The organism is Deltaproteobacteria bacterium, from assembly GCA_026129095.1.
Lineage (GTDB): Bacteria > JAGRBM01 > JAGRBM01 > JAGRBM01 > JAHCIT01 > JAHCIT01.
On sequence record JAHCIT010000002.1, the window covers coordinates 458,102 to 515,772 of the forward strand.

Genomic DNA, 57,671 nt, shown 5'->3' on the forward strand with positions numbered 1-57,671 from the left:
TCCCTTTCCACGTACCCCATGACCTGAAGCGCCTCAATCTGGATTTCGCCCAGAAGCTGCAGCCGGTCCGCTTCCCATTTCGGCCAGCGACGCGGGTGCCAGTCCAGAAACTGCTCTGCAAGCGGGGCCGTCTCGGGAACAATGGCGTATTTCTTCAGTGTACGGATTCGCTCCTCTTCCTGTGCAAGCTTTGGAAGAAGCTGCTCGTACATGGCATGGGCTTCACGCCATTTTTCCTGGCGGGTCAGAATCCGGGCTTTGGCGATATCAGGGTCGATAAATGGTGACCATCCCTGGGATTCATTGGCCTGAGCCTTGCGGATGGATACATCAAGCTGCTGATTCGCCTGAGCATACTGGCGAAGTCCGGCCCACGCACGCCCCCACCAGTAGGCAATGATCGGATTCTCCCGGGCATAGTAGTCGGCCTTCGAAAACTCGCCGTTTGCCGCCTGGAACAGGGCATCGGCTTCCGGAACCGGGATGGCCTTGGCCTGTGCCACCAGCGTTTCCGCCTGAGCCAGCCGGGAACGGGCAATCCAGAAATAAACCTGGGGTTCCGATTTGCGGATGGCCAGTGCCTGATTCAGGTCAGCTACCGCCTCTTCGTAACGGCCGAGATAGAACTTCACGATCGCCCGCTCCACATAGAGCTGGGAATTCTGGTCGTCGGCCTTGAGCAGCTGGACCGCCTGATCGTATGCTGAAAGCGCGGCGGCGTAGTCGCCTATTTCCCACAGGAACTTGGCAAGCTGCTGATGGGTAGCAATGCGGAGGGGAGCAAGCTCCACCGCCTGCCGCGTCCTGGAAATGGCGTTGCTGCTTTCGCCCAGCTCCCAATAGGTGCGGCCGATGGCAACGAACGTCTCGGGGTTCTGGGGATCAAGCTCAATGGCACGATCGAAGGAAGCAAGTGCGTCCTGCGTACGTCCCTGCGTGAGCTGAAGCTGGCCCAGCGAGACATAGGCGTCGGCATTCTGTGGATCGATGCCGATTACAGCCTCATACTCGATCTGGGCCAATTCGACACGCCCGGAACGGGCATATGCCTGCCCGAGCAGCACTCGCGCCGAAAGGTCTCCCGGATCCAGACGAATCGCCTCTTTCAGGGCTGCCTCACCCTTGTCGTTTTCACCGATGGCGAGGTGCGCCCGTCCAATCCGCTGATGAGCGGCCTGATAAGTCCGGTCAACCTTGATGGCCTCTGCATAGCTGATCAGGGCGTCCGAAACCTGCCCAGCGGCAAATAACGCATCTCCAACGATTGTTTTTGATTCCGCCGACGGGAACACCTGATCGGCCTCCCGCGCCTTGGCGAGCGCTGAACCTGCCTGGCCATCGGCCATTAACAGGGCGGCCCGAACCACCAATACCCGGGCGCGGAATGGCTTGACGGCGGCGAGAGGTATTTTTTCCACGGCATCAAGCAGCTCGACAGCCTGCCGGCTCTGATCGGGCATCCGGCGCAAAATGAATTGCGCTTTCATCAGACGCGGATAGACCGCGTTTGGCCGGGCCGAAATGGCCTTGTCGTATCCTTCCGAGGCCTGCGTATAATCTTTCTGAAGTTCGTGCAGCCGTGCCTGAACGATGAGAGCAAGCTGGTGTTCTCCTCCCACGGCAAACGCCTTGTCCAGGGCTGCCTGTGCGGCGGCAAACTGGTCCGGTTTCCCCAGCAGTGCATACGCCAGAGCTACCTGAGCGTCAGCCGACCCGGCAGCGACGGTGGCGGCATTCTGTGCGACTGCTATCGCCTCATCTGTCTTGCCTGCGACGCGAAGTACATGGGCAAAGGCAATCAGCGTATGCTCGGCGGTGGCATCGACGCCCTTCACCGCCTCGGCCATCGCCTGACCATCCGCCAGCTTCGTTCGTTCACCGAGCATTTCAGCCCAGAAGGCATAGAGTCTCGCCAGAAGGGCTGCCGCCTGAAAATTCGATGGGTTCTTCTGGATCGCCGTCTTGAGTTCCTTTTCGGCCTCGGGGAACTGTTCGACCAGCAGCGCGCTGACAATTGCCTCTGCCTTCTGCTGGGACTGACGGGAAACGGCTTCCCGCGATGACGTTACTGACTGGCGGCTGCTGACCAGTTCCCGAAGCTTGGCTGTATTCAGCTGGGAAAAGTCCACTTCGCGCATCTGGTACCACCAGAATGCTCCGCCTGCGGCAATGGCAAGAACGACGACTCCAACAGCGACCTTTATGATCAGGCTGATATTGCCTGCCATCCCTCCGCCGCCCAAGCCCGTCGCGCCAATGGCATCGGCATCGAAATTGAAACCGCCAGCTCCCGCTGCCTCGGCACTGGCCGTAGCAAGAAACTTTTCCAGATCGGTATTTTCGATATTGGGGATTTCCAGGAGAATGCGCACCGGAAGCCACGGGCCTTCGTCACGGGAAATCTCGTCCTTGACTCCGATCTTCTTGCTCTTGAGCAGATCCTTGATCTTGCCTATCGGGAAAGGCCCTGCGAGCTGGTCCTTGGCATTCTTGACCTTGTACTGGCCGGCGGCCACCGCAACCGTGTCGGTAAAGGCGTCATCGTCGAATCCGATGGTAGCCGTGCCGGCCGCCGGAGCGGCACGGCCTTTCTTGATCTCCTGCTCAACCTGGCGATCCAGTGCATCCAGTTCGTCCAGGGCATCGCCACCGCCGCCATCATCAAACGAAAAGTTCCCGTCCGAATCACGAACCGCTCCACCGCCTGTATCTATTTCGGACGCACCAGCGAACGCGCCTCCGCCAATGGATTCTTCTGGTTCTTCCGTTGCAAACGGATCCTCGGGAGCATGATCGGCGAATGGGTCATTTGCCGCACCCGCACCGGCGGCAGTTTTCTTGGGTTTTGGAGGGGGCGGCGCAACTGGCTCAGGCGGCACTTCCTCCTCGGCAGTGAAATTGAAATCATCGGGCGGAGAAACCGACCCCTCGACCTCCAGTTTGTCCTCGGAAAGCCCGGCGAACGGATCATCACCTCCGCCAAAAGGATCTTCGGTTTCTGCGGCCACGGGTGGTGGAGCGGCTGGCTTCGGAGCGGGTGCCGGTTTTGGCGGTGGAGCCGCTTCAGCCTGGGGAGCCGCAGCTCCTTCCTGGGAACCATCCGGCAGGATCACGATCACTGCACCGCAGCTTTTGCATTTGACGCCGACCTTCTTGCCCTTGGGGATCTTGGCATCGTCGATATTGAAAGCCGCATTGCAGGACTGGCAGACGATCTTCATCGGTGCTCCTTAACCGGGTAAACTGGCGAAACTACACGAAATCCCTAACATGCCAGACGCAAACGGCGCAAGGAAAAGGTCAACAATAACAAAGGCTTCCATCCGGCTGTTTCATTTTGCATTCTGGCCGAGGGTGGACAGCCCAAGGGCGCCTTCGTAACCCTGCTGAAAATCTCTGCTACATTTCCGAACTCCCCGCTGATTTCATCGAAAGGCCGGTCTTTCACTATGGCTGAATCAACACACAAAAGTTCATCAACTCCGGTTTTCCGTGGATGGGTGCTGGACATCCTCGCCCGAGTACTCTCCACGCCGGTAGCATCGGAACTCGCCATTACCGAGCTGAAAAAGTCCCTTGGAATCCCGATAATGAATACCATCAAACTTGGCGTCGCCGGGCTCCCCGCGCAATTTCAGCCCAGTGCCTTTTATGCGGAACCGGACAGCAACCCCGGATGCTCGGAGCCCAAATGACCATCCCCAGTCAACCGCTTTTTGCCGGGCTTCGCGATCGGTACCGGGACGGCCGGGAAACACCGGAAACGGTCGTTGACCGGTTCCTGGGACGGATCGCCGCCGACCGGGATCATGAAATTCCGCTTAATGCCTTTCTTGCCCTGAGGGAAAGCCAGGCACGCCAGGAAGCCCAGGCGTCATCCGGCCGCTGGAAATCGGGAAAGCCGCTCTCTCCCCTCGATGGCATACCTCTGGCCGTGAAGGATGCCGTGAATGTAGCGGGACTTTCCACTCCGGTCGGCACGCGGTTTCTCGGAAAAACACCTGAGCCCAGGGACAGCGAACTGGTTCGCAGACTAAAAGCGGCTGGCGCCATTATCCTTGGCAAGACGCACATGCACGAGTTTGGATTCGGCGCAACCGGAATCAACCCCCACGGCATGACCGCACGTAATCCCTATGACCGCAGGCGGATCACCGGAGGATCCTCCAGCGGTTCAGCAGCCGCCGTAGCAGCAGGTCTTGTCCCGGGGGCCATTGGAACTGATGCGGGAGGATCGGTCCGGATTCCGTCGGCCCTGTGCGGCCTTACTGGACTCAAGGCCACGTTCGGCCGGATTCCGATGGACGGAATCGGGGCGCTGACATACACAATGGACCATGCCGGGCCGATGACGCGGACCGTCCAGGATGCCATAGAGCTGTTTGAAATCATCGCCACTCCCGCACTGAACACCATGCCCGATTCGGCCCGCCCTTTCACGGCCGGGATCATCGACGGGTATTGCACGGAAACCTGCGCCCCGGACGTGTCGAATTCGGTCGAAGTGGCCCTGCAGCTGCTTGAGAAAGCCGGCGTGAAAACCGTCCGCGTCCAGATTCCTTCGGCATTGGCAATGCATGCGGCAGGAGTCGTAACGATGGGTGGTGAAGCGGCCTCAATTCTCGAAACCGACTGGGAAGAGCACCGGAACGAGTTTGGCGGGGACGTCCGGCTGTTCACAGCTGGAGCGCGCAAGCTTGCTGCCCACGAATACCTGCGCGCCCAGAGGATCAGGACCCTGGTCTGCGCCGAGCATGCTGCTGCATTCCAGAAGGCGGACATCATCATCACACCGATGACAGCCCGCACTGCTGCGTTTATTCATGCCAAGGCGCTCCGGCGCGGTGAAACCGATCCGGATCTTGTCCAGGCACTGAGCCGATTCAGCTTGCCCTATAACCTCACTGGACTACCGGCCCTGACACTTCCGGCGGGAACCGATGCCAACGGTCTTCCCGTTGGGCTGCAACTGGTTGCACCCCCGAATGAAGAGATTCGCCTCCTGTCGGCGGCGCTCTATACTGAAAAAGTGCTTGCCGACCGCTGTCCGCCACCACCAGGCTGGCTACCGCCGTGGAACTGACAGGGCCAGCCTAGTGGGTCAGGCACGAATCGAGATCGTGCTTGATGGCGTGACGGTCCAGATTTTTGCCGATGAAAACAATCTTCGACGAGGGCGCTTCCTTGCCCCATGGCCGGTCATAGTTGGCCGTAAAACGGTTACCGACGCCATGGAAAACCACCCGCTTGGGTGAACCCTTGAAGTTCAGAATCCCCTTGCAGCGGAAGAGAAACAGCTTTTCAGAAATCCGCTCAAGAAACGCCTCGAACTTTTCCGGCTCGATCGGGTCGTGGAAAACGAAGCTGACCGAATTGACGTCGGTATCATGATGCTGGTGCTTGTGGTCGTGTCCGGGGTGATCACAGTGCGGATCATGGCATTCCTCATCGTGCTTGTGTCCATGATCATGGTGCTGATGTTCCGGATGATCGCATGCGGATTCCCCGCCACACTCGCTTCCATCTTCATGGTGATGATGGTGATGTTCGTGGTCCTGTCCGTCGGGATGAGTGTCCAAACCATCCAGAAAATCCGGGGCGTCCTCCAGCTTGCGATCCAGTGAAAAGGCCCCGACATCCAGCAAGAGACGCAGGTCCACGTCAGCGTGCTTCGACTTCAGGATACGTGCATAAGGGTTCAGCTTGAGAATATCTGCCTCAATCGCCTTGGTCTGGTCTTCGGAAACCAGATCCATCTTGTTCAGAAGCACAATATCAGCAAAACCGATCTGCTCGGCGGCTGTTTGGCTGTTCTCCAGGTTGCGGCGGAAATTCTCGCCATCAACTACCGTGATGATCGAATCAAGGCGGGTCAGCTTCTCCATCTCCGGCATAAAAAAGGTCTGTGCCACAGGGGCAGGGTTGGCAAGACCGGTCGTCTCGATCACAAGATAGTCAAACTTCTGGCGCCCCTTCATCAGTTTCTTGATCCCCTTGAGCAGATCCCCCCGAACCGAACAGCACAGGCAGCCGTTATTCAGCTCGACGATCTCTTCATCGGCACCAACGATGAGATCGTTATCGATGCCTACTTCGCCGAATTCATTGACAATCAGGGCTATGCGGAGACCATCGTTATTCTTGAGAATATGATTGAGGAGTGTCGTCTTTCCGGCACCGAGAAATCCGGCAAGCACGGTAACAGGAACGGTTTCGGTAGCGAGTTTCGGCATGGATAATCCTCAAAGGTGGCGCCGGTTAAGCTGAAGCGCCCGGTTCCTATTCACCGTCCGGCATGGACGGGTCAAGAGTCTGGCCACGACTAGCAGACCTGAAAAGGGGTGCCTCGCAGCAGAGGCACCACTATTAAAGCAATATTTTGCTATTAAAGCCGTTGCAAGCTGCTCTGGTTACGGCGTATGAACAGGTCCGGCCACCTTCGTGCGAGGGGCGGCTGGTCACCAGAAGGGCTCTATGAACCTGCTCACTGCTGCCGCAATCCTCGCCATCGTCCATCTGGTTTCCGGAGCTGCTTTTATACGGCTTCCCGCCAGGGAGCGGACACTCCGGTTTCTTGTCTCCTTTTCAGCCGGAACCCTGCTGGCCATGAGTCTCGTCCATCTGCTGCCGGAAAGCGCGCTGCATACCGGCGGCGGGTCCGGTCTGGCTGTTCTGGCCGGTTTTTTCGCGCTCTGGGCACTGGAACATCTGGTCGGGCGGCATGAACATGTGGACGACGTACACAAGCACGGCGAGCACGAGCCCGCAACGGGGTTGTCCGTTCTGGCCTCGCTGGTCCTGATTCTTCATGGCTTTATTGACGGGCTTGCCCTCGCCGCCTTCGAGCACCACGAGGGCTGGGCACTTACGGCGCTTTTAGGTTTAGCCGCCCATGCACCCGCCATGATGCTGGCTCTGGTAACACTGCTCCGGCTGGCAGGAATGGCTACGGGCCCCATGCTCGGAGTCATCGCCGTCACATCATTCACCATCCCTGCCGGGGCATTGGCGGCCAATGGCGGTCCATTCTCACATCTTGCGGGGAATATCGCCTGGTTCGAGGCTGCCGTGGGTGGAGCGCTGATCTATCTTTCCACCCATCACCTGCTGCCCGCAGTAGAGCACAACAAGCGGGACCGGCTGGCTCTGTATGCTGCGGCCCTCGCCGGGGCTGTCCTCGCCGTGCTCCTCGCCGGTCTTCACGGCGGCGAAGGACACCACCACTGATTTCCGCTATTTGCTGAGCAGAACCCGGACCGTCCCGTCGTGGGCGTCTTCACCGCCATACCGGACCACAAGATCATCTGTCTGGTCACCGTTCAGGTCAACGGCAAAAGTGAAGAAGGACGCCTTGGGGACCTTGATCCGTCCGCAGTCACTGGCCCAGCCCTTGTTCGCCGTGGTCAGGCAGATACGGTAACTGCCGGGGCCCTCAGACTGAAGCAGATCCGGTCGGCCATCCCCGTTGAAATCCCCGTCAAGCAGATAGGACGTGAGCAGGCCGGAGCCCTGATGGGAAAGATCGAACTTGAACGGGATCGTTTCGCATTCATCCGGGTCATCACTGAAAATCCCGTCCTTCGAGTGATGAGCGTGATAGTCAACCGAGATCCGCCCGAACAGCTTGATACGGATCGCCTGCCAGATGCTGAAAGGTATCTCCTGATACACAAGGTCAAGCTTCCCATCAGCATTGGTATCAATAAGGCGCGGCTGTTCAGTAAAATTCTTCACGTGAAATGTCTGGTCCGGGCTGGCCGGGAATTTCCCGCCCCGGTTGCGGTAAACGTAGATCTCCGACAGCAGTTTCAGGCTCGACAGGTCGTTGATCGAAACCTTGGAAATCACCACATCAGAGTGCCCATCCCCGTCTATGTCGCCCACTTCAAAGCGGGTAAGCGGGGCGATATGTCCGTGCCGCATCAGCTCCCGTAAACCGAACCGGGCGAAATCCCACATCTCGGGCGCAGGATCAAAGTTGCCGTCCTCCGTCGCCCGGAAGACAAGAAGCCGGTCGTCACGGGCCACCCACAAGTCCTTGCGACGGTCTCCATCGAAATCGGCAAGGAACAACTGCGGAAGCAGCTGGACCACTCTCGACGACCCGAATTCCAGACGGGCGAACAGGATGTTCCCCTCCCAGATCGATGACAGTTCCGTATCCAGGGGAACCGGGAATATCTGGTGGATCCGCCATTCATGGGCGCCAGGGGCCCCGTTCTGCACTGGCATCAGCTTGAACAGGTACCACTGGTCGGCATCAGGCACCATCAGTTCGGCGGTTCCATCGCCCGTATAGTCCCTGAGCAGCTCACGGGAAAGAATTGACGTCCGGTCAGGAGCCGTGAACACGCTGCGGACGGTGATGATCCGCTGTGGCTCATCCGATAGCCGCCCATCAGAGAACGAATAGGCGAAGACCCCTTCCGACGAAATGAAACCGATATCCGGGCCTGGCGTCGCCGGGTCGAAATTGCCCACGTCGTACACCACGGCACGGTCAGAAGCCCGCACGCTCTGGTCTGGGGTCTTCGGGAATCCATCACGGGTCTGGAGAAACAGGTCGAAGTATTTTTCCACAGTGCGGGTGGTTTCATCCAGCCTTGTCCGCATTGCCACAATATCGAGAAGGCCATCCCCGTTGAAGTCGGCCCACCGGACACTCCTTACCAGATCGCCCGTAGTCAGCACGTGCTGCTGATGGGAGAGATCCGCCGCTCCCGCTGCCGAAATTCCTGCAAACATAACCAGCGACAGGGCGGCGCCCGCTATCCTGCCAATGAAACCAGATTCCTGGTGCATGATCTGTCCCCTCCTCAACCCCTAACGAAGACGGCGTCACCCCCTCCGAAGGAGTGCGCCGTCCGGCCGTAGCCACATGGCCGTCACGAACGGAAACCCGCTATGACGGTTAGATAACTCCGCGGCCCATCTTACTCAAGACCGCCTGCATGTCGCGCCGTTCTTCCTCGCTCAGGCGGGCAAACAGCGTCTGCGTGTACTGGTCGGCCTGGCCCTTCATGGTCTGCTGGAGCGCGACGCCTCGCGGAGCCGGAAGCAGCTTCCACGGGCCGTCCTCCGATGGCTGGTCAAGACGGTTCACATAGCCCTTCTGCACCAGACCGCTCACAGCCGCTTCAATCTCCGGCCGCTGCCCGCGCACCGCCTGGGAAAGCTGGCGAAGACCCAGCTCGGGTTTTTCCCACACGGCCGTCAGCACCTCAAACTCCACCCGGTTCAGGTTGTGGGGATTGAGGAGCTTTTCCGCGCCAAGGCGTGAGGCGAGCAGGTTTTTGGCGAGAACGAACTCGGCTGCGCCGTCAGTGTTGACCCCCAGCACCCCGCCCGCCAGCAAGGTCGCCTTGCTGTCTGTTTCGGCAACGGCTTTTGCCGACAGCTTCGCCAGCACTTGCCGCTCCTGCAGGGACAGCCGCCGGTTGAATTCAAACCGGACATGCTCGGCCACCGGACGGGTGCGTTCAACAAGATCACGGCCAGCCTGGCTCAACTCAAACCGGGACTGTCCCGCACCCGACGTGGGGGAAACCAGTCCACGCTGAACAAGCCTGTTCATCTGCGGATTCGTTGGAAAATCAGCAATGCCCGTATTGCGGGAGATAGCCGCCTGCGTGGAGGCCCCTCGCCTCTTGAGTTCATTAAGAACCACATAGTCCGGCGTTTCGATCCCGTAGGGCTGAATTGCACGTGAGAAAGCCGCCTCGCCGCGGGCAAGCATCTTCACCAGATCGACACCCTCGATCGTTTCGCCACCCGCCAGCCGGGTTCCATCCTGCTGGTCAATGGCATCGTAGAAATCCTTCGCGTGGTAATAGGCCGTACGGGTACCAACAGCCGTGGCGGCCACACCGCTTCCCACCACGACGGGTGTCGCCAGAAGCGGAACCAGCGCCAGTACGCACCCCGAGCCCGTTAACAGCACGCCCGCAACAAGTGCTCCAAGCCCTGCCCGGACAGCCGCCGAATGTTTGTTTTGATTTTCCCGTTTCATCTCTTCTCTTCCTCGTTGCTCCTGCCGGGAGAACCGGGGCAGTCCGGCCACCGGGGCCCCGCAAGGTTCAGTTGAAGAACCCCGAGTACCCACAGGCGGATGCGTATGGTGACCGGTTTTGGTTCCCCTGAACCTCTCCGTACCACACCTATAAGCTAATCCCCTTTAGGGCAGGAACAAGGATAGAGGTCATAAAACCAAACCTCTGGATTTAATGAAAATCACCGGTTGGAAAGCAGGCCACCGGAACCATCGGTAACTATGGAGAAAATACACTTGCGCCCAGCAAGGACCTCGCAAGACAGGGTATTTTGACTTTACCAATTTAACTGTAAATTCAGTTGGTTATAATGATTCTGAGGATTTATTTTGCCCGGCGTCGTTGCGTTTCACGGCAGGACGCACGTAGTCTGGAACCACGATTTGACGCGTCATGTCTAACATGCGCTCACCGAGGGTAAAAATGGCCGACGAACCTGCATCGCCCTTTGGAGGCCCGGTCGACCTGTCAAAGTTGATGGGGCAGGCCCAGCAGCTGATGGCTGACGTGGGCAAGAAGCGCGAGGCGTACGAAAAAGCCCTCGAAAAGGAAATTGTTGAAGCCGCAGCCGGCGGTGGAATGGTCAGGGTGAAGGCCAATGGTCTGGGTCGCATCCTGTCAATCTCCTTTGACCGCGAACTGGTTCAGCCGCTCGACACGGACCTTCTGCAAGATGTCACCACCGCTGCTGTAAACGAGGCTCTCCGCCGGGCCGAAGCAGCCGCCGACAGGGTAAAAAACGAACTGCTTGCTGCCCTCCCCTTTGCCGGCCTGTTCCAGGGAAAGCTGTAGCCGGACGCGGGTTGGATATTCTCCCGCTGGCTGGTTCCTCACTTAAATCCTCAGGGCTGCTAGACTTCCCCATACGATGCTCGTTCCCGACCCTATCGACCGGCTGGCGGCTGTGTTTCGGCGACTGCCCGGCGTGGGACGTCGGCAGGCCCTCCGGATGGCTCTTTACATTGCCGACCGGCGCAAGGATCTCTTGAAACCGCTGGGCAAGGCGATCGAGGAGTTCGCTTCCCAGCTAAAGCCCTGCGCCCGCTGCACCGTCTGGACTGAAGGCGAACTCTGCGCCGTTTGTGCTGATCCGGATCGTGACAGACGAAAAATCTGTGTCATAGAAGACCTGCCTGATCTCGAATCGTTCGAGACCAGTGGCGTCTATACCGGCTTGTACCACGTGCTCCACGGACGGCTCGCACCGTCCAAAGGAACAGGTCCCGGCGAGCTTTCATGGGAGCCATTGCTGGAACGGCTCCAGGCCGGGCCACCGGAAGAACTCGTTCTGGCCCTCAGCCATACCACCGAGGGGGAAACCACCGCCGCTGAACTCTGCCGTTCCGTCGATAAACTGGAACTCCCGATTCGGGTGACCCGGATCGTTCGTCCCTCTGGCGCCGGTCCGGAGCCCGAATACTGGGAGCGGGAAGAACTGGAGGAGGCACTGACGGGACGCCGGGCCTATCATCCTGAAACCCGGCCCCGAAGGGCCAGACCCGCCTCAGGACGGTCCAGAACCCGGCACGGAAGTTCCGCTTGAAATCCCCTGCGGGTGCGGATACTTAAGCTGGTTACTTGTCCGCGAACGCCCCTTGGCTTGCGAGTGTAAGGCGCGTCAACGGTGCCGTTTTCTTGAAGGAGCACGGGAAGTTATGGCTGGTCCAAGCTTCGTGATGTACGAAACCGAGTACAACGAGATCTCGGACGTCATTGAAAAACTGGCCAAGGAAGCGAACGCCAAGGTCGTCTTTCTGGTCGACAAAAACGGTCAGCTCATCGCCAGTTGTGGCGAAACAGAGAATCTTGACACGACGTCGATGGCCTCGCTCACGGCAGGCAATATCGCAGCCACCGGCGGCCTTGCGAAATTGCTCGGCGAGCGTGAGTTCTCGGTCCTTTTCCACGAAGGCGACCGCGACAACCTGCATATCTCGATCATCGGCGGCCGGGTGATTCTCGTCGTGATCTTCGACGGCCGCAGCTCGCTCGGACTGGTTCGCCTCCGGGTCAAGAAGGCGGGCGAAGTCCTCCAGAAGATATTCGAGCGGCTGGTCGCCAAGGCCGAGGCCGAAGGACAGGGTGCATCGCCATTTGCGGAGATCACCGACGACGATATCGATAACCTGTTCAGTGAATAACGGGAGGTAGCCACAGAACCATGTCGTTCATCAACTACAGCTCCCGTGAGATCAACTGCAAGATCGTCTATTACGGTCCGGGGTTGTGCGGAAAGACAACCAATCTCCAGCACATCTACGACAAGTCCAATCCTGAAGCGAAGGGCAAGATGATCTCCCTCGCCACGGAAACCGAGCGGACGCTGTTTTTCGATTTCCTTCCGCTCTCGCTCGGCGAGATTCGCGGTTTCAAGACTCGCTTTCACCTCTACACGGTTCCTGGGCAGGTATTCTACGACGCCTCGCGCAAGCTGATCCTGAAGGGTGTGGATGGCGTCATTTTTGTCGCCGACAGCCAAGTGGAGCGCATGGAGGCAAACATCGAATCGGTCGAGAACCTGAAGCAGAATCTCGCCGAACAGGGCTACGACCTCGCCAAGATTCCCTATGTCATGCAGTGGAACAAGAGAGACCTTCCCAACGCCGCGCCGGTGGAGGAACTCCAGAAGCTTCTCAACCACCTGAATGTGCCGGCTTTCGAAGCCTGTGCATCCAAGGGCACTGGTGTGTTTGAAACGCTCAAAGCAAATGCCAAACTGGTCCTTACGGAACTGAAAAAGGGCAAATAGCCCTCCGTTTCCCCTTCCCGCTCCGGAGCGGCTAGGATTCCCCACACGGGTTCCCCCCTGTCCCACAGGAACCAGTACGAGGGCATTTCATGGATATTACCAACGTTATCAGCGCACTGTTAAGCGAAATGCAGCGGATCTCCTCGTCCGAGACTGTTGTCGGGAAACCCATACGCGTCGGCGATGCCACCATCATCCCGATCAGCAAGCTGGGGCTAGGCTTTGGTGCTGGTGTGGCAGACGCCAGGGGCAGCCGGGCGCAGACCACCGACGGCGCAATGGGCGGGGCGGGGGCCGGTGGCGGTATTTCAGTCGATCCGCAGGCATTCATCGTTGTGGACAAGGACGGACAGGCACAACTCCTGTCGCTCCAGCAATCGAAAGAGTCGGTGCTGACCCGTGCCATCGAACTGCTCCCGCAGGTCGTTGAAAAGGTCGCAGACGCTACCGCCAATGCATCAAGCCGGCTGCTGGATCGTGCCGCTCCGGAGCCCGCGCTCCCGCAGGCGGCCGTCCGCACGGAAAAATCCGGCAAGACGAAAAACTGACTCCGCATGGAACTGACTGGCTGGATCGCTCCGCTGATAATTGCCGGAGCGGCCGTTGCTGCTGTGTGTACCGCCATTGCCGTCTGGCTGTGGCGGACTCCACTGTCCATAGGTGGAAGATTGGCAGGAGGACTGGAGCGTGCTCTCGATGTGGAAGGTGAGGTCCGTTTTCATCCCTTCTGGATCAGGGCGGTACCGTCCGGGGGACAGGTTATCCTGTCAGCCGGTTTTCACTCACGGACGCTCTGGAGCGGACCACTACCCATACAAAGGGAAAGCCCGCCCTTTGCAGAGCAGGTCGACAAAGCTGGCAGGAATCTGAAAAAATCCGCCGATATTCTCGGCTTCCTCAACCGTCACTGGGGTCTTGGCAACATTGCCCTGCTTCTTCTGTCCTTTCGCCGGTTCATCCGGACCGGCAGACTGGAGGGTTATATTGAATACGGCGCCGAAGACCCCGCGATCACGGGCAGGCTGTTTGGCTATCAGTGCTCGGTCGCCTACCTGTTGCCAGAGCTGCCGGACTTCCGGGTGATCCCCGTGTGGAAATTCCGGACCTGGTTTGAAATCGACATGCGGCTGCTGGCCGATCTCCATGTCGCCCGGATGGCTGTGGCCATTTTGTGGTTCGGTATCACCCGGTTCCGCCTGAAACCACCTGCCAGCCCGCAGCCGGAGTCAGCCCCCAGAATTGCCGGGGTGGAATACCCTCATGCCGCCTGAACATTTTCCCCGTTATGCTACCCACGAGGAATTCATCGCAGGCAGGTGCATGGAAGTAGAAGGCAGCCGCCTGGTGCCGGTTTCACGAATCGCGGTATCAGCCGGTGGAAGTGGCATGGCCAATAGCCATTTGGGTGGGATTGGTGGCTCGGCAAAAACCGAGGTGATCGGCACCTGGGTAGTGGACCAGGCCGGCACGGAGCGATGGCTTCCGGCCACCCCCGTACCGCCGGGACCTGAAGGCACATGGAACGACTGGCTCGCCGCCCGCCCGGAACTGGTCCAGGCAGTCAGAACCGCACTCGCTACTTTTTCCCGGGAACGCGAACGATGATTTCGAGATTGACCAGGTCGGAGATTTCGGGCTGCTGGACAGTCAGGTTAATCTGATCCAGCGCATCCAGCGTGACCGACTTCCACTCCGACGGATCCCCGGCAAGGATACCGAGCGTGTTGTACCAGCGGGTCTGGTATTCGAATTCCTGTTTTTTCCGTGAAAAGTTCTCAAACAGAATCACATGGGTCCGAACATCTCCAGACTCTTTGACCGTGGCAATGCTGACCTTGACTGCACGGGCAAGGTCACCGTCGTTACCTTCCGCATATAGCATCTTGCCGCCGAGATCGGACCGGTACCGGTTTGGAATGCGCGGATAGGAACAGGCGGTACCTGCAAGCACAAGAGAAAGCATCAGTGTGGTTCTGGTGATACGTTTCATTAGTTACCGGGTCAGCTCCCTGAACATCGATTTTACTGCACCGGGAATCACTCCGAGCCGGTTGGGAATGGTCCGCCGGGTGCGTTTTACAACCTTGCCGGTCCTGGAGTCGATGAAACTGGCCGTCACCTGCAGGTCCTGGCCTACCACGGCGGCCGATCCATAAATGACATTGCTGGCACCGACAAGCTGGCCGATGTTCGCCATGCAGTTTTCGTTGTCGCAACCAAGCATCTGCTGCAAAGCGGCGGCGGTCAGCATCGCCTTGGCGTCGGCCTCGGTAATGACGTTATAGGTTCCGGACTCGCTGGCGGCGGTCAGGAATGCGTCCAGAACGGCGGTTCGCACATTATCGATACTGTCCGACCCTCCGATACCGCTGATAAAAATCTTGGGGAGTGCCGACGTGTCGCCCTGACCCTTGTCCCGCTCCTGAACCGCCTTGAAAACATTATCCAGAATGACGACAGCTGTATTGTGTGCGAGCGGTCCCTGTGCGTTCCTGTGATCCCGCGCGTTCAGGCCTCCGAAGATAGGTGCCCGGACTTCCAGTATCTCGGAAAACTCCCATGTCTTGACCGGTTTGCCATAGTCGAACAGCTCATATGTGCCATTAACATGATATGACTGCGATGGGCCTTTTCGCTCATTCTGGAGATCCTTGAGCATCACGCGGACCACCCACCGTTCGTTTTCAAACTTGCTGGGCGGCCCCTCGCAATCGCTCCGGTAGTTACATGCATCGACACGGCTCGAGTCGAACGCCTTATCAAATACATCCTTGAATGCGCGGTTCCAGAAGTCGGCTTCACCCGCTGTCCCGTAATAGGGCCAGATCACTATCGAATCCGTGCCTTTTTCAGCCGGAACCATGGCCTGCCGTTCTGGCGTCAGCACTTCCAGTTTGCTCTCGGAAAACAGCTCGGAGTTGAACCCCGCCCATACCGGTTTCACCGCCAGTGTAATGGCAACAAGCAGTCCGATACCCACCTTGCAAGAAACGACCGATTTCATACCCGTATCTCCCTAGCCCGGATTGCTCCCAGATGTGTCCGGATGTCCTTAGCCGCACGGCTCTATATTGCCAAGCTGACGATCATATTCGTGTGGATCTACATGCAGCACAAAAGAAAACCGCCGCCCTTTTGTGAAGGGCGGCGGTCCCGTTTAGACAGGCTTGCGCCAGATTACAGCTTGACGCGAACAGCCTTGCCCGTGATGGTCACGCATTCACGGTTGTAGACCAGATAGTCCGTCTTGTCCGACTTGGAACGGGTCGGGAGAATGAAGTCAGCGCCCTTGAAGGCTTCAATGGCGTTGTACTTGGCGGCCGATGTAGCCGATGGGCCACCGCCGAACAGGCCCTTCAGCATGTCCGCGAAGCTCGTGCCACCCTGGCCGACGCTCACCGTTTCAAGGGTTCCGACCTTGGCTTCGCCCTCAAGGGTAATGAAACCAAAGAGCAGGGCCTTGCAGGCCTGTCCCTGGGTATCGCCCACGAGTTCGTAGTCCGTGCCTTTCTTCCACTTCTCAAAGTCAAAGCCACCGACACCGATCGTCGGATTGGAATTGGCATAGGAAGCGCATCCAGCGCTCAGTGCCAGGGCCGCGAAAGCAAATGCAAACTTCTTCATAGTAACTCTCTCTCCTTCAGGTTTAACCTGTTTTCCCGCAGGTTAAGGGTTTGGTTTAGGTTGGCGACTATATCTATCATTCAACACGAACGTCAACGAAAAACTGCTAAACCGTCGCTTTTGTGCCCGCCAATCGGGTTGAATGAACGGGTCTTAATGCTTGGCATGGGCCTGATGACGCAATGCAAAGAGGTATTAGCCCGCCTTGATTTTCCGTGCCCGCGCGGAGAAATCTCCTGTTCTGTGCGATAACAGCCGTGTGGGGCTGGCCATGGTTTGGGTAAACAAAGGGGACTGGGAACATGCCGTCTTTCGACGTGGTCAGTGAAGTAAACCTTCAGGAACTGGATAACGCCCTCAACCAGGCAAGGAAGGAACTCCAGCAGCGGTTCGACCTGAAGGACACGCATAGCGAGATCAAGGACGACCAGAAGGAAAAGCTGATCACCATCACCTCCGACAGTGATTTTACGCTCAAGCAGGTCACATCGATTCTCGAGAACAAGCTCGCGAAGCGGAATGTGCCGCTTGAGAACCTCGACTACCAGCCGGTCGAAAATGCCGCCGGTTCGTCGGTACGGCAGAAAATCAGGATCAAGACCGGTATCGAAAAGGAACCGGCCAAGGAGATCGTGAAGGCGATCAAGGATTCAGGGCTCAAGGTTCAGGCGGCCATCCAGGACAACCAGGTCCGTGTGACCGGCAAGAAAAAGGATGATCTTCAGGCCGTCATGCAGTTGCTTCGGGAGCGCAAGTTCGGCCTTTCACTCCAGTTCACCAATTTCCGTGACTGACCCGGCCCGGGGCGCCGGCTGGTCCAGTCCGCAACCCGAACGACGGTAATCATCCGCCAGTGACACTCTTTGCACTTCAGCCTCACCGGATCGTCATCGCCGGAGCCGGTTACGGAGGTCTTCACGCGGCCTGCGGCATTGCCAGACGTTTCGATCCGGACAGGGTGAGGCTCACGATCATTCAGCCGGGCAGCCGCTTTACAGACGTCTGCCGGTTGCACGAAATGTCGGTACGCCCGGTGAGCATCTCCTATGATCTGGCCGCTGCCCTCGTCCGGTTTCCACTCCAGTGGATTGATGGACAGGTGCAGGAGATCGACGCGGACAGCCAGATAGCCACCGTCGATTCCTATGGCCACCCCGTATCCGTCCCTTACGATACGCTGATTGTCGCCACCGGGTCAGTTTCCAGCGACTACGGCATACCGGGAGTGAAGGAATATGCCCTTCCCCTCAAGTCCCCGGATCACGCCGAGCGAATACGCGCAAAGCTCGACAGTCTCCGCCGCCGCAAGCCGCCCGCCCGTATTCTCATCGCTGGCGGCGGACTTACCGGCGTGGAACTGGCCGCCGAAATCGCCGATGAATGGAATTTGACCCCCGGTATCCGGCAGCCGGAACTGGTCCTGCTCGATGCGGCGGACCGGCTCCTTCCGGCATCCGGAAAGCGTGCCGCCGAATACGCCGCGCGGTATCTTCTTTCTCGCGGCATCAAAATCCGGCTCCGGACATCCATTGCTGGCGTCTATTCAAGCGGCATCGCCCTCAACACCGGAGAGCGTCTTGCGGCTGATGCTGTCATCTGGTGTGCAGGCGTACGCCCGCTCCCACTGCCGGGACTGGAAGCGCTGTACACTGGTCCGGGCGGACGAATACCGGTGAACGGGTTCCTGGAATCCGGGCAGGCGGGAATCTATGCCATTGGCGATCAGGCCGCGGTGAATGGACCAGATGGCGGCCTTTTGCCGCCGCGAGCGATGTATGCCTGCCAGATGGGCGACCAGGCAGCCGCCATCATCATGGCGCGGTTTTCCGGAAAACCCGCCCATCCGTTCCGCCCTGAAAATTCAGGCGAACTTACCTCTCTCGGGCACCGCGACGGCGTAGGATATGTATATGCAGGCGGGCGGAAAATGCTGGTTACCGGCAGGTCCGCTGCTGTCATGAAGTCGGTTTCCCTGCAGGTCCATCTGGTTCAGCTCATGGTGCGGGTTCGCGAGCCCATCCTCCCCGAAGGCGCCCTGCTGTCAGAGGCTGTCTCCCGGCTATGGCGGCTCAGGAAAAAATCATGAGCCGCCGGCGCATGACCAGACAGCCTCGTGGAACACGGCCCTGGATCAGCGCGATCCTCGCCACCAGTCTCGACGGAAAGATCACTACCGCCGAGGGAGGTCCTCCCCGTTTCCCGTCCAGGGCCGACAAGCGGCACCTGATGGAGCAGCGTGCCCGGGCCGACGCCGTTATTGTCGGTGGCGGAAGCATCCGTAACGAAAATCCGCGAATCGTCGTTGGAAGACGCTTCGAGCTGGATCGCTGCCGGCGCGGCCAGACGCCGCAGCCAATGGTTGCCATCGTGAGCGCTTCGGGCGATCTCGGTACCAATCCAAGATTTCTGGCCACTGCAGGCGAGCTCCGCCTTTACACAACCACCCGGGGCGCCCGCTACGCACAGTCACGGTATCAGAATGTACCGCTGAAAATCCGGGCCGTTCAGGAATCCCGGCCCGGAGAGCTGGACCTGACTGACATCATCGGTGAGCTGGATTCCTCCGGCATGCGGCGGATCCAGTGCGAAGGTGGCGGTGAGCTCGTTCAGCGGCTTCTCAGGCTTGATCTTCTGGATGAACTCGCACTTACCCTCTGCCCGGTTATCGTGGGAGGGCGTAATACGCCTTCGGCGGCCGGATTTACGGGTTTTGACTCGGCTGATATCCCCCGCTTCCAGCTGGTCAGCAGCCGCAGGATCGGGGATGAGCTTTACCTCACTTACCGCCGGCACCGCTGAGGCTTTTGCCTTCCAGGCAAGAATCGCCATCTGTTTGGGGTAAATTACCCACCATGCAGGGTATTTTCAGGGACAATCGGCCGAGAACTGGTTCGTCTCGTAAGGGGGAGGGGATGAGGGAGGAGGAGCGTTGCAGCGAAGCAGAAGCTTCTAGGTGGGCTTTATTTGCTCAGGCAGGATGTTTTGAAGTCTAACGCTCCCCCTCCTCGGGGGGTATAACTGCCAAATAGAAAGCACTATTCGTGCCAAATCCGGAGTAACGTGGTTACGGCGACTTAGCGCGTCATTAGCATTGCCACGATGCGCCAATTTAGCGCACCGCTCCATGCTCGATCAGATAAAAGATTCCAAGTTGGAACACCGTGTCATTTCGGCGAACAAAAAATGTGATAAAATTCACGTTTTATTGTTGCGTGTATCAACAATGTAGTTATAATAGGTTTTAATAAACTGAATTTGGCCTACGATTATAGATAGTTAGAGGCCATTTCCTCTGGAACCCCCAGATGTTGCTCATGTGCTGGCAAAAGCTAATTATCTGATTTTATTAATATATTTTCTGGGCGATTGATGACTATAGGTTCGACACAGGGAGTCAAAAAAACGACTGTTGTCAGTTTTCCGACGCAGGGCGTAAACGCATGGATGAGGGACTGCCTAATCCGGTCGGCTGTACAGCCAGTTAATTGAGCATCGGCTCATCCAAGCTGCGCTGGTTTCGTTAGAGGGTCTTAATATGGGGAAAACACCGGAATACCGGAGCGGGGGAGAATAGAGAACCGAGCGCATGTCCAACTTTGTCGAATCGGCCCTGCATTCACTCAAGCAGTCGGGGTTCCGTCTGACCGAACAACGGCGGGCAGTGCTGGAAGTGCTGGCTAATGCCCGAATCCCGCTGACGCCGACGGAAGTCCACCAGCGGATCAAGGGCCGCGGCCGGTCCATGGATCTTGTGAGCGTTTACCGGATTCTGGAAACCTTCGAACAGAACGGCCTCGTCCATCATGTTTTGGCAGGCAACACCTACAAGGCCTGCTCGCACTATTTCGATTCCGGCGACAAGCGCCATAGCCACGATCACGACCGCGCCCATGAGGGCCACCACTGCCATCACCTGGCGATCTGTACGCAGTGCGGGAAATCGTACGAGTTTGCCTGCCCGGAACTTGCCGCCATCGCCAGCCAGGTCTCCCAGCAGAGTGGTATCCAGATCAGCAAGCACATCCTCGAGCTTCAGGGAACCTGCAAAACCTGCCAGCCGGGTTAGGGCAGCAACTCTTGTCCTTAGCTAACCCCGGCGCCAAAAAATCCGCGAGATGTTTAGAACCCTCGGCCCATTGGCCGACTGCGGCTATTTGTGGCGAGGAGTGCTGAAGCAAAGCAGAATCTATTTCTTAAAAAATATATCGCTAATATTGCATCCCATGTTTTATGTGCTAATTACCCGTTTCAAACAACGAAGGACGGCAAAATAGATGCTTTCCGGCAAGGATAACAAATGCGTTTAAAGTCGATCGGATTTTCTGTTATTGGAATTATTTTTATAATTTCTGCATGTGGTGGAGGGTCAGGAAGTCGGCAGACGAGCGGAATCTGCGCCAACAATACCGACCCATTGAACGAAACAGACATGTGCGGGATTCTGAACATTACCTATCAATTCCTGGAGACCATTCCCCCGGGCCTATCCGATGAGAGGATAGACGCTGCAGCTATTGATCTCTTTTGTTTGGATCTGGCCGGAGGTGAAGCTCCGATTACAGACGAGGATGTACTTGACGATGATATTTCATGTACCGATCTGCTGACCGGAAATGATTTAATCGAATGCCGGATATATGCGACATACAATGGAACCGTCGAAGCGGCGAAGGCTCGACACTGGAGTGTTCTCGCTGAAGTTGTGGATTTTGACTTCGTAATTACCGATGGAATTGCACATGACGTTGATTCAGCCACGGAATACTGTGACGAAATCGCTGATGTGCTTGAAAATAGTGATTACACAGTCAACGCCGAGGCGCTGGAGCCCTAGTTTTTTACCCATCTGGTTTTCAGGCTTATCTCACCGCAATAGGCGTAGCTGGGGGTTCGTTTCGGATCCCCGGCAATTTTCCATTGTACTTGGTATAAACCGGTTTCAGCTTTGAGCTTTTCGCTGGTGTACATTCGGCCTGGATGAGCTTTGCGCTTTTCGATAGCGACGACCCTCACGTCATCAGCCTGTCGGTCCATGATGTGATCTCCCTGGCGTCCGAAAGCACGGCGCGGCCGACAACTCCCGCCTTCGCCCGCGCACGCCTCGGCCAGGAAGTTCACAGCCGCTACCAGAAGGAAACAGCCGGCCGGCCCGGATTCCGTAAGGAAGTGGCCGTGAGCCACGAAACCAGCATCCGGGGTTTCACCCTGAAAATCGACGGCCGGATCGATGTGGTGATCGAGCGGCCCGAAGGCACGATCATCGAGGAGATCAAGTCGGTCTTCCTCACGGCGGCAGAGATGTCGGGCCTCGCTTCCGGTGAACTTTCCGGCTGGGCTGACCAGGTTCGTCTGTACCGGTGGATGTGGCGCATGTGCGGGCGGGGTGATGCCGACGCAACCCTTGTTCTCGTTTCGCTGCTCGACGGCACCAGCCGGATAATCCCAATTGCGGAATCCGGTGCCGACCTGGACCGGCATATCTGCGCCTTGCTGGACCGGGTCATCCGGAAGATCGAGGCATCGCTGGAAACCGCCACTCGCCGGCGAAGCCTCGCGGCACGCCTCCGGTTTCCGTTTCCAGACTACCGGCTGCGGCAGGATGATCTCGCGAAAACCATACAAAGTACGGCGAGAACAGGCGGCACACTGATCGTCGAGGCACCCACCGGGCTCGGCAAAACAGCAGCGTCACTCTGGGGATCGCTCGCCTCCGCTCTCGTACAGAACTGCAAGGTCTTTTTTGTCACTGCCAAGGGAACCCAGCAGAAAATGGCGCTGGAAACGGTCGCGAAGATCCGCGAAGTCTCCGGGCTTGAATCCGAAGACCCCCTCCGGATCGTGCAAATCCGGGCCAAGGAAAAGATGTGCCTGAATGACACGGTAATCTGTGATCCGGAGTTCTGCCCATATCTGAAAAACTACGGCGAGCGGATGGCGGAACTGGATTTCCCCGCCAAGCTGCTGGAGCATGGCGTCATCACTGGCGACCTGCTGCTGGACAAGGGACACGAACACACACTTTGCCCGTTCGAGATGTCACTCGATCTCGCCTGGGAATCGGAAGCGGTCGTCTGCGACTATAACTATGCCTTTGATCCCGGTGTGATGCTGGCTGAGCTGGCCGATCCCGATCTCGCTGCCCGTTCGATCCTTATTGTTGATGAGGCCCACGCACTACCTGCCCGGGCACGCGGATACCGGTCGCCCGTACTCGCTGCATCGGAGCTGGAGCAGCTGGCCACGAACATCCTTTCGCCACGTCCTGAAGAGCCGGTGCGGCAGGGCCGGCTGAAGCGCGGTGCAGACCGGGCACCAGGGCTTTTTGACTCCCCGCTCGACCGTCTTGTGCAGTCATCCGCCGCACGGGAACTGTCGGCAAGTCTCATGAGTCTTGCCCGCCTGGTCCGCGACCCCGAAAGCTGCGGTGTCGAGGATCCCGGTAACCGGGGGAACTATATCGCCCGGCCGGAAGCAGACACTTTTCAGACAGTCATGCGCCAGATCGAGCAGACATTTCTTTCATACCTTGTCGAGCGAAAACGCCAGACGGTAGTCAGACCCCACGATCCGGCCGTAGACGCCTTCGCCATGGCGTCGAAGTTCGTCCGGACGCTCGCCGACGCCGGCAACGAAACCCGTGCCCTGTGGACTCCCGACAGCGGCGGCCAGATATCACTGTACTGTCTTGATGCCTCACGGTTTCTTTCCGGCCGGTGGGACTCCGTAGCAGCATCGGTTCTCATGTCCGGCACACTCTCTCCAATGGACTATTTCCGGGAAATACTGGGGCTTCCGGAAACAGCCGAAACGATTCAGCTTCCTTCTCCTTTTCCATCCGGAAACCTCACGGTTGAAGTGGATGCGAATCTGTCCACCGCATGGCGCGACCGGTCGCGCACGCTGCCAGAGATCGGCCGCCGTTTGCGGGAGTTTCTCGCACGCCCCGGAAACCGGGTGGTCTACGCCCCCAGCTTCGACTACCTCGCCAGCCTTCACGATGCGACAGGACCGATCCCGGACAAGCGCTTTTTGTTCCAGACCGAACGGATGGACGATGCCAGCCGCGAGCGGTTTCTCCGCGATCTGGCCGCGCGGTCGGGAGATATTGTGCTGTGGGCGGTATTGGGTGGCATTTTCGCCGAGGGCGTGGATTTGCCCGGCGAGCATCTCGTGGGTGCCGCCATCATCGGGCCGGGCCTGCCGAAGCCGGGCCCTGAACAGGAGCTGGAAAAGTCTTACTGGGAGGAAAAATCCCCTGGCAGCGGATTCGAGCATGCTTACCTGTATCCCGGAATGATCCGTGTGATTCAGTCCGCAGGACGGCTGATCCGTTCGGAAACGGACAAGGGCGAACTCCTGCTCATCGACAGGCGGTTCGGGCAGCGTAACTACCGTCGGCTCTTTCCTTCTTGGTGGGAAGCCGGAGGACCCGGTCCGGAGCCGGAATAAGCCCGTTCAGTTCACCGGTTTGGCGAGCTGGAGGATGCCAGCAGGAAGCTGGGTACGCTGGGCGCGGACAACCGTACGGTTCACCACCAGTTCACGTGTATCACGCAGTTCCGCGGTAGCAGTTCCACGGATCCATGCCTGGATGACCGATGGAACCACCTGTTGCGGACCGTCCAGTGGCGAAACATAGCCCAGCGCCGCTCCCGCATCGACTGCCTCGCGGCTGAGTGCAAACAGCAGGAGCCCCTGCTGTACTGCCTGGTCCGAAAGTTTCCCCACAACGTCAGGTGCCAAATCCGGTGCGAGCAGTACGACCGTCTCGCGAGTGCCATCCGGCAACTGGCCCTTGGGAACCCGTTCAGTCTTTACCGCACCGAGGCTCCTCTCCAGTTCGCCGGCCCATCCGGAATCAAACTGTCCCAGCATTACCACTGGTGCGCCGGGCTTGCTCGCCAGCAAAACCCGTCCCAGCACTGCCGGCTCGGGAAGTCCGCCCACCACGAGCCGAAGTCCCCGCCGGGCTTCACCCGGATCAGTGACCTTGCCGGCCGGATTCCAGTCGATAACCGGAATCCGGCTGAGTTGAAGCAGGTTCCGGAGCGGGCTCGTTGCCGGATGACCGCCCAGAACGTACAGATCGCTCCGGGGTTCGATCGGGAGCGCATCTTTCCCCCTGACGGAGATTTCATATCCGCCCGCCGCCACCAATGAACGCAACCGCTCCGCATCGGCACCAGCAGCAGCCACAACCACCTTCGTGGGCCCGGGACGGACAACTGCCGACGTGGGCAGGTTGCGATAAAGCCGGTACATGGCGCTGCCACCGCCCGAAGGCACTCCTTCCAGATTGGTAATGACAATCCGGAACGAATGGCGGCGGGTCCCGACACCAGTCCACCGGCTGATCGAGTAGCCGGAAAGCGGAAACTGCCCGCGAAACCGCTCAGGTGGATTCGGATCAGGTCCATCACGCAGAAAGGCATTGTTTTCGAGCTTGAGTCCCGGCTCGAAATCCAGGAAATTGAACTGGTACAGGCCCCGCCCGGACAGGGTGAACCATTCCTCCTTGCCGTAGGGAATGAACACGCCCTCGGGCGCACTGTTGCCCGTGATGGGCCGTCCTGCCGGCTCGGCGGCTGTCGAAAAGGTAACGCCTTTCAGGTCCAGGTAGTCGACGCCAACAATTGCAGAAAGATCGTCCAGCAGCGCATTCACCGCCACCGAAAGCTGGAACGACACCTGCGCCTCAAACATGCGGGCCGAGATATCGAAACGGGCATACATGGTCGTCAGGGGAATTGGGCCCAGATCGAAGTAAAGCTCCACGTAGCGGATAACCCGGATAGGACCGGCGCGGTAGCCCAGCAATTTGCTGCGGAACTCGTCCTCGTTTCGGGTCAGCGTGAGCATCGTCCCGAGTGTGCGCGCCTTGACCCGGATCCGCATGCCGTCGGCGATGGTTTCGTCAGTCCGGCCGGTCAGATCCCGGTAAATCACATCATCGAAAACGAGCGGGTTATCCTTGCGGTACCGTATGGTCCATGCGGATGAGGAAACATGGTCCCGTGCCGCGTCGTAGGTCACATAGGTCCGGGCAGAAAGAGGCGGCGGATTACCAAAACGTGCTGCATAGACGTAGCCAAGCCGCCCGTCCGGGTGGGCAACGAGCAGTTCCAGCACATCCTGGGCACCTGTCGGCCATCGTTCCGGAGCAAGCCGTGGACCACAATCCCGTATCATGAACAGGAGTTCGTCTGCCCTGCCGATACGATCGGATATTCTTGTGGGGTCCGAATCCCACGCATACTGTTTCCCATCAGGACGGGAATCGACCTGGAACGGGATAATTTCGACCTTGCCTTCCGGTGCCGCAAAGAGGCGCAATTCCGCAACCGGCGCGCCCACCAGGGCATCCAGCCGTTCGCCCGGAACCGTCATGTACAGTGTGCTGGAACCGACATCCGAAAAGACAGGCAGGAAAGCCTTGGCCGGCGGAACATTCAGCCACAAGCCTGCAACCATCACAATGGCCGCCATCTTGCCGGGCCCACCGAAGGATATGCCAGAAAGCCGGTTCATTACTGCTTGAAACCCCAGCCTACGACAGACAGATACCTGCCATCGACGCTCATTTTACCACGTCATGGCCCGTTACGTCTTGGACTGAAATACCGTTGCTAAAAGCCCTTTCCAGTTGACTCCGGAGGCCCCGCCCAAGCACTTTATCCTTCATGTCGGATTCGGGGTCAAAGGGTCCGGGGGGACCGAAAAACAGTCCTGTCGGCCTGAAGGTCACTGGGACTCCGGGCCCCGGTCCGTTTCGTATCCCCAGCGAAAAAGACCGGATCGTCAAGCTTTTCGAGAATCTTCCGCGGACACCGGTTATCAAGTCTCCCGTAATCCGGGGTGCTGCCATCGGGCTTACCAAAAAGGCCCTGCCACCCGAGCCGATACTGCCGCTCGAGCGGCCACAGGCGGTCGCCAAGTGCGAGGAAACACAGAACCCCCGCGAAGTGGTACGCGCCCTTCTCGGATACGGCATCGGAATTGCCCGCCGGGCGCTGCTTTTTTACCCAAGCGGCCACGCGCTGAAGGGCATCGAGGGCATTGGTTCCTCGATCAGCCCGGAATCGGTTCCTTCGATTGAGCTTGATCTGGCCAAGCCATCGGTATTCCGGAACTTCACCTATGGAGCGGCCTGCTATCTGGGGCCGGTGCCACGCACAGACACCAACGACCTTTTTGTCAGGCTCACCGGCGGCGAGCGACCGGCTGGTGCCCTCATCGTCCCGGTTCTGGCTGGCGATCGCGCTGCCAATCTCCTGTACCTCGACAACGGGCAGGCAAAGGATATTGAGGCCGACATGGGCGAACTGCTGCTGTTGACAGCCGCCGCTGGCAAGGCTTACGAGCGGATCATCTCCGCACGCCGGGGCGTCCGGAAAGAAGGATTGTAAAGGTGGCGACTCAGGCCAGCACAGGAACCGGGCCCGTTAAAACGGGCCGCAGACGCTATACACGGCTTCCCTGCCGTGTTACGGTCCAGATCACCGAAGCCGAAGGCGAAGGGCACCTGCTTTTTACATCGGTAAACCTGTCGCTCGGCGGCGTGTTTCTGGAGAGCGAACTGTTGCTGGAAGTGGGCTCTATCCTGAAACTCGCTTTCAGGCTGCCCGACAGTGATGTCCCGACAGAAGCGAGTGCAGTCGTGGTAAGGGTTTCTGACGAGGATTCCCTCGGCCGGATGCAGCCAGGCATGGGCCTTGAGTTCACCTCCATGGCACCCGCCGGCCGGATGGCTCTGGAAGCCTGGCTCCGGGACCGGCTGGTAGCCCTGAGAAAGGACGCCCGTGGCAGTCGATAAGGCCAAGCTGAAGGACGAGGCGTTCAAGCTTTTCCAGAAGGGAAAGTTCGACAAGGCCCTCGAAAAGTACCGCGAAGTCCTCAAGGTGGACAAGCGGGACGACCGTTCAATGATGAAGCTCGCCGAGTGCTACAAGCGCCTAAACAAGCGGGCTGAAGCCATCGCCGTTCTGACGCAGATTTCCGACTTCTATGCCCGTTCAGGCTTTCTTCTCAAAGCAATCTCCACGCTCAAGATGATCCTTGAAATCGACAAGAGCCATCAGAGTACTCTGGACATGCTGGCCGAGCTGTATTCGAAGCGGGGCATCAGTGCGCCGGGTTCTGCCCCGGCCACATCGGCACCGCCAGCGGCCACATCTGCGCCGGGCAGCGACCTGCCTGAAATCGCCACTGCAACGGATACCACCGAGCCTGAGCCCGAACCGGATGCTTCGGAGGTAGTCGCGGCAGACGCAGTCGAAACGGAATCGCCTGAAGACGTCTCGACCGTTTCAACCGATACCTCGGATCTCGATACCGGAGCCGAACCCGATTCGGCTGACCTGATCGAGGAAATCACGCCGATCGACGAGGCACTCCCCGAGGTGCCGCTATTCAGCGATCTGCCACCCGAGGAATTCAAGGCGCTGATCGAGAAGTGCCACTTCCGCCAGTTCAAGGCGAAAACCCGGATTATCCAGGAAGGTGACCCGGGAGATTCATTCTATGTTTTGGTCTCGGGAGAGGTCCTGGTTTACCGCACGGGCGAGGACGGAAAGTCCCGCAAGCTCGCCACGATCAAGGAAGGCAAGGAAGGATCGTTTTTCGGCGAGTTCGCCGTGCTAACCAATTCCGAGCGCAAGGCATCCATTGGCGCGCTTACGGATGTCGAGGTTCTCGAGATCAATAAAGCCGATCTGGACGAGCTGGGGGCCAAGCACCCCAAAATCATGGAGGTGCTGTGGGATTTCTACAAAAAGCGAATCCTGGCGAATCTCCTGCTCCAGTCCCCGCTGTTTCAGCCGCTTTCCATCGACGACCGGCGGTCTCTCGTCTCCAAGTTCACCATGGAGAAAAGGCCAAAGGGAACGGTTGTACTCAAGGAAGGAACCGATGGAGATGGTCTCTACCTCATCCAGTGGGGTGAAGTGGAGATTTTCATCAATGATCCGTCCGGGAACGGTGAAGTGACCATATCAAACCTGAGCGAAGGTTCATTCTTCGGGGAGTACTCGCTCGTCAAGCGGACCGTTTGTTCCGCCTCGGTCCGGACACTTACCGATTCCATCTTCCTCAAGCTGCCGAAAGCCGCCTTCAACGAAATGATCATGACCCACCCGCAGATCCTTGAGGTGATCATGAGTTTTGTCGAACAACGTGAGCGGGAAACCCAGGAAACCAAGGACAGTCTCGCCCGGATCGCCAGCGGGAAGAAATAACCGGCGGCATTCACGGCCCCGCGTTTGCCCGCCCCCTCGTTGCCCATTACTTTCAACGTCCATGACGGCAGCTACCGGCACAGACGATCCCCTTGTCATCGGAAAATACCGGTTCAACTCCCGGTTGATCGTGGGAACAGGAAAATTTGAAAACCTTGAAATCATGCGCCGCGCTCACGAGGCTTCCGGCGCAGAAATGGTAACCGTTGCCGTGCGGCGGGTGAACCTGCAGCGCGGCACAGGTGACGTTCTGGACTATATTGATCCCAAAAAATTCACGCTGCTGCCTAATACCGCGGGCTGCTTCACAGCCGATGAGGCGGTCCGATATGCGCGGCTTGGGCGTGAAGCGGGAATGAGCGATCTTGTAAAGCTCGAGGTGATTGGCGACAGGGAAACCCTGTTCCCAGATAATGCCGAAACCGTGAAAGCTGCTGCAATCCTGGTGAAGGAAGGCTTCACCGTGATGCCTTATATCTCCGACGATCTCATCACGGCCAAGCGCCTCATTGATCTTGGTTGCCCAGTAGTGATGCCGCTCGGCGCCCCGATCGGGTCCGGCCTTGGGATCCGCAATCCCTACAATATCCGGATCATCAAGGAGCAGGTCAATGTGCCAGTAATCGTGGATGCCGGGATAGGCACCGCCTCGGACGCCGCTATCGCCATGGAGCTTGGCGTGGACGGGCTCCTCGTCAATACCGCCATTGCAGCAGCCAGAAACCCCGAGAAAATGGCCGAAGCAGTCAAGCTCGCGACTTGTGCCGGCCGGCTCGCCTATCACGCCGGCAGAATGGGTAAAAAACTATACGCCAATGCCAGCAGTCCATTTGACGGGATGATCTCCTCCTGAATTCCACGCACGTGAAATTCGTTCCAGACATCCTCCTGACCGGAACCATTACCGAACTGCCTCCGGCGCTCGTCCGACGGCTTGTACGAATCGCACATGGTTACGGGCTCCTGCTCGCCCTTCAGTTACGGGACAAGGCAAAAACCGACCGCCAGCTGTATCTTCACGCAAGAGAACTGGCGACACACGCATTTCTGCTGGTAAATGGGCGCCCGCATGTGGCAATGGCAGCAGCGGCAGCGGGAGTGCAGCTCGGTCCCGATACACTGCCAGCCGCGGTAGTCCGCCGGGCCTTTCCTAAGCTGGTCATCGGCTATTCAGCACATTCCGCTGGCGAGCTCCGCCGGGGCAGGGATGCCGATTTCGTGCTGCTCTCGCCCTTTGCGCGGCCCTTAAGCAAGCCCGGCGATCAACGCCGGCCGCTTGGGACGGCGAAATGGGGTCTGCTGGCCGGTAAAAGCCCAGTGGCAACTCTCGCACTGGGAGGAATAACTCCTGAAAATGCAGATAGGGCAATCAATGCGGGAGCCGCAGGGGTTGCGGTGACTGGCGCCGTTCTACTGGCAGACGATCCGGCAAGCGCATTTTCTGATCTGGCCCATGCGGTCAGTATTTCCTTAGGACTGCAACCACAACTCCCTGCAGTTCGCAATCCTCGGCATTGACACGGATCGGCTCCATCCGCGCATTTGCCGGCTCCAGCCGGATCACTGACGTACCTTCCCGGTAAAACCGTTTCAGTGTCACCTGGTCATTGCCGATCAATGCAACGACCGTCTCGCCCGGCTGTGCAGTCTGGGCTTTACGGCAAATGACATGATCGCCGTTGTGGATTCCGTCCTCTATCATCGAATCACCCCGGACACGGAGCACAAAATGATCCCCGCGGCCAAGCAAGTCGGCGGGAACATTCAACGTCTCGGTCTGCTCGACTGCCTGAATCGGCTGGCCTGCGGCCACAACACCGAGAAGTGGCAGGGCCACTGCCTTCGGGGCGTCAGGCTTTTCCACCAGCTCAATCGAGCGGTTGTGGTTCCATGACTTTTTCAGAAACCCCTTGGCCTGAAGAGCCTCCACGTGCTGCTGCACAGTCGAAAGTGCACTGATGCCCAGTTCGTCGGCGATTTCCCGGTAGCTCGGCGCATAACCGTTGTCCTTCGCCAGCTGTTCGATGGTATCTAGGACTTCCCTTTGCCGTTTGGTCAGCATGAGAGAAGTATACGTATATAAACCGAATGAGCAAGCAGAATCTTTCTAACAAACTGAAATTATTGATTAAATAAGTGTGCTTTGGTCTGGCTTATCCCTGCTTGGAAAGTGCCTTTTCAACTATCGGCAAACGGTCATTGCCCCAGTAAAGCCTGCTTCCCACAACGAAAGTAGGAGCCCCAAAGGCACCAAGCCTTACAGCCTCGTCGGTAACGCTCTTGAGCTTTTCCTTGATCACAGGGTCGCTCGCACGGGCAAGAAGTTGCGCACCATCCAGCCCAAGCGAACCGGCAATTTCGCCGAAAATCTCCGGGGATTCGATCGTTTTCCCCTCAGCCCAGAGCGCCCGGTACAAAGCAAGCGAAAAGGGGCCCACCCTGGTTTCATCGGCTTCACCCACCGCCGTCAGCATGCGTTGTACGGTGAGTGTATTAAACGGGAAAGCTCCTGCAGGAAACCGGAACGGTACCCCATAATAATCCGCCCAGTCGGCGAGATCCTGTATCGCCCACTTCTGCTTGGGCGGTATATAGACCTGAAGCGGCGGTTTGTTACCCGTCGCCTGCATGACTCCACCCAGAAAAAACGGCCGCCAGCGGCAATGGGCGCCAGTCCGGTCACAGAGCCCCTTGATTTGTGTCGCTGCAAGGTACGAATAAGGGCTCACGAGGTCGTAATAAAAATCGAATGATGCAGGCATGGAATGCTCCCTCTACTTCGATGTTTGGGCCGCTGCTTTCCAAGCCAGCCCCGCCGCACCGGCAAGTGCGGCGTTATCACCCAGCCGGGCCCTGAAAATCCGCGCCCGCCGGGCAGGATAACGGAAACTGCGCTCACGCATCACCTTGTCTGCCCGTCGGGCGAATAGCGGCCAGGCGAGTGCTATCTTGCCGCCGATCACAAACCGGTCCACCGACAGCCCCATGACAAGTGCCGACAGAAGTGCCCCCAACGCATCGGCCAGCCGGTCCCATGCCTCTACAGCAGCAGGATCCCCCTGCATGGCAGCCCGGGCAATCGTCTGTGCAGTGATCTCGCGAGGGGCTTCACGAAACCGTCTGGCGAGACGAGACCTCGTTCCCTGTGCAACAATATCGGCGAAGGAGTTTTTCACTCCAGTCCCCGAGGCGACCGTCTCGTAGCAGCCAATCTGGCCACAGTTGCAGCGGCGGCCCTGGGGATCATACAGCAGGTGTCCAAACTCGCCGGCCATTCCTGACGGCCCGTGCCAGAGCCTGCCATCCAGAATCAGCGCACCACCAAGTCCGGTACCCATGAAAATACCCGCCACTGTTTCAATTTCTCTTGCGCTGCCGAGCCACTGTTCGCCGGCCAGAGCCGCATCAGCATCGTTAATGATCACTACCGGCAGCTTGAGGGCTTTCATCAGCTGGTCCTGAAGCTTCAGGTTCCGCCACGCTGAAAACTGCGGACACTGGGTAACGATCCCCTTGTGAGCATCCACGCCGCCTGCCACCGCCATTCCGACGGCAACCAGCTCTGGCAGCGTGACGCCCGCCTCGCCCGCCGCTTCCCGAACAAGCCGGGCCAGTTCTCCGGCCGCCCGTGAAGGGTTTTCAAGCACCCGCGAGGATCGCTCGACCCGGCCGAGCACCCGCCCGTCCCTGCCCGAAATCGCCGCCCGCATGTTCGTGCCACCCACATCCAGTGCAGCCACGAACCGCGGGCCTTTGACGGGGAATTTACGCCGGTTCTTCATTGCCGTCCGGTCATACTCGTTTCAGACTGTCGCCACTCAGCTTTGGGACCACAGGGGGCGTTACGCCGTTATGGCCAAGATCGATGCATTTCTCAAGAAAGCCGTAGAGATGGCGGCAAGTGATCTTCACGTCTCCGTGGGTTCGCCACCCGTCGTCCGTCAGTTCGGCCAACTCAAGAAATTCAAGTTTGCCGACCTGAATGCCGCCCAGACAAAAGCCCTGCTCTATGAGATTCTTTCTCCAGAACAGATACGCGAATTCGAGTCTACCATGGACCTGGATTTCGCCTACTCAATACCTGATCTCGCCCGGTTCCGTGGCAATGCTTTCGTGCAGCGAAAGGGGATCGACATCTGCTTCCGCGTTATCAAGGCCCATCTTCCTTCATTCGCGGATCTCGGCATTCCGGAAGTAATGAAGAAGGTGTCCGAAAATCACCAAGGGCTGGTGCTGATCACGGGCGGGGCGGGTTCCGGCAAGTCGACGACGCTTGCCGCGTTGGTGGACTATATCAATACGAACCGGGCCCATCATGTGCTCACGGTTGAGGAACCGATCGAATATGTTCATCCGGTCAAGGCAGGTGCCGTGAACCAGCGGCAGATCGGGCTGCACACCAAATCCTATGCCAACTCGCTGAAGGCCGCGCTTCGTGAAAACCCCGATGTCGTCATGGTAGGCGAACTCCGCGATCTCGAAACAATCTCCCTGGCGATCAGTGCTTCCGAGACGGGACATCTCGTTATCGGTTCGATGAACACCTCCTCGGCCCACAAGACCGTGGACAAGATCATAGACTCCTATCCATCGAACCAGCAGAACCAGATCCGTGCCATGCTGGGAGAGTCACTAAAAGCGGTATTTACGCAACGGCTTCTGCCCTCGGCCGACGGGCGACGCATGGTGCTCGCTTATGAACTGCTGCTTGGGAGCCTCCAGCTCGGCAACCTCATCAAGGACGGCAAGACCTTCCAGATACCAAACCTCATGCAGACCGGAAAAAATCGGGGCATGCGGCTCATGGACGATACGCTGATGGACCTTTTGCGCGCCGGCAAAATCACACCTGAAATCGCCATCAAAAATGCGGCAAACCCCAAGACCTTCGCACAGTTCGCTCCGAAAGCGGCCATTGAACCCGAGGGAGCAATCCCCAGCGCCACACCGGCGTCAGCATCCGGCAGTCCTGCCCGGCCGCCCGCCGGTGCGCCGACAAGTCCCTCCAAACCGGCCTCCCCTGCTCCGGGCGTAATTCCGGGCCGTGCGACAAAACCTGGTGTCGGGTGAGCTCACGATCTGTTCCGGCTGAGCTCGTTTCATATTAAGGATTCCCACACATGAACAAGATCGATAGGCTGCTCCGGACCATGATTGAAAAAGAGGCTTCCGACCTTCATATGTTTATCGGCAAGCCGCCCCTGCTCCGCCTGCGCGGTGATCTGCTGCCGATCGATGGCGAGCCTGTTTTGACGCCTGAAGAATCAGCCGAACTCCTCACCGGGTTCTTGAACGAAAACCAGAAAAACACGATCCGCGAGCATCTCGATCTGGACTGCGCCTATGAACTGCCGGACGGATCGGCCCGGTTCCGCGTGAACCTGCTGAACCAGAACCGCGGTCTTGGAGGCGTACTACGGATCATTCCGACCAAGATTCTCACCATCGATCAGCTCCGGCTCCCGCCCGTTGTCCGGAAAATTGCCGACATCCCCCGGGGACTTGTGGTCGTGACCGGACCCACAGGTTCGGGCAAGTCCACCACGCTCGCGGCGATGATCGATTACATCAATGAAACCCGCGAAGCCCATATCATTACCATCGAGGATCCGCTCGAATTCGTACACCCGAACAAGAAGTGCATTATCACGCAGCGCGAAGTGAAAACGCACACCAAGTCATTCGCCTCCGCACTCAAGATGGCTGCACGTGAAGACCCTGACATCGTGCTCGTGGGCGAAATGCGTGATCTGGAGACAATCCGGCTGGCACTGGCGGCTGCCGAACTGGGTATTCTCGTTTTCGGGACACTACATACCAACTCGGCGGCCAAGACCATCGACCGGATCATCGACGCATTTCCGGCCGATGAACAGCCTCAGGTGCGCGTGATGCTGGCCGATTCGCTCAAGGCAGTCGTCGCCCAGCAGCTCTGCAAGACTGCTGATGGCAAGGGCCGCTGCGCGGCCAACGAAATTCTTATTTCCACCTCGGCACTCGGGAACCTGATTCGTGAAGGCAAGATAGCCATGATCAACTCGATGATCCAAACCGGCACCGCCATGGGCATGCAGACGATGGACCAGGCCCTGATGACCTACGTGAAGGAAGGCCGCATTACACCGCTCGCCGCTTATGAAAAGGCCATCGACAAGGAGATATTCGCCAAGCTGCTCCGCGAATCCGGCGATGAGATGCCGGCTGACTGACCGGCCGTGCCGCAGGACCAGTTTTCCGTGTCCATTTCCCTAGACCAGCTGAAATCCCGTGCCTTGGAGGCGTTCCATGCCGGGCTTGATCAGGTACGGCCTGAACGGCTTGTTCTCGAGGCACTTATGCTGGAACCGCCGTTCAAGGGGCAGTTCGACTTGCGAGAGCTGGTGGAAAGTGAAGAGCCGGTTCATGTTTTTTCGTGTGGAAAAGCAGCTGCCCGGATGGCGGAAGCGGCTACCCATGTCTTGAGTGCGCGACTTGCCCGCACCTTATGTATCGTTCCGGACGGTACTGCACGGCCTGCAGCTCTCGGCACCCAATCGGTTCAATGGATCGAATCAGGCCATCCCCTGCCATCAGACCGGTCTGCTGCCGCTGGACTCGCGGCCTTCGACTGGATGGCGGCCTTGCCCGCCGAGGGTGCCTCGCTTCTGGTTCTGCTTTCCGGCGGAACAAGTGCGCTCCTGGGAATGCCGCGGACAGGGTTTTCTGTTTCTGATCTTGCGGTCGCCACCCGGCTGCTCCTGGAATCTGGAGCCCGTATCAACGAGATCAACACCGTCCGAAAGCACCTCTGCCCGCCGCTCGGCGGCGGATTGCTCAAGGCATCACCGTCCGGCATCCAGATCATCGTCCTGCTGATATCCGATGTTCCCGGCAATGACCTCACAACCATAGGGTCGGGGCCTTTCATCCCCGATCCAACGACTGTTGCCGATGCCCGGTCCATCCTTGACCGGTACCAGCTCGGTGGCCGGCTGCCGGAGGACATCAAGAAGCTGTTTTTCAATCAAACGCCACCTGACGATCTCGAAACGCTAAAGCCCGGGGACGGCCGGATTACTCCTACACATCTTGTGCTGGCCGATAGCCACACACTTCTCAAGGCGATCGAGTCGCAATTCCGTGATGCCCGGTATTCCACGATTATCGGGGAAAATGAGCAGGACACCGTTTCCGCTGCGGTGGAATCACATCTCGAAGCCGTCGAGCGCCTTCGGCGTGAAATCCCGGAGGGACTGGTGATCCTGCTTTCCGGGGGAGAACTCTCGGTAAAGGTGGCCGGGACTGGATCAGGCGGACGGAATACCCACTATGCACTGGAATTTCTGGTTCGTACAGGGGCAGACCGGTTGCGGACCGGCCCTTGGGTGCTACTCTCGGCCGGGTCTGATGGCCGTGATGGCCTCTCTACCGCTGCCGGTGCACTGGTCGATTCCCGGTCATATGAACTGGCGCGTCAGCGGGGGCTGGATCCGGCTGCTTTTCTGGCCCGTTTCGACAGTTACAGTTTTTTCGCCGATACCGGCGGACTCGTCACGACCGGAGCAACGGGCAGCAACCTGAACGATGTCAGGATGGTGATACTTGGGTAAGCTATTGGTTCTGGCTGCAATTTTCTGTTCCGGTTGCACGGCCGCTTACCAGGCAACGTCTGAGCACTATTACGACTGGACTGACCGCTACGATGGCGTCGGACGCCTGAAAGAGGTCAGGCGCCGGACGCTCAAAATGCAGGAGGTTTCGGGGCTTGCATGGGATCCGGTCAACCGCGGTATCTGGATGATCAACGACGGCCGGCGCCTGAAGCTTGCCTTCCTTGGTGATCCGCTTGGTGCGGACATGTTCAATGCCGAGGCCCATGACCTGTCGGCCTTCGAGCTACCGAAACAGCGGGATTCCAAATGGGCAGAATGGCCGGACCTTGAAGCGGTGAGCGTTCAACCTGAAGGGCACGGCGTGCGTCTATGGGTAGCGTCGGAACTTGTGCGCCAGGCATGGAGGCTCGACCTGGAAAACCGGAAGGTCGATGAGATTGTCGGCCTTCCCCAGCCCATCGGCGATGAGGGCTCCGCAATTGAATGTGCAGGCAGGCGGACAAACGCGTCGATAGAAGGGCTCGCTGTGGGTGGCGGGCCGGAGGGCCGTATTTTCTTCAGCGCCAATGAGCGGTGCCCGACCGAAATTGTCCGGAAAGAGGAAAAACCGGACCGCCTTATGCGGTTCAGCCAGACCGCCTTTGAACAGCAGGTAACCCGCTACATGCTGACGCAACGCAAAACTCCTGCCGCCGAAACGGGTCCCCGAACCCGGAACGTGCTGGGCGAGCGCTTCTTGTGTCCCGGTGTTCCCCGCCAGGACGCACTCAATTCCGGGCAATTGTGCAAAACCGGATCGGTTACGGATCTTGCCTGGCAACCGGAGCATAACCGGCTATGGGTGCTGCTTCGCCACTCACGGCTGGTGGCGGCGCTGGAATGGTCTACCGAACCCCGGCTGCTTGGACTCTGGAGCTATCTCGGCAAGTTTGAAGAACGGGGAAGTGCCGTTCGGTTCGGAAGCGCCGAAGGACTTGCGATTGTTCCGGCCGATCCGGCCCACGGCCGTGGTGCCGTTCTGTTCATTGCAAGCGATAATGGCCCCCACCACGATTCCGAGCTTATCGGTTTCGAACTGCCTGAAATCGCACCCTGGAAACCGGCAACCATGCCGACCAACTGACCACACTTCCCGCATGACGGCGCCCACTGATCCGTTGCGCAGCCGAGAGTTCCGGCGGGCCCTCCGGGGGTGGTTCCGGCTCCGGAAACGGGATCTGCCCTGGCGCCGCACCCTTGATCCATATGCCATCTGGATAAGCGAGGTGATGCTTCAGCAGACTCAAGTGGCGACAGTCCTGTCCTACTATGAACCCTGGATGCGCCACTTTCCGGACGTTGAGACGCTGGCGGCGGCCGGACTGGATGACGTACTCATGCACTGGCAGGGAATGGGCTACTATGGCCGTGCCCGTACGCTTCACCGGGCTGCTGGCATCATCGTCAGGCAGCATGGAGGAAAGCTCCCCTGCACATGTGACCGGCTGGGTGAAATACCAGGCTTTGGGCCCTATACGGCAGGAGCCGTTGCGAGTATTGCCTTTGGCGAAGCAGTTCCTGCCGTAGACGGCAATGTTGCCCGCGTGATTTCCCGTGTGTTGGGATTATCGGGCCACTCAAGTGATCCCATTCTGCGGCGCGGCATCACTGAAATCCTGAAGCCGGTTGTTCCAAAAAAAAATCCGGGCGAATTCAACCAGGCGCTCATGGAACTGGGCGCCACTGTTTGCCGGCCACAGATAGCGCACTGCAATGAGTGTCCTGTTTCGGTAATGTGTACTTCCAGAGAAAGGATCCTTTTGCCCGGCGTTGCCAGCAAAAGGGATTCCAGACCGGTCCGCACCATTCCCGTGCTTCGCTGGACCGCATTCCTGGTACCGGGTGGCCGTGGAGGTTTCTTGTACCGGCAACGGCCAATGAAAGGACTGTTTTCCGGGCTATGGGAGCTGCCAACACTGGAGCGGCACTATGAGCCAAAAGGTGGACTTTTTCTGGGCGAGATTGAGCACCGGCTTACCCACCGGACAATCCGGCTTCATGTTTACCGGCTCAGGTACCTGCCGCGAGAGCTGGCAGGCACCGAATATTCAGCTTTCAGAACGCCACCGGCGGTAAGTGTTCTTATCAGAAAGGCACTGGTTCTTGCCGAGGGCACTGTCAGGAAAGTCTCGCGGCCTTCAGCGGATCGGGTGATCCCAGGGACCCTCCGGTGACGAACATCAGGCGAATATCCGGCTCCATTCCTGTCGTACGAACCGAAACCGGTTCCCCGAGCAGGATGGCAATGCCTTCCACAATGCCCCGCAGATAGGCGGCAGACACAGGATCCGGAACCGGCCCGAAAGCGGTTTCCCGCCCCTGTTCACGGGTATTCCACAGGTGCGCCGCCGCTTCGCTGTTCAGGAGCGGAAAAAGAACAGAATAGTCGAGTGCCGTGGCCGTCTGGACGAATTCCCCCACGGTGAGAAGTTTCCGGAAGGTTGTCGGATAGGACGATCGGAGAATCGCAGGGACGGCCCTCCCAAACTCCTCGTAAAACTGAACCGGGGGTTTACCAGTTAGCGCGGCCACGTGGCCAGCCAATGCCGCCCATGTCCTGCGTTCCACACGGTGCGCCGCCGAAAACGTGCCGCCCCCGCATTCGCAACCGACTGATTCACATGCCTTGGCGAAGTCGATTTTCGGAAAATCGGTTTCGACATATCGCCTGAGCAGCGTGCAGAGTATTCCACTGAGCGTAGACATCGTTTCCAAATACTAGGGAGCCTTCCCGCCATAAGGCGCAGCGATTCTCTTCCATCCCTGAAGGTGGAATTGAGCAAGGGGAGTACCACCTGATCCCTGACCACAATGGTTATTCTGAACTCCCCGTAATTTCAGGCATTACGCGGGGGTATGTGGGGGCATGGGCAGCGGAAGCCCATCAAGATCGTCAAAATGCCGACGATTGGGAGGCGAGAATCGACATTATTTTGACGATCAGAACCCTTTGGAATCTTCTGGGGAACTCCGGCAACCATCATCAAAAAACCGGCCCCAAGGATGCAGGACACCGCCCTCACCAAACTCTTCAGGCGGGCCCAGCATCTGCTCGTAATATTCTATTGTTTGACGGAGAAAATGTTCCATCCGAAGCTGGTTATAGATCATGAGTCCGGCAAAGAGGGCCAGTAGCAGCAGAAGGCCTGTCATAAGGTTTCCAAGCCGCCGGACCTGCCGGGCCAGTTCCAGCGAACCCTGGCTGGCCACCGTCTGGGCCCGGATATGTTGCAGCACCGAATCCGCAAGCGGGTCATCCCGGCCGCGACCGGTATCGGGCGTTTCAGACGGCGTCATGGGTGGTCCGGATTCCAAGCAATGCTTACCCTTAAGTCCGGCATGATAGTCCGCCGCTCACAAGCGCACAAAAAGGCTGGCGAAGCCGGCCCAGTTGTGCCATGAGGGAAGCTGCTGCCTCTGCCTGAAGGATCCCGCTGACCTTGGAAGAACGGCTCCAGAAACTGCTTAGTAATGCCGGCATCGCCTCCCGTCGCGAGGCCGAGGATCTCATTCGCGCCGGCCGGGTCACGCTGAATGGCAAAGCAGTCACTGAACTGGGTACCCGCGCCAATCCGGCAAAAGATGATATCAGGCTGGACGGCGAGCGTGTCTTCTCCGGAAAACCCGAATATTACGTGCTCTACAAGCCCAGGAATGTCGTAACCACACTGGATGACGACAAGAACCGGCCGCATGTCGGTGCCTATGTTTCACGCCTCCAGAAACGGGTATTCCCCGTGGGCCGTCTCGATTTTGATTCAGAAGGCCTGCTGCTCCTGACCAACGACGGAGAATTTTCCAACCGCGTGATGCACCCCCGCTACAAGGTACCTAAAACCTATCTTGTAAAGGTCAAAGGCCGCCCGGACGAGCGTGCAGTCCAGCGGCTCCGAACTGGAGTCATGCTGGAAGATGGCCCCACGCTTCCGGCGCGGGTCGAGCTCTCCCGCCCGACACGGGCCAATACCTGGCTCAAGATTACTGTCTACGAGGGCCGAAACCGCATCATCCGACGCATGTGTGAGCGGGTCCGGTTTCCCGTCGTCAAGCTGCACCGGATCGGTGTCGGTGCCATTTACCTGGGCAAGATGAAGCCCGGCGAACTGCGCAAGTTCACGCCCCGAGAGATGGCCTATGTGAAAGAGCTCCTTGCCGCCCAGCCTGACCGTTCGGGTGAAGCTCCGCGGATCGCTCCGACACCACAGGCCCAGAGAAAACGGCTCCGTCACCGTGCTCCCCGGGCCCGCAAGCTGGGCCGTGGCGGACGGCCTGGCGCAGGCCGCTAAAAACGGGTCAGGCCCCTCTATTTCCGGCACCTATTGACTCACCCCCCCGCCATGTTTATTCCACTGGTGCGGGATGGAGCAGTTGGTAGCTCGTCGGGCTCATAACCCGAAGGTCGTAGGTTCAAGTCCTACTCCCGCAACCAAAGATTCCAGAAGCAAACAGGGGTTCCCATACGGAGTCCCTGTTTGCGTCTGACGCAAATTCATTCGTTGACACCCACACCGTCAGCAGTATCATCAAAAACGCATTAGTATAGTCTTTAGATCTGAGACTTCTTAAGGGGGCTTCGTGTCATGATTCGGTTCTGTCGGCCGGTATCAAGGCTGTTGGTTTTGGCGGCACTTCTGAGCGCAGGAATTACTGGCTGTGCTTCCGATGGTGGTTCGACCTTGACCATACGGGGCAGTGCAACTGCAACGGAGGCAGAATCTGTTTCGTCAGTTTCCCCTGCCGCTGTTGGTGGCGTCGATCCTTCTAGCCTCAAGGTCAAAATCAACGAGTTCTGGGTATCTGAAGATTCGCTATGCACCGATCCCGTGCTCGTTTACCAGGCGACAGCGCCTACGTATCAGGAAATGGTCGATGAACCGGTACTGGGCTCCGGTCCTGTTGCCGATGGAGTTTATCCCTGCATCATCGTGGTGATGTCTGACACTATCCGGTTTACTCCCAGTGCCAACATTGGTGTCTGCGACGAAGGCACGGAATATTCCGGCGGTATTTGCCATGATGGCGATGTATCGGTTCTTCCGGACGGCACGGAAGTGGAGTGCACCGATGGGGAAGACACTATTGCGAGCTATATGAGCACGGCTGTTCCCGAAGACCTGGAGGGCTCCAACGGATTCCTTCCTCCGGATGATCCCGACGATCCCACTACCGGCACACCACTCGATGGCGCATTTACGATAGAGGGAGACACGACGGCAGTGATGTTCGTTGATGCTTCTGGCCGTATCTGGGATAACGAGGGCACCTGTGAAATGTCCTCCGCAGACGCGGGATTCCGCTAACATAACCGGCCCCGCCCCCTTCCGGGCAACCCGGAATCACCCGGCTTGACCCAGTGCCCCCGGTTCATCACCTTAGTGGGGCTTGGAAACCGGGCGTCATGGATGCCCGGAACACCGGGTGAACCGGCCTGTTTGCCGGCTTTAAACCCTTAGGACCGTCATCCCTCCGGCGTGGACCCATCCCAGAACGCACTTTACGCCTTCTACCTGAAAAAGTTCCGGTGGAAGTATTCCATGGGGCTCGGCGCGCTTATCGCCGTGGATCTTCTGGACTGGGTGTCTCCGCTCATCATCATGATGGCGGTGGACGAACTGACCACTCGCATATCCGGAAAAAGTGCCGATGGGCATTCACTCTGGTTCTGGGGCGTTCTGTACCTGCTGGCACTGACGCTCATGGGCGTATTCCGGTGGTTCTGGCGCGAGGGATTCATCTCGACGAGCCATCGCGTTGACCGTCACTTCAAGCGGACTTTTTTCAGAAGGCTTCTCACCCAAACCGCCTCGTTCTTCCAGCGGCACCCGACCGGCGACATCATGTCGCGCGCCACAAACGACATGGAAACGACACGGCTTGCGATGGGCGTTGGTTTCCTGATTTTTCTCGATGCGATCTTCTTCCTCGTTGGGGTTCCGCCCATCCTTCTTTATCTTGACTGGAAGCTCACACTGATCGTCTTTGCTCCGGCACCATTCCTTCCGTTTTTCATGTTCCGGATGGGCCGGCTGCTGGATGAACGTACAACCGCTACGCAGGCGGCCTTCAGCCGCATGAGCGAAACAGTTCAGGAGGCCGTATCGGGAATCCGGGTGATCAAGGGCTACGTTCAGGAGCCGCTGGCCAGAAAACGGTTCAACGCTGCGAGTGAGCAGTACCTGAAGGATAATGTCAGGCTCGCCGCGCTTCAGGCGGCTTTCATGCCGGTGCTTGAGTTCACTACGGCCATTTCAACCGTGCTGCTCATTCTGTTCGGCGGCATGGACGTGCTGAACGGGACGATTACGCTCGGCACATTCATCGCGTTCCGGCAGTATATCACCAAACTCGTCTGGCCGATGACCGCGATCGGCTGGGCGCTCAACCTGCACCACCGGGGCCGGGCCTCTGGCCGTCGTATACTCGAACTGCTAGCTGAAAAGCCGGAGGTCCGTGATCCTGTGCCAGAACCCTTCGCCGAATGCGAGACGACGGCTATTCTGCCCCCCGATGAACTTCTGGAGTTCGACAAAAGCACCTATCCAAAGCTCCGTGGAGAGATCGAGTTCCGGAACCTCACATTCAGGTACCATGCAGACAGCCCGCCTGTGCTGGAAAATATCAACCTCAAGATAGAGCCCGGCCAGAGCGTTGCTTTCGTGGGCCGTATAGGTGCTGGTAAAACCACGCTGCTTGGTCTGATCCCGCACCTTTATGCCATCACCCGCGGCCAACTGTTCGTTGACGGCCGGGATATTAGTGACATTCCGCTAAAGGAACTCAGGGGATCCATTGGTATGGTACCCCAGGACCCGTTTCTTTTTTCTGAAACCATCGAAACCAATGTGCTGTTTGGCATCGAGGCCGGAAACGCCGTTCCGCCACCCCAGTCACGGGAAAATCCGTCTCAGGCAGACCTTCGCGTCATTGATGCGGTCAGAAGGGCACATGTCGAAACCGAAATTCTCCGCGCTCCCCGGCAATATGCAACCCTGCTTGGAGAGCGCGGAATCAACCTGTCCGGGGGGCAAAAACAGCGTCTTACCATCGCCCGCGCCCTGCTCCGCGACCCCTCAATCCTGATTTTTGACGATACACTATCGGCGGTCGATGCCTCGACCGAGCGGGAGATTCTGGCTGAAATCCGGAGCGCCATTCGCGGCCGGACATCCCTCCTCGTCAGTCACCGGATTTCTACCGTACTTGCCGCCGACCGTATCTACTACCTCGAGAACGGACGGATCACCGAATCCGGCACTCATTCCGAACTCCTGAAACTGAATGGTCGCTACGCTGACCTGTACCGACGGCAACAGATCGAAGAAACCCTGGAGGTCGCATGAGCAAAGGCGATCCAGGAGAAAAGGTGTCCACGTCCGACGATCAGGTTCAGCTTGGCTGGACTGATTCGCGTCTGGCATGGCGCCTGTTGGGGTATCTGCGCCCATATCCGCTGCCCGTCCTGGCGGCCGTGCTTCTGACGCTTGCCATGACGGGTGTGCATCTTCTTGCGCCGTATCTTGTGGGCCGTTTTGTCGATGATGTGCTGGGACACGGAACGGCCGCAGTCGCTCCAGGCTGGTTTGCCCAATGGCTTGACAGCTGGTTCGGTGCCTATGCCGGCAGCCGTGGACAGACTGGTGTCCGCTTTTATGGATTCCTGATCGCCGCCGTGTTCGCTTTTGGGCTGCTCGTGAGCATGGCTGCCACATTCTTGCTTCAGTGGCTTGGCCAGATGGTGATGCGCGACCTCCGCAGGGAGATTTTCGGTCATGTCACCGAGCTTCCAGTCACCTATTTCGACCGCAATCCTGTCGGACGGCTTGTAACGCGCGTGACGAACGACATATCCAGCCTGAACGAGCTGCTTTCCGGCGGCTTCATCACCCTCATACAGGATGTCGTGATGGTCATGGCAATCACAACCGCCATGCTGTTGCTCGACTTTCGTTTGGCCATTCTGTGTCTCGCAACATTTCCAGTGCTGATCTGGACAGTCCGGGTGCTCACCCGTCACATCCGGTTTCTGCTCCGCGAGGTAAAGCGGCTCATTGCAGTCATCAACTCGACCATCAACGAGAATGTGACTGGTATCAGGGTAACCCAGCTTTTTTCCCGTGAAGAATATCAGGCCGAGCGATTTGACCAGCTTTTGAACGACTACGCCCGTCGCCAGATTCAGATGGTCCGTGTGACAAGCTACTTCCTGCCGGCGTCAGCCATGTTTTCAGGCGTTCTGGTCATGCTGGTGATTGGTCAGGGTGGCAGCCAGGTGCTCGCCGGGGTTACCTCCATCGGCGTTCTGGTAACATTCCTTGCATATACGCAGCAGCTTTATCTTCCGATCCGGACTTTCACCGACAAATACAACGTCTTGCTTCTTGCGATGGCCAGCGCTGAACGGATTTTTACACTGCTGGATGAACCTGCCGAAGCGGTACAGACCAACGGAAATGGGCAGGATGAAGATCCGGCCAGACCGATTGTCGAATTTGACCACGTGACACTGGAATACGGATCAGAAGTGCGGGCTCTGGATGATCTTTCACTCGCCATACCGGCCCGGCAGGCTATCGCCGTTGTAGGTCCTACCGGTGCGGGCAAGACGACTCTGATCCATCTACTGGCGCGGTTTTATGATCACCGGTCTGGAACTGTCCGTATCGCTGGCCGAGATATCCGTTCGATCCCCAGGCCGGAACTGCGCCGACGGATCGGGATTGTACAGCAGGATGTGTTTCTTTTTTCCGGCAGCATTGCAGACAACCTGTTCATTCCGGACACACTGCCTGAATCCGAGCGCGTTGCACGGGTGGAAGGGGTATTTGCGGATCTGGGCTGTCTGCCCTTTTTGCACAAGCTGCCTCAAGGGACCGCGACACCCGTTCGCGAGAGGGGGAGCAACTTTTCGGCTGGTGAGCGTCAGCTCATAGCCTTTGCCCGGGTACTTGTGGCCAGTCCCGACATTCTCGTTCTGGACGAAGCAACCGCCAACGTCGATACCGAAACCGAACAGCTCATTCAGAAGGCGATCGAAAAGCTTACAAGCGACCGTACTTCTATCATTATCGCCCATCGGCTCTCGACAATTCTTCACTGCGACCGGATCGTGGTAATGAACCGGGGAAAAATCGCTGAGGATGGGCGCCACTCGGATCTCATTCAGGATGGCGGCCTTTATGCCCGTCTGTATGAACTCCAGTTCCGTGACCAGGAACAGCGGGAGGCCGTTTAGCATGGCCTGGAACCCGCTCAAACGTAAAAAGCGCCGCCAGCTGGGTCTGGATGTCCCCCGCGGGCTCACGGTGGAACTAACCAGTCATTGCAACTACGACTGCGGGCCTTGTCCGCTCAACTTCTACACCATGGACGTGAAGCGGTTGCATCTGAATCTCGACATTTTGGAAAAGCGGCTCGGCGAACTGCCTCCACTTGAGACCATCGACCTGACCGGTTGGGGAGAAGGCTTTCTACATCCGGATTTTCCCCGTGCCGTGGAACTGGCGGCTCATCATGCCGGCGATGTGTCGCTCACAACCGCCGGGCTGTTTCTTGACCGTGATCGCGCCAGTCTGCTGATCGAGCACGGTATTTCCTATGTAATGGTTTCACTCGATGCCGCGAACCGTGCCAGTTACAAGGCTCTTAAACACAAGGACGATTTCGACCGGGTTGTCTCGAATATCGAAGCCTTCGTGGGCGAACGATCCCGGACTGGCCGGACGCGGCCGCAGATCGCCATCTCCTGCATACTGACACGGGAAACCATGCCTGACTGGTACGCGCTCGCCGAGCTTGCCACCGCCCTTCAGGTCGACCAGCTCGTTTTCAAGGCGCTTGCTCCCATGAATCCCTCTGAGCTGAGATACTCCCTGCATCACCGGTTCTATCCTGGCGTGGACGCCCCCGCACTCGACCCTGCTGACGAACTGGACCGTGCCATCCGCCGCGCCACCGGTAACGGCGTTGAAGTGGCTGTCTTCAATGACTGGGCAGGCGATCAGATTCATCCCTGCATGGCATATGCAACCGACCGGCCTTACCTGCGCTCGGATGGCCTTATGGCCCCCTGTTGCATGCTCGCCTATCCGCTGGATCGCCCGCTACCTGACGGATCTTCACGGAAAGCAGGGCCGGTTTCCTTTGGAAGCTGGTTTGAAGAGCCGATCGAAAATATCTGGAAGAAGCAGGATTACATACGATTCAGGGATGCCCTAGACCGCCACGAACCGGCGGAGGCCTGCCTGGGCTGTCCGGTTAATCACCTCTTCCGGTTAGAAGTTCATCCTCCGGAGCCCATTCAATCGTGACCGGGCAGGTGAGGGAACAAAGCCCTGCAGCCCTCATCTGGCGCGGGTACACGGAAATCTTCGGCTGCACACTGATCTGGGCCGGATTTGCGGTGGTAGCGAAGCTGGCCCTTACGGGCACACCGCCCGAAGTACTCGCAAGCTGGCGATTCGCTCTGGCCGCAATGTTTCTGGTCCCCTGGCTCTGGGCGACAGGATCACTCCCCCGGATTCCCGGCAAATACGAGTGGCCCGAGCTTCTGCTCCTCAGCTCCCTTGGCGTCATCGGGCACAATCTTTTCCTCTTTTTTGGACTCAACTGGGCGAGTGCCTACGAATGTGCACTTGTTACAAATACTCTGATCCCCATCGCCATCCCCGTAATCGCGTCCCTCGCGGGCGTGGAAACTTTCGACCGGTCACGCATTCCCGGCCTTGTGATTGGCTCTGCGGGTGTCGTATTAATCTTTATCGGAATTCCTGGCGGGATATCAGGGGATTCCTCCCGGTTCTGGGGCGTAATCCTGTTTCTTGGCTCGGGAAGCTGCTGGTCCATCTACACGGTGCTCTCGCGCCGGGCACACTCGCGCTGGAAGCCAAGCGATCTGGCTGCCTGGTCCACCTGGATCGGGGCGCTGGTTCTGCTTCCACTGGGATTGTGGAAGCCGCTGACGCAAGGCTGGCCCGATCCCTCGGTATCTCTCTGGGGCAAACTGGGTTACATGTCGATACTGAACACTGTCATCGCGTTCTTCATGTGGCAGAACGGCGTAGCCAGAATCGGTCCCGCCCGGAGCGGCGTCATGGTCTATCTCGTTCCGGTATTCACACTGATGCTTTCAGCCTTGGTGCTGGCCGAACGCCCATCGGCCCTGCAGCTTGCGGGTGGGGGACTCGCCATGGGAGGCGTTCTGTGGGCAAATCGCCGGGAACTTCTGGGGGGCTGGATCCGGTAAATGTTCAGACCGTTGCAAAGCCTCCATCGACCGATAGTGTCTGGCCCGTAATCCAGTCCGCCTGGCGGCTCGCCAGAAACACGATTGCCGCAGCGACATCACGCGGCTCGCCAAGCCGGCGGAGCGGGTAGAGCTTCGCCCACTGTGCCTCGGTGTCCGGCGTCAGAAACGAGGTCATCGGCGTTTTGATCGTACCGGGGCAAATCACGTTCACATTGAGCCAGTACCGGCCGCATTCCTTGGCAAAGGCGCGGGTAAAGGAAATGACACCTCCCTTGGCAGCTGAGTAGGCGACCATGGATTTTTCACCGATCCGGCCCGCATCAGAAGCAATATTGACAATTTTGCCATGTTTTTCCTTCTTGAGGTGCGGAAGTGCGGCCGACGACATGTTGATAGTCCCCAGCAGGCAAACGTCGATTTCGGCTTTCCAGTCAGCCGGGACGGAACTTTCGAGTTGGCCGCCTTTCAGGATACCAGCCACATTGCAAAGCACGTGCAGGCCCCCGAAATCCCTTGCCACAGCATCAGCCGCCTGACGGCAGCTTTCTATATCAGTCACGTCGCAGCCATAAGACCGTGTCTTGATACCCAGCGACGCCAGGCGATCGGCCGTCCCTTTAAGCCCTTCCGTGTTGCGGTCAACTAGCGCCAGCGACGCGCCCTCTTCGGCGAGCGCTATGGCTGTTTCCTGGCCAATACCCGATGCCGAACCCGTCACCATTGCGACGCGGCCATTGAGTCCCAAATCCATTTTGTTCTTCTCCCCTGCGTTACGGTTTGACGCACGCTAGCTAGCAGGGAGAAATGGAACAATACGGCCCGCAATCAGGCCGCCAGAAAACCGTGCGGCGTTTACTCAGGCTGCTGCCCGTGTTCCGAATACTTGGGTCATTCGCTGTATGCGGCCATACCGTCCCTGGATTACCTGTGCATAACGGCCAAGCGCCATCAGGGGGAACACCTGGCGGTAAAGGTGGTAGCGAATGTAAAAGTGGCCGGGGAACCCGGTCCCGGTGAATTCTTCTTCGTCCCAGGAGCCATCGCTGCGCTGATGATCCAGAAGCCACTGGATGCCGCGCTCGGCCTCAGGCGAATGGCCTTCTCCCGCAGCAATCAGGCCCATGACAGCCCAAGCCGTTTGGGAGGCGGAAGGTGAATTGGGAACATATTCACCTTTGGGATAGCTTGAACAGTCTTCACCCCAGCCGCCGGAGGTGTGCTGGGCCTTCTTCAGAAACTCCACCGCTCGCCGCACAGGTTCGGCCTTCATATTGTAGCCGACGCTCTCCAGACCACAGAGAACCGCCCACGTGCCGTAGAGATAGTTCACGCCCCAGCGGCCAAACCAGCTCCCGTTCTTCTCCTGCGACTTTTTCAGATAAACCACCGCCCGCCGGACCACAGGATCCGACAGATCGCGCCCGAATGATCCAAGCATTTCTACCACTCGACCAGTAAGGTCGGGAGTATTCGGGTCAAGCATCGCCTTGAGATCAGCGAACGGAATCTCGTTCAGGAGATCCCGGTTATTGTCCATGTCGAATGCGCCCCAGCCGCCATCCTTGCATTGCATGGTTTCGAGCCAGCCGATCGCACGATTCATCGTCCCCTGCTTGTCATCTTCGAACTGCGGGCTTTCCATCCGGACGGTCTGCATTCCCATCAGAACAGCCGCCGTGTCGTCACAGTCAGGGTAATAGCGGTTATGGAATTCGAACGACCAGCCACCAGGACGCCCTTTCCTGTTTTTCACCGACCAGTCGCCATAGGCTTTCAGTTCCTTGGAAATAAGCCAGTGCACAGCTTTCTGAAGTTGCGGGTGATCTGGCTTGAACCCCGATTCCCGTAGAGCCCACATGGAAAGTGCTGTGTCCCATACCGGCGAGACGCAGCTCTGAAGCCGGAACGAATCTTTCGTTTCAATCCCGAACCGGCACAGCGCACGCCAGCCATTTCGTGTCACCGGGTCATTGTTTGCATAGCCGCGGGCCTTCAGTGCCAGCAGCGAATAGGCCATCGCTGGAATAATCCCGCCCCAGTCGCCCTCTTCGTCTTGCCGGGAAAGAATCCACCTTTCACAGGCTTCCAATGCCTTTTCAGCAAACGGGACAAAACCGACCTTTTCGAACAGTTTCAGCACCCGGTCGATCATCAGAAAAAAGTTTTTCCACGAAGCGGGAGCCGACCAGTCCAGCTTCATCCGGTGGTCGACCTTGTCCGGTCCGCCTTCGACGTAAAGTTCATCAATGCGGATGTCACGTTTGGGTTTCATCACCGGCCGGTAATGCCAGAGCATCATGATCGGCACCACACAACTCCGGGCCCAGGAACTCATCTCGTAGATATTGAACGGGAACCATGTGGGGAAGAGCATGAACCATGCTGGTACCGAGGGTGTGCCCGCATAGTCGTAAAGCCCCATGAGAGCGAGGTGCATCCGGGTAAACACCCGCGATTTGGACACACCACCCATGGCTAGTGCCCGCTCACGAGCCTTTACCATGTGGGGAGCCTCGGGATTGTGGCCTGCCATTTTCAGGGCGACATAGCATTCAACAGTGGCCGACAGCTCTGAGGGGCCTCCCTGATATATTGACCAGCCGCCGTCCTCGTTCTGGAGGCGCATGATGTCGTTGCAGGCCTTGCGCTCAAGTTCCGGATCATGCCGGTCGAGCATGTGCATGAGGTAGATGAACTCGGAATTGATGGTGGAATTGGCTTCCAGTTCGGCCCACCAGTAGCCGTCCTTCTCGTTCTGAATTCCGAGAAGGAACTCCTGGCCGTCGCGCACCCCGCTCGACAGTTTTTCCTCGATTTCATGCCGCTGAGAGCGGACCGAGGGTGACTTTTTCCAGAGGTTTGACAGGCCCGGACGGGAACCCCAGTTAGGTTCGACCGGCAGGCGGATACCGGGTTCACTATTCATACGTTAAGTAATGTCCCCTGATAATTCTCCGGTCCCCGTTGAAAACAGGAACGGACGCCTTTGCACAAGACTCCATATCCTTGCCGGGCCCAGAAAGCTGACTAACTGATAAGTCAGTTAGCGAAACCCAAGGCTAACGAACCGGAAGCAATGTGTCAATATGGCTATAACTAGCTGTAATTATAAAGGAATAACGCCAAAAAGGGATCGGCGCCAACGGCACTAGTTACTGTTTTCTTGGGTGTTTTCCAGTTCCTGCTCCTCAAGCCCTACCGTGAGGGTCGCGAGGTTTCCGATCCAGTCAAGTACAGCGAGGCTTTCGGGCGTGAGAATCGGTGTGGCAGAAACGATCTCTCCTGTCGAGAGCGGCTCCAGGCAGATCTTCTGGAACTGGGCACCCCGGGCATTCAGGTTCTCGCGAGCCGAGCGGGTTCCATGGCTGCGGAAGAAGGCACCGATGGAGCGGTGTCCAATCCGGTACAAAACCGGCTCGATAACGAATTCATTCAACCGGTCTGCCGTCGGGATTCCCTCCTGAATGACCACGGACGTAACCGGTGCCCTGCCCTTGGTAACATGCATGGAGTTGCGCTGCTTGCGGTTCAACCTCAACAGCTCATCTCCGCTTTCGGCTTCCATTACCGACATGCCGTATGTGCCTGCGTCCGACTTTACAACGACATAGGGATGGTATCCGGTCTTTCGGGCTTCGTAGACGCGGGTCAAGTCCGCCACCATGCGGTCCGCTTCGGCAGCCACCTGATCCATGCCGGTACCGGTAAGAAAGTTGATGCCTGTAACCAGCCGCGTCTCGACCGTGAGCGAAAACGGCTCCACGCCGGTAACATCGGCAAACTCCCGGGCAAGCTGGTTATAGATTTCAAATGACCGGTGCTTCGATCTCTGGTGCCACCCAAGACCCGTTTTCGGCAATATGGGCTGCGATATCTGCAACAGCTCGGGCGGAGGGCCCCCCAGAAGATCGTGGTTGAGAATCACGGCATCCGGTATGCCCGACGAACTGGCCAGTTTCCCGTCCAAAACGCGCCCCCTTTCGAGCACCAGCGTTCTGCCTTCGGGTAGCTCCACCGGAACGCGGTCAACCGTCTGCTCCGGATGCAGGCTCACGACTGTCGTTGGATAGCCCGCCTGAGCGAGCATTTGCTGAAGCGCATAAAGGTTCTCAATGTATCCGACATTGACCGTATGAAACTCGGGAACCAGGGCGAGAGAACGGGCCCCTGGCAGGCGGCGGGACAGGGTTTCACGGAAGGCGCGCACTCCACGATCGAAATCCTCTGGACAAAGCAGTGAAAATCCTGCCGGGAAGCAATTGATATCAACCGGCGCGATTTTCGGACCCGAATGACGGATATCCATGCTGACAGTGAACGGCTCTGGGACTCCACGTGAACGGGCTATCCACCAGTCATCAAGTGGCTTTTTCCGTTCCACCAGTCTTGCGGCGATTTCGGAGATCATGTGCTCTCCCGTTCCAAGATGCAGGCGACCCAGCCGGGCGGGTGTTACTGGAAATGCCGCACAGCCAAACTCATCCTGCCCCTACGGTACTGGCCTTTACAAAGGGCGTTGGAACCACCTCGGCCGGCATCCATTGGCCCCGGATTTCAATTTCAAAAACCACGCCTGTACGCGCCTGCGACGCAGGTAGATAGCAGAGTCCTATCGATTTGTCGGTGGTTGGCGTCTTGGTCCCACTCCGGACCTCGCCTGACTCCCCCAGGTAAGTACGCACCTTGTAGTGCTGCCGCGCAATGCCATTACCCTTGAACTCAAATCCGATCAGTTTTTTCCCCACGCCTGCCTGTTTCTGGTTCCACAAACACTCGCGACCGATAAAATCGTGCGTCAATTTCACTGCCCACCCCAGGCCAGCCTCCAGTGGTGTATCCTGCGGTGTAATGTCGTTTCCGTGGAGCGGATATTTCATTTCCAGCCGGAGTGTATCCCGCGCTCCAAGACCGGCGGGGCTCACTTCACGGTTCGACAGCAGCAAATCCCACAATTCCGGTCCAAACCGGCTTTCGACATACAGCTCAAAACCATCCTCGCCCGTATAGCCAGACCGTGAAATGAGGACGGGATGTCCGCCCATTTCTCCGGACACCGCGTGCATATAGAGAAGCTTTGCCAGGTCGGTTCGGGTATGCCGGGAAAGCACTTCGACCGCCCTAGGTCCCTGAAGCGCAAGCTGCGCCCAAGCCTCGGACACAAAAGCCGGATCACAGATATTTTTCGTGTGGTCCCGTATCCAGTCATAGTCAACAAACTGATTGCCGGCGTTCACGACAGCGAAATAGTGCGTATCGCCAAGACGGTAAACGATAACATCGTCGATGATCCCGCCTTCGGGGTTGCAGAGCAGCGTGTACTGGGCCTGACCCACCGCCAATTTTGATGCGTCATTGGTAAAAACCCGCTGGCAGGCCTCCAGTGCGCGAGGACCGCGAAAATCGATTTCTCCCATATGCGACACATCGAACAGTCCCGCTGAGCCACGCACTGCTTTATGCTCGGCGATCACTCCCTGATACTGGACCGGCATTTCCCAGCCAGCGAACGGCACCATACGGGCACCCAGAGCGACATGTCTTTCAAACAACGGAGTTCGACGAAGTGTGTCGGTCATGGATTTCCTGTAATTAGCGGTTCTTTCCAACCGTGCGCTCGGCGGCAATCAGGGTGTTTTCCATCAGCTTGGCAATAGTCATGGGCCCCACGCCGCCGGGCACCGGCGTAATGAAACCGGCCCGCTGACTGGCGGCACCGAATTCCACGTCACCCACGAGCTTTCCGCCAGGCAAACGGTTGATACCTACGTCGATAACAACCGCTCCCTCGCGGATCCAGTCGCCTTTCACAAATTCTGCCCTGCCAACGGCCGCTACAACCAGACCAGCTCTCCGCACCGATTCGGGCAGGTTTCTGGTTCTGGAATGGCAGATGGTAACCGTGGCGTTCTGCTCCAGCAGCATGAGAGCAACGGGCTTTCCCACGATATTGCTTCGCCCGATCACCACCGCTTCCTCACCCTCTATCCTGATGCCAGTCGACCGGATGAGATCAAGGCAGCCTGACGGGGTGCACGGGCGAAAACCCTCCAGTCCAGATGCCAGAGCGCCCACGTTCATGGGATGAAAACCATCTACATCTTTCCGGGGATCAATACGTAGTAAAACCGCACGCTCATCGACCTGTTTGGGAAGCGGAAGCTGCACCAGAATGCCGTGAATATCCGGCCGGGCATTCAGGGAGTCTACCACCTTTAGGAGTTCTTCCTGTGTTACCGTTCCAGGCAGGTCAATCTGTTCGGAATGAAAACCGGCCTCCGCCGCCGCCTTGCCCTTGTTCCGGACATAAACCTGGGAAGCCGGATCGCTTCCAGCGAGCACGACGGCGAGGCCTGGGCGGACCCCGTGTGTACGTTCCAGTTCGCCAGCCAGAACGGCAATACCCTTGCGAAGAGTGGCTGCGATCTCTTTTCCGTCGATAATTTGCGCGGCCATGCGGAAGGTATGTATCCGGGCCGTACCCTGAAGGGCAATTCAGGAAATAAGGGGTCAGCTGGGAAGCGACTTCAGCTGCTTGATAAGCGCCTGGCAGTCGCCAAAAAGCTGTCCGATCTTCCCCGGCTTGGCGAGTTTGACCGCGAGGAAGATCTTGTCATCAAGTTGATAGAAGAGAATCCCGCCCCTGTCGGCCAGGACCACCATCGAAAAAAGCCGGTTACAGTCGAGCTCGCTCACAATCGTCGGCGCGGCAGCCGACACCGCCGACACCATGCCCCCCAGCTTCAGATCCAGCTCGCCGGATTCGTCTTTCGGATAGGAATGAATCACCACCCCATCGTCCGACACGAGGCTGATTGCACCGACCAGCGGACGCTCTTCGACAAACTTCTTGAAGATTCCCGAGATCACTTCGAAGTTCGCCGAGACGATATCATCCAGACTCATAACGCGGGAATCCTTACCTGCATGCGGAAATTATTGCGATAATGCCCCGGCAGGACCGGAAAGTAAAGCCCTAACATTATCAGGGGGTTGCGGGTTTTTTCGGCGGGGGGGGCGGATCGCCTGCCCTGCGCATGAGCAGGGCCGTGACAATCGTAACCTGCAGTGCGGCCGGGTTAGTGGTTTGTCCGGATGCGGTTCCAAGCACGCGGCCTGTTTTATCCACCACGATGTAGTGAGGAGCAAGCTTCGGGTCCGTTCCGAGCACTCCGGCCACGACACCATCCAGATCAAACATCACCGGCCGCTCATAATGCCGGTTCTCCAATAACTTGCCCAGGTCTTCCGGCTTGCCCGTAACCAGATACAGAAGCTTGGCATTCGCCTTGATGATGGCGTTTGCCAATGCCCGGTTCGATCCCGCCGCCCGGTCGCACAGGTCGCAATCTTCGGTCTCGATAATCAGAACCAACGCCTCAACGCCCGGATCTTTCAGGAATGACCGGATCGTTCCCATCCCGGTCACCCCATTTATCAGTACCGGGAGCTCCGTATCGAGTGCGATGCCGGCCGCGCCGACGACGCTCGCCACTGGCCTGGCAACTGCCATCGGGACGGTTGTCAGTAGTATCGCCAGCACAGTGGCTGCGATACTGAATGCGGATCCAAACCGGACCATCTTCCGAAAAACTCCATCCGTTTTCATGACAAACCGGTTATAACGCCTGTCGAAAGAGAGTTGAAGTGATGCCACATTTCATCCTGATAGGTCGCGATGGCCCGGACGCACTTGAGCGGCGGCTTAAGGCGCGTGACGAGCATCTGGCCGGTCTCAGGGAACTCGAAAAAGCAGGTAAACTCGTCGTCGCCGGTCCCATCCGGAATGGCGACAAGCCGGTGGGGACCGTTGCCATTTTTGAAAGCGACAGCCTGGAAACGGCTCGCTCACTCATGGACCGGGATCCGTATGTGCGCGAAGGTGTATTCGAATCCTGGTCGGTTGAGCCGTACTTGGTGGTTCTGCCGAAACGGGAATAGTGTTTTATACCCCCGGAAACATCCGTCCGTTTTCCTTAACCAGTACAATGCCCCAGTAGATGATAATTCCGATCAGCACGATAAGGATCCAGTGAAGTCTTTTCAGCTTGTGCTGATAAAGCAGCAATGCCGCGTCACGGTCAGCGGCGGGAACAAGTCCCTTCGCAATCCGGATGTATTTCATTCCGAGAGCGAACATGGCCATCGACATAAGCATCACGTACAAAAACACGAAACCGAGTTTGATGCCCAGCACCGGACCCACCTGGCGGAAATAATCCAGCCCATAGGCAGCCTTGTATTTGAGCAGGTTCACCACTCCGCTCATAAACATGAACAGCATCAAATACCCGTTGATATTGATAAAAAGCCGCACCGTTTCGACCTTGCGGTCAAGAAACTCTTCCTCGTTTGGGAGTTTTGAGGCCAACGGCAGGTAAAAAAACACAAAAAACGCCATACCGCCCAGCGACAGTGCCGTGGACGCGAGATGCACCCACAGGGCTAGCGTATCAAAATCAATGTAGGCCTTCATGCGTTCCCGGCCGGAGCGGGTGGCTTTACTGCCACCGGCCGCCGCGCCGAGCGCTCCCTAGCCTGTCCGGAGTCTGGTGTCGAGCAGTTCCAGAAAGAGGTCCGTGGCGGCCGGATCATAAAGTGAACCCCTTCCGTCCACATAGTGTTCCTTGATCATTTCCGTAGTCCATGCCTGCTTGTAACTGCGGACAGTAGCGAGAGCGTCATATACCTCCACCATGATCAGGATATGGCCCGCCAGGGAGATATCGGAGCCACCGAGGCCCCTTGGATAACCGGAGCCATCGTACCGCTCGTGATGCTCGTAGACATATCGCCGTTCCTCCGCGAGGGATGGCACCTGGGCGAGAATCTGGTCGCCAATGGCCGGGTGCTGCCGGATCTGGTCTCTTTCGTCTTTCGTCAGCGGACCGCCCTTCTGCAGCACATAATCGCTGATGCCAAGCTTGCCGATGTCATGAAGAATGCAGGCGACCTCCAGCTTGGCTTTGCTGCGCGCATCCATGTCGGTCATGTCGGCCAGCATGCGGCTATATCTCGCCACCCGTTCTGCGTGCCCGCCTGTGTATTTATCGCGGGCTTCCAGTGCCTTGGCGAGCGTGCGGATCGTGGAGAGATAGTTTTCTTCCAGGTCACGGTACAGGCGGGCGTTCTCGATTGCGAGCGAGGCATTTGATGCCAGCAACTCCGCCGCCGACCACTCGCCGGAACCAAACGGGCGGCTTGCGTCGTTTCGTATCAGGGCAAGAAAACCGCTCAGGTTTCCGTGCCGAACGAGCGGGACCACCAGCGCGGTTCCGCCATTTTCCAGTTCCGTGAGTGGCGATCCTTCGAGCGAAAGCCGGTGCTCTCCACGGTCGATCTGGCTGTTCAGCGATGCATGAAGCGACGTCCGCTCCTCCACGGAAAGATTGCCCACCCGGTCACGTTCAGCCGACGCAAGACCAAGCGCACAGGTAATCCGGAACTCGGGAGGCATCCGGCGCTCATCGATCAGCGCAATATAGCCCTTGTCAGCCGACAGGGTTTTCAGTGCCGAGTTCAACACCAGATCCAGGAGTTGCGGCAGCTTGTTACCATCTCCCATCGACTCGGCGACCTGGTGAATCTGGACAATACGTTCAAGCTGATCGACCTGTCGGACCAGCCGCCTTTTCTCCAGACATCTTTCGACCGTTGTCTCCAGCAGCAGCAGGTTTACCGGCTTCTGGAGAAAATCGGTTGCTCCGAGATGGAATGCCTCTATGACGTTTTCAATCGATGCGTACCCGGTAAGAACCATAATATCGAGAACAGGAAACGCCGGATGCACTTTCCGGATTACATCAAGACCGGATGTATCGCCGAGATACAGATCGCAGATCAAAAGATCCACAGGCCGGTCCTTGAGAATCCGGTACAGCGCTTCTGGATCACCCGCCAGTGCAACGTCATAGTTCCGGGACTGGAGAAACATCCCCAGAAGGTCACGAACTGATGGTTCGTCATCCAGAATGGCCACACGGCCCTTGTAGCCCGAGAGATTCAATTCGCTATCCAAAAATGCTTCGGCGGTCGGTTAAAGCCCACTTTAAATGACTGTCACAGATTTGGGTAGGTTGTCACTGAAACGAAAGGCAGCAAGACAATGCCGCACCTGGTCATGCCATTGGCACAACCGGCAAT

Annotated in this window: 56 protein-coding genes and 1 tRNA gene (2 of these 57 running past the window's edge); 34 read left to right on the forward strand and 23 right to left on the reverse strand. The window is 58.1% G+C overall.

Annotated elements, in window-relative coordinates; genetic code table 11:
* Positions 1-3,221: the 5' portion of a zinc-ribbon domain-containing protein gene (locus KIT79_04490; protein ID MCW5828558.1), read on the reverse strand. Its footprint begins 403 nt before the window's first position; only the first 3,221 of its 3,624 coding nucleotides appear in the window; the start codon lies at positions 3,219-3,221; the stop codon falls past the left edge of the window.
* Positions 3,222-3,449: 228 nt separating this feature from the next.
* Between KIT79_04490 and KIT79_04495 the strand changes: the two genes are divergently transcribed.
* Positions 3,450-3,695, forward strand: coding sequence for a hypothetical protein (locus KIT79_04495; protein MCW5828559.1), 246 nt, complete (start codon positions 3,450-3,452; stop codon positions 3,693-3,695).
* The gene (locus KIT79_04500; protein ID MCW5828560.1) at positions 3,692-5,083 is read left to right on the forward strand and encodes an amidase; all 1,392 of its coding nucleotides are present in this window, start codon (positions 3,692-3,694) and stop codon (positions 5,081-5,083) included. The genes KIT79_04495 and KIT79_04500 overlap by 4 nt, the downstream gene beginning before the upstream one ends.
* Positions 5,084-5,093: 10 nt before the next feature.
* Here KIT79_04500 and KIT79_04505 read toward each other — a convergent pair whose 3' ends face one another.
* On the reverse strand, positions 5,094-6,233 hold the full coding sequence (locus KIT79_04505; GenBank protein MCW5828561.1) for a GTP-binding protein: 1,140 nt from the start codon (positions 6,231-6,233) through the stop codon (positions 5,094-5,096).
* A gap of 241 nt (positions 6,234-6,474) precedes the next feature.
* On the opposite strand from KIT79_04505, the gene KIT79_04510 reads away from it, so the two are divergent.
* The gene (locus KIT79_04510) at positions 6,475-7,227 is read left to right on the forward strand and encodes a ZIP family metal transporter (protein ID MCW5828562.1); all 753 of its coding nucleotides are present in this window, start codon (positions 6,475-6,477) and stop codon (positions 7,225-7,227) included.
* 6 nt (positions 7,228-7,233) lie between these two features.
* Here the strand turns inward: KIT79_04510 and KIT79_04515 are convergent, their stop codons facing one another.
* Complete coding sequence (locus KIT79_04515) at positions 7,234-8,802, reverse strand: VCBS repeat-containing protein (GenBank protein ID MCW5828563.1); 1,569 nt, start codon at positions 8,800-8,802, stop codon at positions 7,234-7,236.
* Positions 8,803-8,911: 109 nt separating this feature from the next.
* A complete protein-coding gene (locus KIT79_04520; GenBank protein MCW5828564.1) occupies positions 8,912-10,009 on the reverse strand; it encodes a hypothetical protein in 1,098 nt (365 codons plus the stop codon).
* 517 nt (positions 10,010-10,526) lie between these two features.
* Between KIT79_04520 and KIT79_04525 the strand changes: the two genes are divergently transcribed.
* From KIT79_04525 to KIT79_04555, 7 genes are all read left to right on the forward strand, one after another.
* Entirely contained in the window at positions 10,527-10,841 is a 315-nt protein-coding gene (locus KIT79_04525) for a YbaB/EbfC family nucleoid-associated protein (protein ID MCW5828565.1), read from the forward strand.
* A gap of 76 nt (positions 10,842-10,917) precedes the next feature.
* Complete coding sequence (locus tag KIT79_04530; protein ID MCW5828566.1) at positions 10,918-11,592, forward strand: recombination protein RecR; 675 nt, start codon at positions 10,918-10,920, stop codon at positions 11,590-11,592.
* A 112-nt stretch (positions 11,593-11,704) separates the two neighbouring features.
* Positions 11,705-12,190, forward strand: coding sequence for a roadblock/LC7 domain-containing protein (locus tag KIT79_04535; protein MCW5828567.1), 486 nt, complete (start codon positions 11,705-11,707; stop codon positions 12,188-12,190).
* Between the two features lie 20 nt (positions 12,191-12,210).
* A complete protein-coding gene (locus KIT79_04540; protein ID MCW5828568.1) occupies positions 12,211-12,798 on the forward strand; it encodes a gliding-motility protein MglA in 588 nt (195 codons plus the stop codon).
* An 89-nt stretch (positions 12,799-12,887) separates the two neighbouring features.
* Positions 12,888-13,346 carry a hypothetical protein gene (locus tag KIT79_04545; GenBank protein MCW5828569.1) on the forward strand — a complete coding sequence of 153 codons (459 nt, stop codon included), beginning with the start codon at positions 12,888-12,890 and terminating at the stop codon, positions 13,344-13,346.
* A 6-nt stretch (positions 13,347-13,352) separates the two neighbouring features.
* Complete coding sequence (locus KIT79_04550; GenBank protein ID MCW5828570.1) at positions 13,353-14,069, forward strand: DUF2953 domain-containing protein; 717 nt, start codon at positions 13,353-13,355, stop codon at positions 14,067-14,069.
* Positions 14,059-14,403, forward strand: a complete 345-nt coding sequence (locus KIT79_04555) for a hypothetical protein (GenBank protein ID MCW5828571.1) — start codon at positions 14,059-14,061, stop codon at positions 14,401-14,403. The genes KIT79_04550 and KIT79_04555 overlap by 11 nt, the downstream gene beginning before the upstream one ends.
* Here the strand turns inward: KIT79_04555 and KIT79_04560 are convergent.
* The 3 genes from KIT79_04560 to KIT79_04570 all read right to left on the reverse strand — a co-directional run bounded on the left by KIT79_04560 (position 14,375) and on the right by KIT79_04570 (position 16,422).
* Positions 14,375-14,788, reverse strand: a complete 414-nt coding sequence (locus tag KIT79_04560; GenBank protein ID MCW5828572.1) for a DUF1425 domain-containing protein — start codon at positions 14,786-14,788, stop codon at positions 14,375-14,377. The two genes, KIT79_04555 and KIT79_04560, sit on opposite strands and share 29 nt — an antisense overlap.
* A 3-nt stretch (positions 14,789-14,791) precedes the next feature.
* The gene (locus KIT79_04565) at positions 14,792-15,802 is read right to left on the reverse strand and encodes a hypothetical protein (protein ID MCW5828573.1); all 1,011 of its coding nucleotides are present in this window, start codon (positions 15,800-15,802) and stop codon (positions 14,792-14,794) included.
* A 173-nt stretch (positions 15,803-15,975) separates the two neighbouring features.
* A complete protein-coding gene (locus tag KIT79_04570; GenBank protein ID MCW5828574.1) occupies positions 15,976-16,422 on the reverse strand; it encodes a hypothetical protein in 447 nt (148 codons plus the stop codon).
* 302 nt (positions 16,423-16,724) lie between these two features.
* On the opposite strand from KIT79_04570, the gene KIT79_04575 reads away from it, so the two are divergent.
* From KIT79_04575 to KIT79_04600, 6 genes are all read left to right on the forward strand, one after another.
* On the forward strand, positions 16,725-17,216 hold the full coding sequence (locus KIT79_04575) for a YajQ family cyclic di-GMP-binding protein (protein ID MCW5828575.1): 492 nt from the start codon (positions 16,725-16,727) through the stop codon (positions 17,214-17,216).
* Positions 17,217-17,275: 59 nt separating this feature from the next.
* On the forward strand, positions 17,276-18,508 hold the full coding sequence (locus KIT79_04580) for an FAD-dependent oxidoreductase (GenBank protein ID MCW5828576.1): 1,233 nt from the start codon (positions 17,276-17,278) through the stop codon (positions 18,506-18,508).
* Positions 18,505-19,221: a RibD family protein gene (locus tag KIT79_04585; GenBank protein MCW5828577.1), complete on the forward strand. Its 717-nt coding sequence runs from the start codon at positions 18,505-18,507 to the stop codon at positions 19,219-19,221. Before KIT79_04580 ends, KIT79_04585 begins: the two co-directional genes overlap by 4 nt.
* Before the next feature lie 787 nt (positions 19,222-20,008).
* Complete coding sequence (locus tag KIT79_04590; protein MCW5828578.1) at positions 20,009-20,488, forward strand: transcriptional repressor; 480 nt, start codon at positions 20,009-20,011, stop codon at positions 20,486-20,488.
* Positions 20,489-20,719: 231 nt separating this feature from the next.
* On the forward strand, positions 20,720-21,256 hold the full coding sequence (locus KIT79_04595) for a hypothetical protein (GenBank protein ID MCW5828579.1): 537 nt from the start codon (positions 20,720-20,722) through the stop codon (positions 21,254-21,256).
* 143 nt (positions 21,257-21,399) lie between these two features.
* The gene (locus KIT79_04600) at positions 21,400-23,871 is read left to right on the forward strand and encodes an ATP-dependent DNA helicase (protein MCW5828580.1); all 2,472 of its coding nucleotides are present in this window, start codon (positions 21,400-21,402) and stop codon (positions 23,869-23,871) included.
* A 6-nt stretch (positions 23,872-23,877) separates the two neighbouring features.
* On the opposite strand, the gene KIT79_04605 is transcribed toward KIT79_04600, so the two are convergent.
* A complete protein-coding gene (locus KIT79_04605) occupies positions 23,878-25,950 on the reverse strand; it encodes a hypothetical protein (protein ID MCW5828581.1) in 2,073 nt (690 codons plus the stop codon).
* Positions 25,951-26,102: 152 nt separating this feature from the next.
* Between KIT79_04605 and KIT79_04610 the strand changes: the two genes are divergently transcribed.
* From KIT79_04610 to KIT79_04630, 5 genes are all read left to right on the forward strand, one after another.
* On the forward strand, positions 26,103-26,828 hold the full coding sequence (locus KIT79_04610; GenBank protein MCW5828582.1) for a hypothetical protein: 726 nt from the start codon (positions 26,103-26,105) through the stop codon (positions 26,826-26,828).
* Positions 26,829-26,830: 2 nt separating this feature from the next.
* The gene (locus tag KIT79_04615; protein ID MCW5828583.1) at positions 26,831-27,235 is read left to right on the forward strand and encodes a PilZ domain-containing protein; all 405 of its coding nucleotides are present in this window, start codon (positions 26,831-26,833) and stop codon (positions 27,233-27,235) included.
* The gene (locus KIT79_04620; protein MCW5828584.1) at positions 27,222-28,655 is read left to right on the forward strand and encodes a cyclic nucleotide-binding domain-containing protein; all 1,434 of its coding nucleotides are present in this window, start codon (positions 27,222-27,224) and stop codon (positions 28,653-28,655) included. The genes KIT79_04615 and KIT79_04620 overlap by 14 nt, the downstream gene beginning before the upstream one ends.
* 61 nt (positions 28,656-28,716) lie before the next feature.
* Entirely contained in the window at positions 28,717-29,508 is a 792-nt protein-coding gene (locus tag KIT79_04625; GenBank protein ID MCW5828585.1) for a thiazole synthase, read from the forward strand.
* Positions 29,509-29,519: 11 nt separating this feature from the next.
* Positions 29,520-30,173, forward strand: coding sequence for a thiamine phosphate synthase (locus KIT79_04630; protein MCW5828586.1), 654 nt, complete (start codon positions 29,520-29,522; stop codon positions 30,171-30,173).
* Here KIT79_04630 and lexA read toward each other — a convergent pair.
* From lexA to KIT79_04645, 3 genes are all read right to left on the reverse strand, one after another.
* Entirely contained in the window at positions 30,115-30,717 is a 603-nt protein-coding gene (gene lexA, locus KIT79_04635; protein MCW5828587.1) for a transcriptional repressor LexA, read from the reverse strand. The genes KIT79_04630 and lexA overlap by 59 nt on opposite strands.
* A gap of 91 nt (positions 30,718-30,808) precedes the next feature.
* A complete protein-coding gene (locus KIT79_04640) occupies positions 30,809-31,417 on the reverse strand; it encodes a 2-hydroxychromene-2-carboxylate isomerase (protein ID MCW5828588.1) in 609 nt (202 codons plus the stop codon).
* Between the two features lie 12 nt (positions 31,418-31,429).
* A complete protein-coding gene (locus KIT79_04645; GenBank protein ID MCW5828589.1) occupies positions 31,430-32,395 on the reverse strand; it encodes an ROK family protein in 966 nt (321 codons plus the stop codon).
* A gap of 112 nt (positions 32,396-32,507) precedes the next feature.
* Between KIT79_04645 and KIT79_04650 the strand changes: the two genes are divergently transcribed.
* From KIT79_04650 to KIT79_04670, 5 genes are read left to right on the forward strand one after another with little or no spacing between them, the layout of a single operon-like run.
* Positions 32,508-33,725, forward strand: coding sequence for a PilT/PilU family type 4a pilus ATPase (locus KIT79_04650; protein MCW5828590.1), 1,218 nt, complete (start codon positions 32,508-32,510; stop codon positions 33,723-33,725).
* Positions 33,726-33,775: 50 nt separating this feature from the next.
* Complete coding sequence (locus KIT79_04655; protein MCW5828591.1) at positions 33,776-34,864, forward strand: type IV pilus twitching motility protein PilT; 1,089 nt, start codon at positions 33,776-33,778, stop codon at positions 34,862-34,864.
* Between the two features lie 27 nt (positions 34,865-34,891).
* Positions 34,892-36,244: a DUF4147 domain-containing protein gene (locus KIT79_04660; GenBank protein MCW5828592.1), complete on the forward strand. Its 1,353-nt coding sequence runs from the start codon at positions 34,892-34,894 to the stop codon at positions 36,242-36,244.
* Complete coding sequence (locus tag KIT79_04665) at positions 36,237-37,370, forward strand: esterase-like activity of phytase family protein (GenBank protein ID MCW5828593.1); 1,134 nt, start codon at positions 36,237-36,239, stop codon at positions 37,368-37,370. Before KIT79_04660 ends, KIT79_04665 begins: the two co-directional genes overlap by 8 nt.
* A 13-nt stretch (positions 37,371-37,383) precedes the next feature.
* Positions 37,384-38,460, forward strand: a complete 1,077-nt coding sequence (locus tag KIT79_04670; protein MCW5828594.1) for an A/G-specific adenine glycosylase — start codon at positions 37,384-37,386, stop codon at positions 38,458-38,460.
* On the opposite strand, the gene KIT79_04675 is transcribed toward KIT79_04670, so the two are convergent.
* Complete coding sequence (locus KIT79_04675; protein ID MCW5828595.1) at positions 38,405-38,992, reverse strand: heme NO-binding domain-containing protein; 588 nt, start codon at positions 38,990-38,992, stop codon at positions 38,405-38,407. The two genes, KIT79_04670 and KIT79_04675, sit on opposite strands and share 56 nt — an antisense overlap.
* 234 nt (positions 38,993-39,226) lie before the next feature.
* Positions 39,227-39,583 (reverse strand): hypothetical protein, encoded by a 357-nt coding sequence (locus tag KIT79_04680; GenBank protein MCW5828596.1) that lies wholly within the window; start codon positions 39,581-39,583, stop codon positions 39,227-39,229.
* Positions 39,584-39,726: 143 nt separating this feature from the next.
* On the opposite strand from KIT79_04680, the gene KIT79_04685 reads away from it, so the two are divergent.
* The 7 genes from KIT79_04685 to KIT79_04715 all read left to right on the forward strand — a co-directional run bounded on the left by KIT79_04685 (position 39,727) and on the right by KIT79_04715 (position 47,528).
* On the forward strand, positions 39,727-40,572 hold the full coding sequence (locus KIT79_04685) for an rRNA pseudouridine synthase (GenBank protein ID MCW5828597.1): 846 nt from the start codon (positions 39,727-39,729) through the stop codon (positions 40,570-40,572).
* A 67-nt stretch (positions 40,573-40,639) separates the two neighbouring features.
* Positions 40,640-40,715, forward strand: a tRNA-Met gene (locus KIT79_04690).
* Positions 40,716-40,905: 190 nt separating this feature from the next.
* Positions 40,906-41,586, forward strand: a complete 681-nt coding sequence (locus KIT79_04695; GenBank protein MCW5828598.1) for a hypothetical protein — start codon at positions 40,906-40,908, stop codon at positions 41,584-41,586.
* 171 nt (positions 41,587-41,757) lie between these two features.
* Complete coding sequence (locus KIT79_04700) at positions 41,758-43,626, forward strand: ABC transporter ATP-binding protein (protein ID MCW5828599.1); 1,869 nt, start codon at positions 41,758-41,760, stop codon at positions 43,624-43,626.
* The gene (locus tag KIT79_04705) at positions 43,623-45,518 is read left to right on the forward strand and encodes an ABC transporter ATP-binding protein (GenBank protein ID MCW5828600.1); all 1,896 of its coding nucleotides are present in this window, start codon (positions 43,623-43,625) and stop codon (positions 45,516-45,518) included. The genes KIT79_04700 and KIT79_04705 overlap by 4 nt, the downstream gene beginning before the upstream one ends.
* Before the next feature lies 1 nt (position 45,519).
* Positions 45,520-46,593 (forward strand): SPASM domain-containing protein, encoded by a 1,074-nt coding sequence (locus KIT79_04710; protein MCW5828601.1) that lies wholly within the window; start codon positions 45,520-45,522, stop codon positions 46,591-46,593.
* Positions 46,590-47,528, forward strand: a complete 939-nt coding sequence (locus tag KIT79_04715) for a DMT family transporter (protein MCW5828602.1) — start codon at positions 46,590-46,592, stop codon at positions 47,526-47,528. Before KIT79_04710 ends, KIT79_04715 begins: the two co-directional genes overlap by 4 nt.
* A gap of 4 nt (positions 47,529-47,532) precedes the next feature.
* On the opposite strand, the gene KIT79_04720 is transcribed toward KIT79_04715, so the two are convergent.
* From KIT79_04720 to KIT79_04750, 7 genes are all read right to left on the reverse strand, one after another.
* On the reverse strand, positions 47,533-48,282 hold the full coding sequence (locus tag KIT79_04720; protein MCW5828603.1) for an SDR family oxidoreductase: 750 nt from the start codon (positions 48,280-48,282) through the stop codon (positions 47,533-47,535).
* A 105-nt stretch (positions 48,283-48,387) separates the two neighbouring features.
* Positions 48,388-50,457 carry a squalene--hopene cyclase gene (shc, locus tag KIT79_04725; GenBank protein ID MCW5828604.1) on the reverse strand — a complete coding sequence of 690 codons (2,070 nt, stop codon included), beginning with the start codon at positions 50,455-50,457 and terminating at the stop codon, positions 48,388-48,390.
* A 222-nt stretch (positions 50,458-50,679) separates the two neighbouring features.
* Positions 50,680-51,939: a glutamate--cysteine ligase gene (gene gshA / locus KIT79_04730; GenBank protein ID MCW5828605.1), complete on the reverse strand. Its 1,260-nt coding sequence runs from the start codon at positions 51,937-51,939 to the stop codon at positions 50,680-50,682.
* A 70-nt stretch (positions 51,940-52,009) separates the two neighbouring features.
* Complete coding sequence (gene gcvT, locus KIT79_04735; GenBank protein MCW5828606.1) at positions 52,010-53,107, reverse strand: glycine cleavage system aminomethyltransferase GcvT; 1,098 nt, start codon at positions 53,105-53,107, stop codon at positions 52,010-52,012.
* Between the two features lie 13 nt (positions 53,108-53,120).
* Positions 53,121-53,984 carry a bifunctional methylenetetrahydrofolate dehydrogenase/methenyltetrahydrofolate cyclohydrolase FolD gene (gene folD / locus KIT79_04740; protein ID MCW5828607.1) on the reverse strand — a complete coding sequence of 288 codons (864 nt, stop codon included), beginning with the start codon at positions 53,982-53,984 and terminating at the stop codon, positions 53,121-53,123.
* Positions 53,985-54,038: 54 nt separating this feature from the next.
* Entirely contained in the window at positions 54,039-54,434 is a 396-nt protein-coding gene (locus KIT79_04745; protein MCW5828608.1) for a roadblock/LC7 domain-containing protein, read from the reverse strand.
* A gap of 79 nt (positions 54,435-54,513) precedes the next feature.
* On the reverse strand, positions 54,514-55,110 hold the full coding sequence (locus KIT79_04750) for a redoxin domain-containing protein (GenBank protein MCW5828609.1): 597 nt from the start codon (positions 55,108-55,110) through the stop codon (positions 54,514-54,516).
* 68 nt (positions 55,111-55,178) lie between these two features.
* On the opposite strand from KIT79_04750, the gene KIT79_04755 reads away from it, so the two are divergent.
* On the forward strand, positions 55,179-55,469 hold the full coding sequence (locus tag KIT79_04755) for a hypothetical protein (protein ID MCW5828610.1): 291 nt from the start codon (positions 55,179-55,181) through the stop codon (positions 55,467-55,469).
* Positions 55,470-55,473: 4 nt separating this feature from the next.
* Here the strand turns inward: KIT79_04755 and KIT79_04760 are convergent, their stop codons facing one another.
* From KIT79_04760 to KIT79_04770, 3 genes are all read right to left on the reverse strand, one after another.
* Complete coding sequence (locus KIT79_04760) at positions 55,474-56,004, reverse strand: hypothetical protein (protein MCW5828611.1); 531 nt, start codon at positions 56,002-56,004, stop codon at positions 55,474-55,476.
* A 57-nt stretch (positions 56,005-56,061) separates the two neighbouring features.
* On the reverse strand, positions 56,062-57,546 hold the full coding sequence (locus KIT79_04765; protein MCW5828612.1) for a response regulator: 1,485 nt from the start codon (positions 57,544-57,546) through the stop codon (positions 56,062-56,064).
* A 100-nt stretch (positions 57,547-57,646) separates the two neighbouring features.
* A protein-coding gene (locus KIT79_04770) for a hypothetical protein (GenBank protein ID MCW5828613.1) crosses the window boundary here: on the reverse strand, positions 57,647-57,671 show its 3' portion. It continues 983 nt past the right edge of the window; the window shows 25 of its 1,008 coding nt (coding positions 984-1,008); its start codon lies off the right edge, out of view; its stop codon occupies positions 57,647-57,649.

Bases quoted from the DNA above. Each gene is read 5' to 3' on its own strand.
- KIT79_04515 (MCW5828563.1), bottom strand. From the start codon at position 8,802: ATGCACCAGGAATCTGGTTTCATTGGCAGGATAGCGGGCGCCGCCCTG.
- KIT79_04605 (MCW5828581.1), bottom strand. From the start codon at position 25,950: ATGAACCGGCTTTCTGGCATATCCTTCGGTGGGCCCGGCAAGATGGCG.
- KIT79_04705 (MCW5828600.1), top strand. From the start codon at position 43,623: ATGAGCAAAGGCGATCCAGGAGAAAAGGTGTCCACGTCCGACGATCAG.
- gshA (MCW5828605.1), bottom strand. From the start codon at position 51,939: ATGATCTCCGAAATCGCCGCAAGACTGGTGGAACGGAAAAAGCCACTT.
- KIT79_04510 (MCW5828562.1), top strand. From the start codon at position 6,475: ATGAACCTGCTCACTGCTGCCGCAATCCTCGCCATCGTCCATCTGGTT.
- KIT79_04495 (MCW5828559.1), top strand. From the start codon at position 3,450: ATGGCTGAATCAACACACAAAAGTTCATCAACTCCGGTTTTCCGTGGA.
- KIT79_04675 (MCW5828595.1), bottom strand. From the start codon at position 38,992: ATGTCTACGCTCAGTGGAATACTCTGCACGCTGCTCAGGCGATATGTC.
- KIT79_04625 (MCW5828585.1), top strand. From the start codon at position 28,717: ATGACGGCAGCTACCGGCACAGACGATCCCCTTGTCATCGGAAAATAC.
- KIT79_04585 (MCW5828577.1), top strand. From the start codon at position 18,505: ATGAGCCGCCGGCGCATGACCAGACAGCCTCGTGGAACACGGCCCTGG.
- KIT79_04720 (MCW5828603.1), bottom strand. From the start codon at position 48,282: ATGGATTTGGGACTCAATGGCCGCGTCGCAATGGTGACGGGTTCGGCA.
- KIT79_04750 (MCW5828609.1), bottom strand. From the start codon at position 55,110: ATGGTCCGGTTTGGATCCGCATTCAGTATCGCAGCCACTGTGCTGGCG.
- KIT79_04540 (MCW5828568.1), top strand. From the start codon at position 12,211: ATGTCGTTCATCAACTACAGCTCCCGTGAGATCAACTGCAAGATCGTC.
- KIT79_04550 (MCW5828570.1), top strand. From the start codon at position 13,353: ATGGAACTGACTGGCTGGATCGCTCCGCTGATAATTGCCGGAGCGGCC.
- KIT79_04610 (MCW5828582.1), top strand. From the start codon at position 26,103: ATGTCGGATTCGGGGTCAAAGGGTCCGGGGGGACCGAAAAACAGTCCT.
- KIT79_04520 (MCW5828564.1), bottom strand. From the start codon at position 10,009: ATGAAACGGGAAAATCAAAACAAACATTCGGCGGCTGTCCGGGCAGGG.
- shc (MCW5828604.1), bottom strand. From the start codon at position 50,457: ATGAATAGTGAACCCGGTATCCGCCTGCCGGTCGAACCTAACTGGGGT.
- KIT79_04590 (MCW5828578.1), top strand. From the start codon at position 20,009: ATGTCCAACTTTGTCGAATCGGCCCTGCATTCACTCAAGCAGTCGGGG.
- KIT79_04600 (MCW5828580.1), top strand. From the start codon at position 21,400: ATGAGCTTTGCGCTTTTCGATAGCGACGACCCTCACGTCATCAGCCTG.
- KIT79_04755 (MCW5828610.1), top strand. From the start codon at position 55,179: ATGCCACATTTCATCCTGATAGGTCGCGATGGCCCGGACGCACTTGAG.
- KIT79_04710 (MCW5828601.1), top strand. From the start codon at position 45,520: ATGGCCTGGAACCCGCTCAAACGTAAAAAGCGCCGCCAGCTGGGTCTG.
- KIT79_04650 (MCW5828590.1), top strand. From the start codon at position 32,508: ATGGCCAAGATCGATGCATTTCTCAAGAAAGCCGTAGAGATGGCGGCA.
- KIT79_04670 (MCW5828594.1), top strand. From the start codon at position 37,384: ATGACGGCGCCCACTGATCCGTTGCGCAGCCGAGAGTTCCGGCGGGCC.
- KIT79_04555 (MCW5828571.1), top strand. From the start codon at position 14,059: ATGCCGCCTGAACATTTTCCCCGTTATGCTACCCACGAGGAATTCATC.
- KIT79_04655 (MCW5828591.1), top strand. From the start codon at position 33,776: ATGAACAAGATCGATAGGCTGCTCCGGACCATGATTGAAAAAGAGGCT.
- KIT79_04570 (MCW5828574.1), bottom strand. From the start codon at position 16,422: ATGAAGAAGTTTGCATTTGCTTTCGCGGCCCTGGCACTGAGCGCTGGA.
- lexA (MCW5828587.1), bottom strand. From the start codon at position 30,717: ATGCTGACCAAACGGCAAAGGGAAGTCCTAGATACCATCGAACAGCTG.
- KIT79_04575 (MCW5828575.1), top strand. From the start codon at position 16,725: ATGCCGTCTTTCGACGTGGTCAGTGAAGTAAACCTTCAGGAACTGGAT.
- KIT79_04525 (MCW5828565.1), top strand. From the start codon at position 10,527: ATGGGGCAGGCCCAGCAGCTGATGGCTGACGTGGGCAAGAAGCGCGAG.
- KIT79_04500 (MCW5828560.1), top strand. From the start codon at position 3,692: ATGACCATCCCCAGTCAACCGCTTTTTGCCGGGCTTCGCGATCGGTAC.
- KIT79_04530 (MCW5828566.1), top strand. From the start codon at position 10,918: ATGCTCGTTCCCGACCCTATCGACCGGCTGGCGGCTGTGTTTCGGCGA.
- KIT79_04595 (MCW5828579.1), top strand. From the start codon at position 20,720: ATGCGTTTAAAGTCGATCGGATTTTCTGTTATTGGAATTATTTTTATA.
- KIT79_04680 (MCW5828596.1), bottom strand. From the start codon at position 39,583: ATGACGCCGTCTGAAACGCCCGATACCGGTCGCGGCCGGGATGACCCG.
- KIT79_04535 (MCW5828567.1), top strand. From the start codon at position 11,705: ATGGCTGGTCCAAGCTTCGTGATGTACGAAACCGAGTACAACGAGATC.
- KIT79_04565 (MCW5828573.1), bottom strand. From the start codon at position 15,802: ATGAAATCGGTCGTTTCTTGCAAGGTGGGTATCGGACTGCTTGTTGCC.
- KIT79_04505 (MCW5828561.1), bottom strand. From the start codon at position 6,233: ATGCCGAAACTCGCTACCGAAACCGTTCCTGTTACCGTGCTTGCCGGA.
- gcvT (MCW5828606.1), bottom strand. From the start codon at position 53,107: ATGACCGACACACTTCGTCGAACTCCGTTGTTTGAAAGACATGTCGCT.
- KIT79_04560 (MCW5828572.1), bottom strand. From the start codon at position 14,788: ATGAAACGTATCACCAGAACCACACTGATGCTTTCTCTTGTGCTTGCA.
- KIT79_04760 (MCW5828611.1), bottom strand. From the start codon at position 56,004: ATGAAGGCCTACATTGATTTTGATACGCTAGCCCTGTGGGTGCATCTC.
- folD (MCW5828607.1), bottom strand. From the start codon at position 53,984: ATGGCCGCGCAAATTATCGACGGAAAAGAGATCGCAGCCACTCTTCGC.
- KIT79_04545 (MCW5828569.1), top strand. From the start codon at position 12,888: ATGGATATTACCAACGTTATCAGCGCACTGTTAAGCGAAATGCAGCGG.
- KIT79_04640 (MCW5828588.1), bottom strand. From the start codon at position 31,417: ATGCCTGCATCATTCGATTTTTATTACGACCTCGTGAGCCCTTATTCG.
- KIT79_04745 (MCW5828608.1), bottom strand. From the start codon at position 54,434: ATGAGTCTGGATGATATCGTCTCGGCGAACTTCGAAGTGATCTCGGGA.